Origin of the sequence: Streptomyces sp. B15 (assembly GCF_018070605.1) — a bacterium.
GTDB classification, from domain to species: Bacteria; Actinomycetota; Actinomycetes; order Streptomycetales; family Streptomycetaceae; genus Streptomyces; species Streptomyces smyrnaeus.
The window spans coordinates 57672-113511 of record NZ_JAGPXJ010000002.1 but is presented as its reverse complement, the minus strand read 5'-3'; the positions used below and the strand labels follow the sequence as shown (position 1 = coordinate 113511).

At 72.1% G+C, this 55840-nt stretch carries 51 protein-coding genes, 1 tRNA gene and 2 pseudogenes (1 of these 54 running past the window's edge); 27 read left to right on the top strand and 27 right to left on the bottom strand.

Annotation, left to right across the window (positions count from 1 at the left end):
* Positions 1-1072 carry the 3' portion of a serine/threonine-protein kinase gene (locus tag KBY19_RS01955; RefSeq protein WP_185017089.1) on the top strand. It extends 221 nt beyond the left edge of the window, so the window shows 1072 of its 1293 coding nt (coding positions 222-1293); its start codon lies off the left edge, out of view; it ends in the stop codon at positions 1070-1072.
* A gap of 97 nt (positions 1073-1169) precedes the next feature.
* Here KBY19_RS01955 and KBY19_RS01950 read toward each other — a convergent pair whose 3' ends face one another.
* On the bottom strand, positions 1170-2432 hold the full coding sequence (locus KBY19_RS01950) for an FUSC family protein (RefSeq protein WP_099881707.1): 1263 nt from the start codon (positions 2430-2432) through the stop codon (positions 1170-1172).
* Between the two features lie 344 nt (positions 2433-2776).
* Between KBY19_RS01950 and KBY19_RS01945 the strand changes: the two genes are divergently transcribed.
* Both KBY19_RS01945 and KBY19_RS01940 read left to right on the top strand, forming a co-directional pair.
* Entirely contained in the window at positions 2777-3439 is a 663-nt protein-coding gene (locus tag KBY19_RS01945; protein WP_099881705.1) for a SurA N-terminal domain-containing protein, read from the top strand.
* A gap of 89 nt (positions 3440-3528) precedes the next feature.
* Complete coding sequence (locus tag KBY19_RS01940; RefSeq protein ID WP_185017087.1) at positions 3529-4542, top strand: nucleoside triphosphate pyrophosphohydrolase; 1014 nt, start codon at positions 3529-3531, stop codon at positions 4540-4542.
* Between the two features lie 7 nt (positions 4543-4549).
* On the opposite strand, the gene KBY19_RS01935 is transcribed toward KBY19_RS01940, so the two are convergent.
* The 7 genes from KBY19_RS01935 to KBY19_RS01905 all read right to left on the bottom strand — a co-directional run bounded on the left by KBY19_RS01935 (position 4550) and on the right by KBY19_RS01905 (position 11509).
* Complete coding sequence (locus KBY19_RS01935; RefSeq protein ID WP_210964980.1) at positions 4550-5569, bottom strand: Ppx/GppA phosphatase family protein; 1020 nt, start codon at positions 5567-5569, stop codon at positions 4550-4552.
* Positions 5566-6105, bottom strand: a complete 540-nt coding sequence (locus KBY19_RS01930) for a DUF501 domain-containing protein (RefSeq protein WP_099881703.1) — start codon at positions 6103-6105, stop codon at positions 5566-5568. Before KBY19_RS01930 ends, KBY19_RS01935 begins: the two co-directional genes overlap by 4 nt.
* 54 nt (positions 6106-6159) lie before the next feature.
* Positions 6160-6636: a septum formation initiator family protein gene (locus KBY19_RS01925; RefSeq protein ID WP_099881701.1), complete on the bottom strand. Its 477-nt coding sequence runs from the start codon at positions 6634-6636 to the stop codon at positions 6160-6162.
* An 82-nt stretch (positions 6637-6718) separates the two neighbouring features.
* Positions 6719-7999, bottom strand: coding sequence for a phosphopyruvate hydratase (gene eno / locus KBY19_RS01920; protein ID WP_210964979.1), 1281 nt, complete (start codon positions 7997-7999; stop codon positions 6719-6721).
* A gap of 145 nt (positions 8000-8144) precedes the next feature.
* The gene (locus tag KBY19_RS01915) at positions 8145-9227 is read right to left on the bottom strand and encodes a transglycosylase family protein (RefSeq protein ID WP_210964977.1); all 1083 of its coding nucleotides are present in this window, start codon (positions 9225-9227) and stop codon (positions 8145-8147) included.
* 163 nt (positions 9228-9390) lie between these two features.
* Positions 9391-10692 carry a cytochrome P450 gene (locus KBY19_RS01910; protein WP_185019415.1) on the bottom strand — a complete coding sequence of 434 codons (1302 nt, stop codon included), beginning with the start codon at positions 10690-10692 and terminating at the stop codon, positions 9391-9393.
* 106 nt (positions 10693-10798) lie between these two features.
* Positions 10799-11509: a lysoplasmalogenase gene (locus tag KBY19_RS01905; protein WP_099881696.1), complete on the bottom strand. Its 711-nt coding sequence runs from the start codon at positions 11507-11509 to the stop codon at positions 10799-10801.
* Positions 11510-12008: 499 nt separating this feature from the next.
* Between KBY19_RS01905 and KBY19_RS01900 the strand changes: the two genes are divergently transcribed.
* Both KBY19_RS01900 and KBY19_RS01895 read left to right on the top strand, forming a co-directional pair.
* Positions 12009-13457, top strand: a complete 1449-nt coding sequence (locus KBY19_RS01900; protein WP_099881694.1) for an NAD(P)/FAD-dependent oxidoreductase — start codon at positions 12009-12011, stop codon at positions 13455-13457.
* 237 nt (positions 13458-13694) lie between these two features.
* Positions 13695-15161, top strand: a complete 1467-nt coding sequence (locus tag KBY19_RS01895) for a cyclopropane-fatty-acyl-phospholipid synthase family protein (RefSeq protein WP_210964975.1) — start codon at positions 13695-13697, stop codon at positions 15159-15161.
* Positions 15162-15282: 121 nt separating this feature from the next.
* Here the strand turns inward: KBY19_RS01895 and KBY19_RS01890 are convergent, their stop codons facing one another.
* The gene (locus KBY19_RS01890) at positions 15283-17820 is read right to left on the bottom strand and encodes an ABC transporter permease (protein WP_210964974.1); all 2538 of its coding nucleotides are present in this window, start codon (positions 17818-17820) and stop codon (positions 15283-15285) included.
* 78 nt (positions 17821-17898) lie between these two features.
* Entirely contained in the window at positions 17899-18612 is a 714-nt protein-coding gene (locus tag KBY19_RS01885) for an ABC transporter ATP-binding protein (protein ID WP_221506562.1), read from the bottom strand.
* A 579-nt stretch (positions 18613-19191) separates the two neighbouring features.
* Here KBY19_RS01885 and KBY19_RS01880 point away from each other — a divergent pair.
* Positions 19192-19275 (top strand) — tRNA-Leu (locus KBY19_RS01880).
* A gap of 139 nt (positions 19276-19414) precedes the next feature.
* On the opposite strand, the gene KBY19_RS01875 is transcribed toward KBY19_RS01880, so the two are convergent.
* Both KBY19_RS01875 and uppS read right to left on the bottom strand, forming a co-directional pair.
* A complete protein-coding gene (locus tag KBY19_RS01875) occupies positions 19415-20377 on the bottom strand; it encodes a squalene/phytoene synthase family protein (protein WP_180289660.1) in 963 nt (320 codons plus the stop codon).
* The gene (gene uppS, locus KBY19_RS01870) at positions 20374-21330 is read right to left on the bottom strand and encodes a polyprenyl diphosphate synthase (protein WP_210964972.1); all 957 of its coding nucleotides are present in this window, start codon (positions 21328-21330) and stop codon (positions 20374-20376) included. Before uppS ends, KBY19_RS01875 begins: the two co-directional genes overlap by 4 nt.
* A gap of 299 nt (positions 21331-21629) precedes the next feature.
* Here uppS and KBY19_RS01865 point away from each other — a divergent pair, with 299 nt between their 5' ends.
* Positions 21630-22805: a UDP-N-acetylglucosamine--N-acetylmuramyl-(pentapeptide) pyrophosphoryl-undecaprenol N-acetylglucosamine transferase gene (locus tag KBY19_RS01865; RefSeq protein WP_307843418.1), complete on the top strand. Its 1176-nt coding sequence runs from the start codon at positions 21630-21632 to the stop codon at positions 22803-22805.
* 177 nt (positions 22806-22982) lie between these two features.
* On the opposite strand, the gene KBY19_RS01860 is transcribed toward KBY19_RS01865, so the two are convergent.
* Positions 22983-23342, bottom strand: coding sequence for a hypothetical protein (locus KBY19_RS01860; RefSeq protein ID WP_099881684.1), 360 nt, complete (start codon positions 23340-23342; stop codon positions 22983-22985).
* A gap of 193 nt (positions 23343-23535) precedes the next feature.
* On the opposite strand from KBY19_RS01860, the gene KBY19_RS01855 reads away from it, so the two are divergent.
* The 3 genes from KBY19_RS01855 to KBY19_RS01845 all read left to right on the top strand — a co-directional run bounded on the left by KBY19_RS01855 (position 23536) and on the right by KBY19_RS01845 (position 26142).
* Complete coding sequence (locus KBY19_RS01855) at positions 23536-23964, top strand: VOC family protein (RefSeq protein WP_099886555.1); 429 nt, start codon at positions 23536-23538, stop codon at positions 23962-23964.
* A 92-nt stretch (positions 23965-24056) separates the two neighbouring features.
* Entirely contained in the window at positions 24057-24839 is a 783-nt protein-coding gene (locus tag KBY19_RS01850) for an SDR family NAD(P)-dependent oxidoreductase (RefSeq protein ID WP_099881682.1), read from the top strand.
* Positions 24840-24915: 76 nt separating this feature from the next.
* On the top strand, positions 24916-26142 hold the full coding sequence (locus KBY19_RS01845) for a PLP-dependent aminotransferase family protein (RefSeq protein ID WP_185017074.1): 1227 nt from the start codon (positions 24916-24918) through the stop codon (positions 26140-26142).
* 152 nt (positions 26143-26294) lie between these two features.
* Here the strand turns inward: KBY19_RS01845 and KBY19_RS01840 are convergent.
* Positions 26295-27521: pseudogene (locus KBY19_RS01840) on the bottom strand (MFS transporter); the annotation flags it as partial.
* A 163-nt stretch (positions 27522-27684) separates the two neighbouring features.
* On the opposite strand from KBY19_RS01840, the gene KBY19_RS01835 reads away from it, so the two are divergent.
* Positions 27685-28311 carry a TetR/AcrR family transcriptional regulator gene (locus KBY19_RS01835; RefSeq protein ID WP_099881678.1) on the top strand — a complete coding sequence of 209 codons (627 nt, stop codon included), beginning with the start codon at positions 27685-27687 and terminating at the stop codon, positions 28309-28311.
* 355 nt (positions 28312-28666) lie between these two features.
* Positions 28667-29572, top strand: a complete 906-nt coding sequence (locus KBY19_RS01830) for a nitroreductase/quinone reductase family protein (RefSeq protein ID WP_210964969.1) — start codon at positions 28667-28669, stop codon at positions 29570-29572.
* Here the strand turns inward: KBY19_RS01830 and KBY19_RS01825 are convergent.
* Complete coding sequence (locus KBY19_RS01825) at positions 29521-30030, bottom strand: MarR family winged helix-turn-helix transcriptional regulator (protein WP_210964968.1); 510 nt, start codon at positions 30028-30030, stop codon at positions 29521-29523. The two genes, KBY19_RS01830 and KBY19_RS01825, sit on opposite strands and share 52 nt — an antisense overlap.
* 122 nt (positions 30031-30152) lie before the next feature.
* On the opposite strand from KBY19_RS01825, the gene KBY19_RS01820 reads away from it, so the two are divergent.
* Both KBY19_RS01820 and KBY19_RS01815 read left to right on the top strand, forming a co-directional pair.
* Positions 30153-30731 carry a DoxX family protein gene (locus KBY19_RS01820; protein ID WP_185017071.1) on the top strand — a complete coding sequence of 193 codons (579 nt, stop codon included), beginning with the start codon at positions 30153-30155 and terminating at the stop codon, positions 30729-30731.
* 193 nt (positions 30732-30924) lie between these two features.
* Positions 30925-31803 carry a Bax inhibitor-1/YccA family protein gene (locus KBY19_RS01815; RefSeq protein WP_099881672.1) on the top strand — a complete coding sequence of 293 codons (879 nt, stop codon included), beginning with the start codon at positions 30925-30927 and terminating at the stop codon, positions 31801-31803.
* Between the two features lie 170 nt (positions 31804-31973).
* Here the strand turns inward: KBY19_RS01815 and KBY19_RS01810 are convergent, their stop codons facing one another.
* Positions 31974-32201 (bottom strand): DUF4287 domain-containing protein, encoded by a 228-nt coding sequence (locus KBY19_RS01810; RefSeq protein ID WP_099881670.1) that lies wholly within the window; start codon positions 32199-32201, stop codon positions 31974-31976.
* 114 nt (positions 32202-32315) lie between these two features.
* Here KBY19_RS01810 and KBY19_RS01805 point away from each other — a divergent pair, with 114 nt between their 5' ends.
* Entirely contained in the window at positions 32316-32681 is a 366-nt protein-coding gene (locus tag KBY19_RS01805; RefSeq protein ID WP_185017069.1) for a hypothetical protein, read from the top strand.
* Here KBY19_RS01805 and KBY19_RS01800 read toward each other — a convergent pair.
* From KBY19_RS01800 to KBY19_RS01790, 3 genes are all read right to left on the bottom strand, one after another.
* A complete protein-coding gene (locus tag KBY19_RS01800; protein WP_099881668.1) occupies positions 32668-33708 on the bottom strand; it encodes a hypothetical protein in 1041 nt (346 codons plus the stop codon). The two genes, KBY19_RS01805 and KBY19_RS01800, sit on opposite strands and share 14 nt — an antisense overlap.
* Before the next feature lie 293 nt (positions 33709-34001).
* Positions 34002-35222, bottom strand: coding sequence for an acetyl-CoA C-acetyltransferase (locus KBY19_RS01795; protein WP_099881666.1), 1221 nt, complete (start codon positions 35220-35222; stop codon positions 34002-34004).
* A 242-nt stretch (positions 35223-35464) separates the two neighbouring features.
* Positions 35465-36502, bottom strand: coding sequence for an SGNH/GDSL hydrolase family protein (locus tag KBY19_RS01790; protein WP_099881664.1), 1038 nt, complete (start codon positions 36500-36502; stop codon positions 35465-35467).
* A gap of 349 nt (positions 36503-36851) precedes the next feature.
* Between KBY19_RS01790 and KBY19_RS01785 the strand changes: the two genes are divergently transcribed.
* Positions 36852-38249 carry a cystathionine beta-synthase gene (locus KBY19_RS01785; RefSeq protein ID WP_099881660.1) on the top strand — a complete coding sequence of 466 codons (1398 nt, stop codon included), beginning with the start codon at positions 36852-36854 and terminating at the stop codon, positions 38247-38249.
* Between the two features lie 58 nt (positions 38250-38307).
* On the opposite strand, the gene KBY19_RS01780 is transcribed toward KBY19_RS01785, so the two are convergent.
* Positions 38308-38739, bottom strand: a complete 432-nt coding sequence (locus KBY19_RS01780) for a hypothetical protein (protein WP_099881658.1) — start codon at positions 38737-38739, stop codon at positions 38308-38310.
* A gap of 140 nt (positions 38740-38879) precedes the next feature.
* Between KBY19_RS01780 and KBY19_RS01775 the strand changes: the two genes are divergently transcribed.
* Positions 38880-39731, top strand: a complete 852-nt coding sequence (locus KBY19_RS01775; RefSeq protein ID WP_210964966.1) for a MurR/RpiR family transcriptional regulator — start codon at positions 38880-38882, stop codon at positions 39729-39731.
* A 164-nt stretch (positions 39732-39895) separates the two neighbouring features.
* Positions 39896-40567, top strand: coding sequence for a GNAT family N-acetyltransferase (locus KBY19_RS01770; protein WP_221505977.1), 672 nt, complete (start codon positions 39896-39898; stop codon positions 40565-40567).
* Here the strand turns inward: KBY19_RS01770 and KBY19_RS01765 are convergent.
* Positions 40555-41193, bottom strand: a complete 639-nt coding sequence (locus KBY19_RS01765) for a TIGR03086 family metal-binding protein (RefSeq protein ID WP_307843417.1) — start codon at positions 41191-41193, stop codon at positions 40555-40557. The genes KBY19_RS01770 and KBY19_RS01765 overlap by 13 nt on opposite strands.
* Before the next feature lie 4 nt (positions 41194-41197).
* A complete protein-coding gene (locus KBY19_RS01760; RefSeq protein ID WP_143674876.1) occupies positions 41198-41593 on the bottom strand; it encodes a VOC family protein in 396 nt (131 codons plus the stop codon).
* 284 nt (positions 41594-41877) lie between these two features.
* Here KBY19_RS01760 and KBY19_RS01755 point away from each other — a divergent pair, with 284 nt between their 5' ends.
* Positions 41878-43053, top strand: coding sequence for a PP2C family protein-serine/threonine phosphatase (locus KBY19_RS01755; protein ID WP_099881652.1), 1176 nt, complete (start codon positions 41878-41880; stop codon positions 43051-43053).
* A gap of 95 nt (positions 43054-43148) precedes the next feature.
* Here the strand turns inward: KBY19_RS01755 and KBY19_RS01750 are convergent, their stop codons facing one another.
* Together KBY19_RS01750 and KBY19_RS01745 are read right to left on the bottom strand one after the other, a co-directional pair.
* On the bottom strand, positions 43149-44045 hold the full coding sequence (locus tag KBY19_RS01750) for an aldo/keto reductase (protein WP_099881650.1): 897 nt from the start codon (positions 44043-44045) through the stop codon (positions 43149-43151).
* 45 nt (positions 44046-44090) lie between these two features.
* The gene (locus tag KBY19_RS01745) at positions 44091-44804 is read right to left on the bottom strand and encodes a type 1 glutamine amidotransferase domain-containing protein (RefSeq protein ID WP_185017065.1); all 714 of its coding nucleotides are present in this window, start codon (positions 44802-44804) and stop codon (positions 44091-44093) included.
* Between the two features lie 238 nt (positions 44805-45042).
* On the opposite strand from KBY19_RS01745, the gene hutU reads away from it, so the two are divergent.
* The 4 genes from hutU to hutI all read left to right on the top strand — a co-directional run bounded on the left by hutU (position 45043) and on the right by hutI (position 50620).
* A complete protein-coding gene (gene hutU / locus KBY19_RS01740; RefSeq protein WP_210956694.1) occupies positions 45043-46719 on the top strand; it encodes a urocanate hydratase in 1677 nt (558 codons plus the stop codon).
* 28 nt (positions 46720-46747) lie between these two features.
* Complete coding sequence (locus KBY19_RS01735) at positions 46748-47935, top strand: allantoate amidohydrolase (RefSeq protein WP_099886551.1); 1188 nt, start codon at positions 46748-46750, stop codon at positions 47933-47935.
* A 60-nt stretch (positions 47936-47995) separates the two neighbouring features.
* A complete protein-coding gene (locus tag KBY19_RS01730) occupies positions 47996-49357 on the top strand; it encodes a formimidoylglutamate deiminase (RefSeq protein ID WP_307843422.1) in 1362 nt (453 codons plus the stop codon).
* Positions 49358-49432: 75 nt separating this feature from the next.
* Entirely contained in the window at positions 49433-50620 is a 1188-nt protein-coding gene (gene hutI / locus KBY19_RS01725; protein ID WP_099881642.1) for an imidazolonepropionase, read from the top strand.
* A gap of 25 nt (positions 50621-50645) precedes the next feature.
* On the opposite strand, the gene KBY19_RS01720 is transcribed toward hutI, so the two are convergent.
* A complete protein-coding gene (locus KBY19_RS01720; protein WP_307843416.1) occupies positions 50646-51821 on the bottom strand; it encodes a serine hydrolase domain-containing protein in 1176 nt (391 codons plus the stop codon).
* A gap of 154 nt (positions 51822-51975) precedes the next feature.
* The gene (locus KBY19_RS01715; RefSeq protein ID WP_180289494.1) at positions 51976-52458 is read right to left on the bottom strand and encodes a helix-turn-helix domain-containing protein; all 483 of its coding nucleotides are present in this window, start codon (positions 52456-52458) and stop codon (positions 51976-51978) included.
* Between the two features lie 201 nt (positions 52459-52659).
* On the opposite strand from KBY19_RS01715, the pseudogene KBY19_RS01710 reads away from it, so the two are divergent.
* Both KBY19_RS01710 and KBY19_RS01705 read left to right on the top strand, forming a co-directional pair.
* Positions 52660-52788: pseudogene (locus KBY19_RS01710) on the top strand (MFS transporter); the annotation flags it as partial.
* An 87-nt stretch (positions 52789-52875) separates the two neighbouring features.
* Positions 52876-53067 carry a hypothetical protein gene (locus KBY19_RS01705; protein WP_247690502.1) on the top strand — a complete coding sequence of 64 codons (192 nt, stop codon included), beginning with the start codon at positions 52876-52878 and terminating at the stop codon, positions 53065-53067.
* Positions 53068-53153: 86 nt separating this feature from the next.
* Here KBY19_RS01705 and KBY19_RS01700 read toward each other — a convergent pair whose 3' ends face one another.
* On the bottom strand, positions 53154-54164 hold the full coding sequence (locus tag KBY19_RS01700) for an RNA polymerase sigma factor SigF (RefSeq protein WP_099881638.1): 1011 nt from the start codon (positions 54162-54164) through the stop codon (positions 53154-53156).
* Between the two features lie 262 nt (positions 54165-54426).
* Between KBY19_RS01700 and KBY19_RS01695 the strand changes: the two genes are divergently transcribed.
* Both KBY19_RS01695 and KBY19_RS01690 read left to right on the top strand, forming a co-directional pair.
* On the top strand, positions 54427-54825 hold the full coding sequence (locus KBY19_RS01695; protein WP_185017062.1) for an STAS domain-containing protein: 399 nt from the start codon (positions 54427-54429) through the stop codon (positions 54823-54825).
* Between the two features lie 418 nt (positions 54826-55243).
* Positions 55244-55720, top strand: coding sequence for an ATP-binding protein (locus KBY19_RS01690; protein WP_099886549.1), 477 nt, complete (start codon positions 55244-55246; stop codon positions 55718-55720).
* Positions 55721-55840: the final 120 nt, after the last annotated feature.

Genomic DNA, 55840 nt, shown 5'->3' with positions numbered 1-55840 from the left:
CGACCACCCGGGGCTGGTGACCGTCTACGACGCGGGCCAGGACGGCGAGGAGCTGTATCTGGTGATGCAGCGCCTCGACGGCAGCGACCTGGCCGACCACCTCGCCGAGCACGACCCCTACCCCTGGCAGTGGGCCGTCGCGGTCGCCGCGCAGCTGTGCTCGGCGCTGGCCGCCGTGCATGCCGTCGGCGTCGTCCACCGGGACCTGAAGCCCGGCAATGTGATGGTCCGCCCGGACGGCCGCGTCGTCATCCTCGATCTGGGCATCGCCTCGGTCGGAGCCCCGGACGTCACCCGGCTGACCCGTACCGGTGCACTGGTCGGCACCCCGGTCTACATGGCGCCCGAGCAGGCCACCGGGGGCTCCGCGGTCGGTCCGGCCGCCGATCTGTACGCGCTGGGCGTGGTGCTGTACGAACTCCTCGCCCGCCGTACCCCGTTCGAGGCCCCCGAGGCCGCCGGGCTGCTCTACAAGAAGCTGCACGAGGAACCGCTCGCGCTGGAGTCGCTGTGCCCGGACGTCCCCGCGCCGCTGCCCGGCCTCGTACGGCGGCTGCTCGACCGCGACCCCGCGCGCCGGCCCGCCGACGCGCACGAGGTGTACGCGGTGCTCGCCCCGCTGCTGCCCCGCCCCGGAGAGCGCGCCCCCGGGCCGCCGCTCGACCCCACCCGCCCGTTCCTGGCCCCCGCCGCGCCATGGCCGCCGCGGCGCGGCGCGGCACCGGCGGCTGAGGGGGAGCTGAACGCCGTACTGGAGGACATCCGCAGACTGCTGGGTGCGGGCCGGTACGCGGAGGTGGCCGCCCTCCTCGGCCGTGCTCTGCCGGTGGCCGTCACCACCTACGGCGAGACCTCGCCCATCGTGCGGACCCTGCGCAAGCAGTACGCCACCGTCCTGGTGGACACCGGCCAGTACGCCCAGGCACTGCCCGAGCTGGCCGCCCTGCTGCGCGACCTGATCCGCGAACGCGGTCTCCACGATCCCTCGGTGGCCCAGCTCCTCCAGGACGAAGCCCTCTGCCGCCACCATCTGGCGCCGCCCTCCTCCCACGTCCCGCCCGGCTCGTTCTGACCGCCAGGGCGGGTCGGAGCACCGCACCCGGTGGCAGACCACCGCACCCGGTCGTCGTTCGGTGGCCGTTCGGTGGCCACCCGGTGGGGGCAGCCACTCAGCGCTCCTCCTCCCACTCCAGCTCGCGCTCCTCCTCCTGCTCGCGCTGGTGGGAGCGTTCGCGGCTGCGGATCTGGCGGATGCGGCGCAGGACCGGGTTGCGCTCGCGCTGCTCGCGGGACTGGCGGTCCAGCTCCTCCCACAGGCGCTGGGAGCGCTTCTCCACGTCCAGCTCGTCGAGGAGGCGGTCGGCCTCGGCGAGCAGCGCGCCATGGAGCTGCCACTGCCGGGGGTGCTCGCGGACCTTGTCGAGGAGCTGGAAGGCGACGGTGTCCCGGCTGGCGCGGCTGGCCTCCAGCTCCCGCACCAGCCGGTCCTCGGCCTGTTCCGCGCTGGCGCTGACCGGTGTGGTGATCAGTACGGCGAAGGCCTCCACCGCGGCGGCCATATGGATGTACAGCTGCCGCATGCTGTCGGCGATCTCCTCGCTGAACAGCGGCTCGTCCAAGCGTTTCTTGGCCAGGTCGGTCACTGTCCGCGCGGTGGTGCGCAGCACGACGGCGCAGATCTCCAGGGCGTCCAGCCCGGTGCGCAGGACGATGCGGGAGAGCAGGCCCTCGCGGACGCGCGGATTGAGCCGCAGGCTGTCCTCGGCGCGCCGCAGTTCGACATCGACCTCCACGATGTCGTGGTCGAGTTTGCGTGCCTGGTGCAGCCGGTCGGCGGCCTGGCTGACCGGGGTGAAGCCGCACACGTCCTCGCCGAGTCCCAGCAGCAGCCGGTTCATCCGGCCCGCCAGATCGATGACCGCGTCACCGGCGGGCTGCACCCACACCGGTGGGACGAACAGCACCTGGAACCCGAGTCCGACCACCGCGCCGATCAGCGTCTCCAGCACCCGGTCCCAGGCCATCTGCGCCACCTGGTTCTGGGTCACACCCAGCACCAGCATGGCGCTGATCGCCGTCTCGGGGACGAACTCGCCGGCCTTCACGAAGCGACCGGTGATGAGCGCGGCGAGGATGACCACGCCCAGGCTCCACCAGGTCAGCCCGACCAGGGCGCTGAAGCCGCTGGCGACCAGCACCCCGGCCACGACCGCGTTGACACGGCGGATACCCGTGCGCAGCGTCGTGTAGAGGGTCACCTGGGTGACCAGCAGCGCGGTCAGCGGCGCGGTCAGCGGTGCTGCCTCACTGCTGAGCTGCAGGGCGACGGCGTAGCTGATCACGGCGGCGATGGTCGACCTGGCCGTCTGGGCGACCACGGGCTCCCGGTGCCGCCGCACCAGGTTCAGCAGTGGGTCGGTGACTTCACGCACCCTGCGTCCCTCCCCGCTTTTCCTGCCGGTGCCACCAGAAGAGCGCCGTAGGGGTGACGGTCGCGGTGCGGTCGGCGGCCGGGACGACTCCATCGGCCCCGGGTCACCCGGTCCTCCTGGTCCCTGCCGGCCCGGCGGACGACACCGGACGGCCCCGCCGCGCCCCGGACCACCGCCGAGGGGTCGGCCGCGTGTACTGATGAACGGGAGAGCTACCCAACTGCTCCCGAATCGTTGGTCGATTTGATGTCGAACCGGTGGTCATGGACCCGTTCGACTCCCTACCATCGATCATCGCCAGGTCGTGCGAGGACGCGCGACCCTCGCCGCCGCCGGGAGGCCCCATGGAAAGCCGTCACCGCAGGTCCGTGCTCACCCTTTCCGCCGTCGCGGCACTGGTTGCCGCGGTACCGCTGCTCACCGCGTGCGGCAACGACGCGCACCCGGGCGCGGCAGCGCTGGTGAAGGGCGACCGGATCAGCATGGCGCAGCTCCAGTCCCGGGTCGGCGCCGTGCGGGATGCGCAGCGGGACGCCCCGCAGGGCGAGCAGATGATCAAGCAGAGCGGCAAGCTGACCCGGGCGACGCTCGACGGGATGATCCGCGAGCGCATCGTCGAACAGGCGGCCGAGGACGCGGGAGTGGGCGTCAGCCGCCGCGAGGTCCAGCGGGTCCGCTCGCAGCTGGAGCAGCAGGCGGGCGGCAGCAAGCGGCTGGAGGCGGCGCTGCTGCGGCAGCAGAGCGTCGCGCCCGACGAGATCGACAACCGCATCCGCATGCAGCTGCTCGTCGAGAAGATCGCCGCGGCCAAGGGCATCGACCCGATGTCGCCGAACGGCAACCAGCAGCTGACCGCGGAGCTGTCCAAGGTCTCCAAGCGCATGAACATCGATGTGAACCCGCGCTACGGCAGCTGGGACGCGGACCGCTCCACCCTCACCGGGGCGAAGACCCCGTGGCTGCGCGATGTGACCGGCGAGGCGGCGGAGCGCGGCCGGCAGATGTAGCCGGCCGGCACACGCCGCCGGGCCGCCGGCCAGCCGGGTGCCCTGGGAGCACTCGTCGTTTCCAGGGCCGTCCGGGTTAGGTTCGTAGGGTGAACGAGATCCCCGAGACCGGCCGTGTCGTCCTGCTCACCACCACCCACCGGGTGGCGCCCGGACTGTTGTCCTGGCCCGCCTGGGAAGCGCTGCGCACCGCCGATCGGGTGGTGTGCGCGGACCCGGCGCATCCGCAGCTGCCCTATGTGCGGGACGCGGGCGTCAAGGCGGAGGCAGGCGTCGAGCTGGACGCGCGGGCGCTGGTGGAGGAGTGCGCTCAAAGCGGCGGCCGGTCGGTCGTCGTGCTCGCCACCGCCGAGGGCGAGCCCGCGCTCACCGACGGTCTCGCCCGGCTGGCGGGCTCGGGACGGGTGGCCATGCCGGACCTGGAACTGCTGCCCGGCTCCTACGACCTGCCCGGCGCCCGGCTGCTGGACGCCGTGCAGGTGATGGACCGGATCCGCCGCGAGTGCCCGTGGAGCGCGCTGCGCACCCACGAGGACCTGCTCAAGTACGGCGTCGAGGAGGTCTACGAACTCATCGACGCCATCGAACGCGGCGACCGCGCCGAACTGCGCGAGGAACTCGGCGATGTACTGCTCCAGGTCGTCTTCCACGCCCGTATCGCCCAGGACGACCCCGCCGAGCCGTTCGGCATCGACGATGTGGCCGGCACCCTGGTGGAGAAGCTGGTGCACCGTCACCCGCACGTCTTCGGTGACGACGTCGCCGAGACCGCGGCCGAGGTCGAGACGCACTGGCAGCGCCGTAAGGCCCTGGAGAAGAGCGACCGGTCCTCGGTGACCGAGGGCATCCCGCTGGGCCAGCCGGCGCTCTCCCTCGCCGCGAAGCTCGCCGGCCGCGCCCGTACGGCCGGTATCCCCGCCCCCTCGCCGGAGTCCCCCGGCGAGGGAGTGGGCTACGCGCTGCTGGCGCTGGCCGCCCAGGCCGAGCGGGAGGGCGTCGACCCGGAAGCGGCGCTGCGCGCCGCCGCCCGCGAGTACCGCGACCTGATCCAGCAGCGGGAGCAGCGAGCGGAACCGCGGACGGAGCCGCGGGACCGCGCCTGAGACCGCCTCAGCCCGCCGCGTCCGCCGCCACCTTGAAGCCGATGCCGTCGAGGATGTCGTGTTCGCTGACCACGACCTCCTCGGCGCCGATCCGCTCCATGATGGTCAGCAGCACCAGGGCGCCCGCGTTGATGACGTCGACGCGGCCCGGGTGCATGACCGGGATGGCGGCGCGCTCGTCGTGTGTCGCGGTCAGCAGCCGGTCGGTGAGCTCGCGGACCCGGGACCGGGAGATGCGGGTGTGGTGGATGCGGGACGAGTCGTAGGCGTCCAGGTCCAGGGCGATGCCGCCCAGGGTGGTGACCGTGCCCGCAAGGCCCACCAGGGTGCGGGCCCGCTCCAGCGGCACGGTGCGGGCCACCTCGTCCAGTGCGGCCGACACGTCGGCGCGGATCGCGTCCACCTGCGCCTCGGTCGGGGTCTCGGTGAGCGCTCCGTCCACGGTCAGATGGCGCTCGGTCAGCCGCACGCAGCCGATGTCGACGCTGCGGGCCGCCTCGACGCCCTCGGTGCCCAGTACGAACTCCGTGGAGCCGCCGCCGATGTCCACCACCAGGTAGGGCGGTGCGAAGGTGCCGGTGGCCAGTTCCTTGGTGGCGCCGGTGAAGGAGAAGTCCGCCTCCTGGTCGCCGGTGATCACCTCGGGCTCCACGCCGAGGATGTCCAGCACGCCGCTGACGAACTCCTCCCGGTTCTCCGCGTCCCGGGACGCGGAGGTGGCGACGAAGCGGGTGCGCTCGGGCGGTACCCCGAAGGAGGCGATGACCTCGGCGTACCGGCGGCACGCCGCGAACGTCCGCTCCAGCGCCTCGGGCGCCAGCCGCCCGGTGCGGTCCACGCCCTGCCCCAGCCGGACGATCTCCATCCGGCGGTCCAGCTCCGTCAGCGCACCCGTTCCCCCCGCGCCGGAGGCGCTGTCGAACACAGCCCGAGCGCCGGGGGCGCTGTCGGACACAGTGAGATCCGCCACCAGCAGGCGGATGGAGTTGGTGCCGCAGTCGATCGCGGCCACCCGGCTCGTCGTCATGCCCGGCCCTCCGCCGTCTTCTGGGGGACCGTCACGCACGGGCCCTTGCGCCACCACTCGGGCAGCATCGCCAGTGCCTCGTCGCCCAGCGGATTGACGCCGGGGCCGGCGACCAGCGAGTGCGCGACCAGCACGTGCAGGCATTTGACGCGGTCGGGCATGCCGCCCGCGCTGGGGAAGCCGACCAGCTCCTCGATGGCGTCACGGCGCGCCAGATAGTCCTCGTGCGCGGCCCGGTAGGCGTCGGCCAGCTCCGGGTCCTCGCCCAGCCGGGCCGTCATCTCCTTCATCACGCCGTTCGCCTCCAGCGTTCCGATGGCGGAGGCGGCGCGGGGGCAGGTGAGGTAGTAGGTGGTGGGGAACGGCGTGCCGTCCTCCAGCCGGGGCGCCGTCTCCACCACGTCGGGCAGCCCGCAGGGGCATCGGTGGGCGATGGCGCGCAGCCCGCGCGGCGGGCGGCCGAGCTGCTCATTGAAGGCCGCGATGTCCGCGTCGGTGGGCGGCGTCGGCTCGGTCCGGGGCGGTGGGGTGTCCATGGGTGAGGTGCTCGTCGCTTCGCTTCGTCTCGTCGGGGGAGGGTGGCCGGGGGCCTATTCGGCCCGGTCCGCGCTGTCCACACCGTCCCACAGGTTCTGGTACCAGGCCCGGTCGGCGGGCCCGTGGGGGCGGGGGCGGCGGACGTCAGCCGTGCCGTCCCGCATGATGTAGCCGGTCTCGCCGGGCCGTACGAAGTGCAGGTGCTTCCGGGCCTGCTGCTCCACATACGCGGGGTCCTGCCAGCGCGCCCGCTGCTCCCGCAGCCGTTCGACCGCGGCCCGCGCGTGCTCGGCCTGCTCGCGCTGGTCGGCGATCTCGGAGCGCTGGGTGACGTACTGCCGCGTCGGGTAGGCGAGCGCCACGACGAGGGAGCACAGCACCAGGGCGAGCAGCGCGGCACGTCCGGTGAGCCGCCCCTTGCGCGGGGTGCGTACCGTTCTGCCCTGCGCCCGGTACACCCGCTCGGCGGCCTGGGCGCTGAGGGCGCGCAGGCGCGTCGCGGTGGAGAAACGGTCCCGGTCCGCTCCCATACCTCTCCCCTGCGGGTGATACCTGCGGTGCCGTACCCCCTCGGTCCCGAGGCGGGTACGGCACCGTCAGCCGGCCGACTGCTCAGCGCTTGTAGCGCGGGAAGGCCGAACGACCGGCGTAGACAGCAGCGTCGTCCAGGATCTCCTCGATACGCAGCAGCTGGTTGTACTTGGCCACGCGCTCGGAACGGGCCGGGGCACCGGACTTGATCTGACCGCAGTTGACCGCGACGGCCAGGTCGGCGATCGTCACGTCCTCGGTCTCGCCCGAGCGGTGCGACATCATGCACTTGAAGCCGTTGCGCTGCGCCAGCTCCACCGCGTCCAGCGTCTCGGTCAGCGAGCCGATCTGGTTGACCTTGACCAGCAGCGCGTTGGCGGCGCCCTCCTCGATACCGCGGGCCAGCCGCTCCGGGTTGGTGACGAACAGGTCGTCGCCCACCAGCTGGACCTTGTCGCCCAGCTTGTCGGTGATGGTCTTCCAGCCCGCCCAGTCGTCCTCGAACAGCGGGTCCTCGATGGAGACCAGCGGGTAGTCGGCGACGAGCTGCTCGTAGTACTCGGTCATCTCGGCGGCCGAGCGCTTCTGGCCCTCGAACGCGTAGGCGCCCTCCTCGTAGAACTCGGAGGCGGCCACGTCCAGCGCCAGCGCGATGTCCTGGCCGGCGTTGTAGCCGGCCTTCTGGATGGCCTCGATGATCAGGTCGAGGGCCTCCCGGTTCGAGCCCAGGTTCGGTGCGAACCCGCCCTCGTCGCCCAGCCCGGTGGCCAGACCGCGCTCCTTGAGCACGCCCTTGAGCGCGTGGTAGACCTCCGCGCCCCAGCGCAGCGCCTCGGAGAACGACTCCGCGCCGATCGGCGCGATCATGAACTCCTGGATGTCGACGTTCGAGTCCGCGTGCGAGCCGCCGTTGAGGATGTTCATCATCGGCACCGGCAGCTGGTGCGCGTTCGGGCCGCCCAGGTAGCGGAACAGCGGCAGGTCGGACGCCTCGGAAGCGGCGTGCGCGACGGCGAGCGAGACGCCGAGGATGGCGTTGGCGCCCAGCGAGGACTTGTCGGCCGTGGCGTCCAGGTCGAACATCGCCTGGTCGATCAGGCGCTGCTCGGTGGCGTCGTAGCCGACCAGCTCCGGGCCGATCTGCTCGATGACGGCGAGGACGGCCTTCTCGACGCCCTTCCCCTTGTAGCGCGCGGTGTCACCGTCGCGCAGTTCGAGCGCCTCGAAGGCGCCGGTCGAGGCGCCGGACGGGACGGCAGCACGGCCGGTGCTGCCGTCGTCGAGGCCGACCTCGACCTCGACGGTGGGGTTGCCTCGCGAGTCGAGGATCTCGCGGGCTACGACGCCGTCGATGGACGGCACGAAGTTTCTCCTTCGTCTGGGACGACTTTCTCAGCCCCGAGCCTAACCGTCCCACCCAGCCCACCCGCGCGGCTGTCCCGTTTCCTCCCCGGGTGTCCCGTCCCGGGGCCCTCGTCCCGCACCGCCGACGGCGCGAGGGCGGAGGTCAGAGCGTGAGGTGCCGGCCCGGGCGGAGGAGGTCCGGGTCGTCGCCGATCACTTCGCGGTTCCGCTCGTAGAGCGCGACCCAGCCGCCCTCGACGTCGTGCTCGGCGGCGACTCCCTCTCCCGGATCGCCGGGCTGGACGGTGATCCGGTGCTTGCCGCCGCCTCCGGCCCGGTCGCGGTCCTCGTCGCGCGAGGCGCGGTCCTCGTCGCGCTCGTCGTCGGCGGGGCGCCCGCGGTGCTTGCCCTTGCCGGACCCGGTGGGCTTCTCGGCCTCCTCCGGCTTCTCGGCCCGCTCGGAGGGGGACTTGAGCCGGTCCGGGCTCGAAGGCCCCAGGTCCGACCAGCCGGACGACCCGGAGTCGGAGGTGTCGTCGTCGGACCCGCCGTCACCCGACGGCGGCTGCGGCGACTTCGAGGCCCCGTCCCCGGGTGTGTCTGAGGGCTGGTCCGACGGCGCCTGGCTCGCGTCGTCGCTCGGCTCGGCGTCCGGCGACGGCTTCGCCTCCGGAGAGCCCTTGCCGGGCTTTTCGGTCTTCTCGCCCTTCCCGGGCTCGTCCGACTCGCCGTCCTGCCGCGACTTGCCGCTTCCGCCGGGCCCGTCGGCCTCGTCGCTCTCCTCGGACGGGGACGGCGAGGGGGTCCGGGACGGCGTCCCGGGAGGAGTCGGCGTCGCCTCCGGCTTCGCGTCCTGCTCGGCGTCGGGGTCCACCCCGGGCAGCTCCAGGTCGTCCCCGCACTGCGGGAACGCCCGGGGGCCCTCGGCCTCCAGGATCTTCTCGCCGACGGCTATCTGCTGGCTGCGGCTGGCCAGATCCGGCCGCTCGGCGTAGATCGTCCCGCCGTAGTACTTCCAGGTGTCCAGGTCCAGCTGGAGTCCGCCGTAGTACCCGTTCGAGTCGTTGGCGCTCCAGGCGCCGCCGCTTTCGCAGTCCGCGACGCGGTCCCAGGTGCCGGCGTCGGCAGCCTGGGCGCCGGTGGCGCCGAGCAGCGGAATCGCGATCCCGGCACCTGTGACCCCGGCGGTGACGAAGAGAGCGGGGGCCTGGCGGGGGCGGCGATGCCGACCGTTCCCGGAGCGCATGGTTGACCTCTCGTGGGAGACAAGCGGGCGGACGACCGAAGTCGGTGACAACGGTCGATGACCGAAGTCGGTGACCGAACGTAGCTGCGAACGCCGACAGTCACAAGCCAATGTCGTCCACATCACGCCACGGTCACATAAGTGATGCGTCGTCACATCGTCCTCACGTACGCCGGTCACGGCCGTCGGCGGCGGTGAACTCCACCGGCAGCCTCCGCAGCCCGCGCATGATCAGTCCGCCGCGCCAGCGCAACTCCTCCGGATCGGCGGACAGCCGCAGATCGGGAAGCCGGTGCAGCAGTGTGGCCAGCGCCGTCTGTCCCTCCAGCCGGGCGAGCGGCGCGCCCAGGCAGTAGTGGATACCGTGTCCGTAGCCGAGGTGCTGGTTCTCCCGCCGGGTCAGGTCCAAGGCGTCGGGGTCCGTGAACTTGGCGGGGTCGCGGTCGGCCGCCGCCAAGACGACCAGCACCGGTTCGCCCTCCCGCACCCGCTGTCCGCCGACGGTCAGCTCGCGGGTGGCGAAGCGCCAGGTCGCCAGCTCGACGGGGCCGTCGTAGCGCAGCAGTTCCTCCACGGCACCGGCGAGCAGCACCTCGTCGCCCTCGGCGACGGCCTGCTGGAGCACGGCCCGCTGCTCGGGGTGGCGCAGCAGCGCGTACATACCGTTCCCGATCAGGTTGACGGTCGTCTCGAACCCGGCGAACAGCAGGATGAACGCCATCGCGGCGGCCTCGTTCTCGGTCAGGTGCTCACCGTGGTCGGAGGCGCGGATGAGGCCCGAGATCAGGTCGCCCGACAACAGCGCGTCCCCGCCCTCGGCGCGGGCCGCCTCGGCACGGCCGTCGGCGCGGGCCAGTTCGGCGCGCTTGCGGTGGATCAACTCGGCGAGATAGCCGCGCATCCGCTTGACCGCGCGGCCGACACCGCCGCGCGGGCTGCCGGGCTGATGGATCATCATGCCCGCCCAGGTGCGGAAGTCCTCCTGGTCCTCGCGCGGTACGCCGAGCATCTCGCAGATGGCGTAGATCGGCAGCGGAAAGGCGTACTCGTGGATCAGGTCGGCCTCGCCGCGCGCCGCGAAGGAGTCGATGAGGCCGTCCGCGAGCTCCCGCACCCGGGGCGCGAAGGCGGCGACCCGGCGCGGGGTGAACGCCTTGGAGACCAGACGGCGCAGCCGGGTGTGGTCGGGCGGGTCGATGTTGAGCAGATGCGTCATCAGGTTCGCGCTGCGCTCGCCCGGGATGCCGACCTTGCCCTTGCCGTGTGCGCTCTGCTCCCCGTGGTGGTGCGGGTTCTTGCTCAGCCGCGGGTCGGCGAGGGCCTGCCGCGCGTCGGCGTACCGGGTGACCAGCCACGCCTCCACCCCGCTGGGCAGCTGCGTCTTGCGTACTGGTGCGTGCTCGCGCAGCCAGGCGTACGCGGGATACGGGTCCGCCGCGAACCGCCAGTCGAACAGCGGCGGCATGGGCGGCGCGGAGGCGGAGCCCGGGGCGGGCGGGGAGGTGGCGGCGGAGTCGGAGTCGTTCGGGTGGTGCACGTCTACGACGGTATGCGTCGGCGACGGCGGGCGCTCAGGACGGTGCGCGCTCCAGCCAGCCTGCCGTGATGAGGTACTGGCCGAGCAGATACCCCGCCATGATCAGCACCTCCTGGGAGGGGAACTCGTGCCCGGCGGCCTGGAGGCCGATCAGCGCGTCGGAGGCGATGAAGGACACCGCACCGGTGGCGACCTTGCCGCCCACCCCGAGCGCCGCGGCACCCATGGCCGCGAGCGCGAGGCTGTAGCCGGCCACCGGCAGCCGCAGCCGGCGCTCCAGCGTGGGTGCGAGCACCGCGTTGACGGCCCCCCACGCGGCGAAGGCCGCGACGGCGCGCTTGGGGCGGGCACGCAGCCCGCGTACGGCGCCGAGCCGCGCGGTCATACCCGCGGTGTAGCTGAGCTGGGTGCCGAGGAAGGCGGCCATGCCGGTCAGCAGCGCGCGGTGGTGGCGGTCCCAGAGCAGGGCGGTGTCGCCGGCGGTGGCGCAGGCGAGCCCGGCGAGCAGCGCGGCGGGAGGGCGGCCGGGCCGCGTGCTGCGGCGGGCGTACGCCGCGAGGGCCGGCATCAGCAGGGGCTTGGCCGCGCGTGCCGGGCCCCGCGGGGACTTCGCTGTGGCGTACAGGTCGGCGGCGGCCAGCGCGGCGAACGCGGCGAGGGTCGTCGCCTCGCCGCCGGGGCTGTCGGCCTTGGGGCCCGCGCTCGTGGCCGCGCTGCCCGGTCCCGTGCCCTTGGAGATCGCCATCCGGGCAGTGTTACCGGCGGGTAGAGTCCCGTCAACCCCGCGTGCGGTTGGCTCCGGTGCCGGGCCGCAGGGGGCCTGCGACTCTCACTTGAGCGGGGTGTCTCTCTGCTGATAGGTGTAGGCGAGGCCTCACAAGGGCTTGAAAAGCGTACCGGCACACCAGTTACGTGAAATGTTTCACATGGGAAAGTGCCCGGTGAGCCCCGGTTTCCGGGTTGGAACGCAGGGTTCCGGATGTGCCCTCGTCGCCTCGGCCCTCCGCCGTCCGGCCGGTCGGACGGCAACGACTCGGCCGTCCTCGTGCGGTCTACTCGCCACACCGCCGATACCTGCAGCTCAAAAGGTGTCCCAACGGCTGACGCCGCCCGCTGGTTCCCCGTCTGCCGCACAGAACGGATGTGGGCTCGATCACGGGGCGGCGCAGTGTAGCAGAGGGTGCGCCCATGCTTGTGAAGGCCCTCACGAAGTGCCCCCCACCGGTGGGTGGATACTCGATTTCATGAGCACCACGGAGCGTCCCCGAATCCTCGTAGTGGGTGGCGGGTACGTCGGTCTGTACGCAGCGCGGCGCATCCTGAAGAAGATGCGCTACGGCGAGGCGACCGTAACGGTCGTCGACCCGCGGTCGTACATGACGTACCAGCCCTTCCTCCCCGAAGCTGCTGCCGGCAGCATCTCCCCCCGCCACGTCGTGGTCCCCCTGCGACGCGTGCTCCCCAAGGCGGAGGTCCTCACCGGCCGCGTCACCTCGATCGACCAGGACCGCAAGGTCGCCAACGTCTCGCCGCTGGTCGGCGACGCGTACGAGCTGCCCTTCGACTACCTGGTCATCGCGATGGGCGCCGTCTCGCGCACCTTCCCCGTGCCCGGTCTCGCCGAGAACGGCATCGGCATGAAGGGCGTGGAAGAGGCGATCGGCCTGCGCAACCACGTCCTCGAGCAGCTCGACAAGGCGGACTCCACACAGGACGAGGAGGCCCGCCGCAAGGCCCTCACCTTCGTCTTCATCGGTGGCGGCTTCGCCGGTGCGGAGACCATCGGCGAGGTCGAGGACATGGCCCGGGACGCCGCCAAGTACTACCCCAACGTCAAGCGTGAGGACATGCGGTTCGTCCTCGTCGACGCGGCCCCCGGGATCCTTCCCGAGGTGGGCCCCAAGCTCGGCGAGTGGGGCCTGGAGCACCTCAAGAAGCGCGGCGTCGAGGTCTATCTGAACACCTCCATGGAGTCCTGCGTGGACGGCCATGTCGTGCTCAAGAACGGGCTGGAGGTCGACTCCAGCACCATCGTGTGGACCGCGGGCGTCAAGCCCAATCCGGTGCTCTCCCGCTTCGGCCTGCCGCTCGGCCCCAAGGGCCATGTGGACGTGGACGCCGCCATGCAGGTCAAGGGCATGGACTACGCCTGGGCCGCCGGTGACAACGCGCAGGTTCCGGACCTGGCCTCCGACAAGGAGGGCGCGTTCTGCCCGCCCAACGCGCAGCACGCGCTGCGCCAGGCCAAGGTGCTCGGGGACAACGTCATCTCCGGCATGCGCGGCTTCCCGCAGGGCAAGTACAAGCACGCCAACAAGGGCGCCGTCGCCGGCCTCGGCCTGCACAAGGGCGTCGCGATGATCGTCTTCGGCAAGACCAGGATCAAGCTGCGCGGTCGCCTCGCCTGGTACTTCCACCGCGCGTACCACGGCATGGCCGTCCCCACCTGGAACCGCAAGATCCGGGTCTTTGCCGACTGGACGCTCGGCATGTTCCTCAAGCGCGAGGTCGTCTCGCTGGGCGCCATGGAGCACCCGCGCGGCGAGTTCTACGAGGCGGCGGCGCCGGTGACGGCGGCCGCGCTCGGCAAGTCGACGGCGTCCGCGCCCGCCGACAACAGCAAGGCGACCGCCGACAGCCGGGCCGACAGCCCGGTGGACGGCAAGGGGGAGAAGGCGACCGCCTCCTCCTGACCCGTCACCCGCCGACCCGCGGCAGCTCGGCGGGGTCGGCAGGGCCTCCGGCTGAGGGCCGGGGAGTGCGCCGTGCACGTCCGAGAGGGGCGTGAGCCATCCGTGGGGCTCACGCCCCTCTCGTCGTTTCCGCCGTACCGGAATCACCGGTCCGTTGGGCACAGTGGGCATACACCCACCCCCGCCCGCGTTACGTGTACGGGGAATCCACCCCTTCCTGACACGGAGGTGTGCTCAATGGCCGGTGCCGCACAACGGATCGTCGCGCTCGCGGAGCAGCTGCTGGGAACCCCCGTCCCGGTCCGGGTGCGGGCCTGGGACCACAGCGAGGCGGGACCGCACTCGGCCCCCGTACTGGTCGTACGCAGCCGACGGGCCCTGCGCCGTGTGCTGTGGCGGCCGGGTGAGCTGGGGCTGGCGCGGGCCTGGGTCGCCGGGGAGCTGGACGTGGAGGGCGATCTCTACCGGGCGCTGGACCTGATGGCCGGACTGATCTGGGAGCGGGACGAGCAGCCCGGCTCCGGCCCCGGGTCCGTAGCCGCCGCCAGGTCCGAAGCCGCGTCCGAGGCCGGTGAGAAGGCCGACAGCGCCCCCTCGTTCGGCCCGGGTTGGGCACGCGGCGCGCTCTCCCTCGCCCGCGATCCGGCGAGCCGCCGGGCCGCAGCCGAGCTGCTGCGGCTGGCCGGCCCCGGACTGCCGCCCCCGCCGCCCGCCGAGGAGGCCAGCCGCCGCACCGGGCTGCGGCACACCCTCGGCCGCGACCGCAAGGTCATCAGCCACCACTACGACGTCGGCAACGACTTCTACGAACTGGTGCTGGGCCCCAGCATGGTCTACTCCTGCGCCTACTGGCGCCCCGACGGCACCCTGGAAGAGGCCCAGCGCGACAAGCTCGACCTGATCTGCCGCAAGCTCGCACTGCGCGAGGGCCAGCGGCTGCTGGACGTCGGCGGCGGCTGGGGCTCCCTCGTCCTGCACGCCGCCCGCAACTACGGCGTACGCGCCGTCGCCGTCACCCTCTCCCGCGAACAGGCCGCCTACGGCCGCAAGCGGATCGCCGAGGAGGGGCTGGCCGACCGCGTGGAGATCCGCGTCCAGGACTACCGCGAGCTCGCGAGGGAAGAGACGGGGCGAAGTGCCTCGCACAGGGGCGATGCGACGGGCGGGCCCTACGACGCCATCTCCTCCGTCGGTATGGCCGAACATGTGGGCGCGGCCCGCTACCGCGAGTACGCCGACGACCTCTACGCCCTCCTGAAGCCGGGCGGGCGGCTGCTCAACCACCAGATCGCGCGTCGGCCGCTGGAGGACGAAGAGGCCTACGAGGTCGACCCGTTCATCGACGCCTATGTCTTCCCCGACGGAGAGCTCGCCCCGATCGGGCGCACCGTGGGGCTGCTGGAGCGGGCGGGCTTCGAGGTGCGGGACGTCGAGTCGCTGCGCGAGCACTACGCGCTGACGCTGCGCGCCTGGGTACGCAATCTGGAGGCGGACTTCGCGCGGGCCGCGCGGCTCACCACGCCGGGCCGCGCGCGGGTCTGGCGCCTCTACATGGCCGCCTCGGCGCTGGCCTTCGAGCGCAACCGGATCGGTGTCAACCAGGTGCTGGCCGTCAAGACCCCCGAGTCCGGCGGCTCGGGGCTTCCGCTGCGCACCCGCCGCTGGACGGCGGACGCGACGGCGGACCCCGCCGCACGGGACTGACGGCGGACGCCTCGGTGCCTCGGCCGGTCCCGCCCCTGGAGCCAGCGCGCCCGCCCACCCACCCCTTCGGGGGCGGATGGGCGGGCGGGGGAGCACACGGAGGGGGCGGGCCCCTGCCGGGTCACTCCGTCTTGATGGCGGCCAGCATGTTGAGTCGGGCCGCACGCCGTGCGGGCCACAGGGCGGCGAGTACGCCCACCAGCGCGGCGAGGGCGAGGAAGATACCCAGCCGCCCCCAGGGCAGGACGAGCGTGTAGGTGTCCAGCGAGCTGCCGATCAGCTCACCGGCGGCCCAGCCGAAGAAGATGCCGAGGCCGATGCCGAGCACCCCGCCGAACAGCGAGATGACCAGCGACTCCAGCCGCACCATCCGCTTGATCCCGCGCCGGTCGAGACCGATGGCGCGCAGCATCCCGATCTCCTGGCCGCGTTCGAAGACCGACATGGCCAGGGTGTTGATCACACCGAGCACGGCGACGATCACGGCCATCGCGAGCAGCCCGTACAGCATGTTCAGCAGGATGTTGATCATCTTCGCGATGTCCTCGGAGATGTCCTTCTTGTCCTGCACGAGGACCGCCGGGTTGTTGCCCAGCTGCTTCTCCAGGGACTTTTTGACCTGCTCGGTCGCGCCGTCCTTGGTCTTGGCGAGGACCTGCATGTCCGCGACCTTCTCCAGGTGCGGGGTGATGGCCTTGTTGTCGACGATGATCCCCTTGATCATCTCGTTGCCCTTGTAGAGCCCCGCGACCGACAGCCGGCCCTTCTCACCGTCGTCGTAGGTCACCTGGAAGCTTGAGCCGGGCTTCCAGCCGTACTGCTTGGCCGTGTCGGTGTCCACGACGACCTGCTTGCCGCCGGCGATGCCGGACCAGCCGCCCTTGGTGAAGTCCAGCGAGGTGAGCTGGGCGATGGTGGAGCCGTTGACGCCGGTCAGGTATTCGGTGTCGCCGTCGATCTCGGCCGACGCGTTGCGCAGCGGCGAGGTGGCGGTGACCTCGTCGGACCCGGCCAGCTTCTTCTCCACCTCGGGCGAGAGGGGGGTGAAGTTGGCCATCGAGACCGTGTAGTCGGCCTTCAGCGACTCGGACGCCATCTTGTCGACGGCCTTCTGCACGCCACTGGCGATGACCGTCAGCCCGGTGATCAGTGTCAGCCCGACCATCAGCGCGGAGGCGGTGGCCGCCGTGCGGCGCGGATTGCGTACCGCGTTCTGCCGGGCGAGCTTGCCGCTGACGTTGAACAGCCGCAGTACCGGCGCGGCCGCCGCGATCAGCGGGCGGGACAGCAGCGGGGTGAGGACGAAGACGCCGACCAGCAGCAGCGCGGCGCCCGCGCCCATGGGCGCCTTGCCGCCGTCGTCCATCCTGGTCGCCATCAGCACCAGCACCGCACCCGCGGCGGACAGCAGCGCGCCGATGGTGTTGCGGACGATCAGCGAACGGGTCGTCGCGGGGGCGTGGACGCTGCCCATCGCCGCGACCGGGGGGATCCTGGCCGCACGCCGCGCGGGCAGCCAGGCCGCCAGCACGGTGATGACGACGCCGACCAGCAGCGAGATGACGACCGTGGACGGTTCGACCACCAGCGGCCCGTCGGGCATGGTGCCCATGGTGCCGACCAGGGCGCGCAGTCCGGCTCCGATGCCGACACCGGCCGCCATCCCGGCCAGCCCCGCGACGGCACCGACGGCCAGCGCCTCGATCAGCACCGATCGGGTGACCTGGCGGCGGCTGGCACCCACCGCGCGCAGCAGCGCCAGCTCCTTGGTGCGCTGGGCGACCAGCATGGTGAAGGTGTTGGCGATGATGAAGATGCCGACGAACAGCGCGATCCCCGCGAAGGCCAGCAGACTGGTCTGCATGCTGGACATGCTGGTCTCGATGGCCTTGGACTCCTCGTCGGCCAGCGTCTTGCCGGTGACGGCCTCGGAGTCGGCGGGCAGGATCTTCTCGGCCCGCGCCTTGAGCGCGGCCTGGGAGACGCCGGGCTCGGCCTTGACCTGGATCTCGGTGTACTCGCCGGGCTTGGCGAACAGCCGCTGGGCCGTGGCGTTGTCGAACAGGACGAGGGTGCCGCCCGCGGCGACATTGCCGTCGTCGGTGGTGAAGATGCCCGTGACCTTCTCCGTACGCACCGGGCCGTTCACCGACATCCGGACGGTGTCACCGACCTGGTAGCCGGTGCGCTCCGCGGTCTTGGCGTCCAGCGCGATCTCGCCGGGCGCACGCGGGGCCGCACCGTCCTTCATCGGGTAGCGCGGGTCGGAGCCCTTGCCGTCCCGCCCGGCGTAGTAGTTGGCGCCCTCGGTGGAGAAGCCGTCGCCGACGAGCTTGCCGTCCTTGTCGGAGAGGGCGGCGAAGCCGGAGACGACGCCGGTGGCGGACTTGGCGCCGGGCAGCTCCTCGGCCCGGTCGAGGGTGCGCTGGCTCAACGGCGAGACGGAGTCCCGGCCCTCGGGCGCGTCGCCGCCGTCCTGGCGTATGGAGATGTCGACGTTCGCGTAGCCCTTTTCGGAGCCCTTGTGGAACGCGTCGGAGATGGTCGAGGTGAAGACCAGGGTGCCGGAGACGAAGGCCACGCCGAGCAGCACGGCGAGCATGGTCATCAGCAGTCTGGCCTTGTGCGCGAAGACGTTGCGCAAGGCGGTTCGGAGCATGAGGAAGTCCTGGAGGGTCCTTCTACGAGAAAGCAGCTGGGCGGGCGTGGAGGAGGCGCGGCGCGGGGAGCGGGTGGCTCAGCTCGTCCGGGCCTTGGCGTCGAAGGACTTCATCCGCTCCAGCACGCTGTCGGCTGTCGGGCCGGTCAGGTCGTCGACGATGCGGCCGTCCGCGAGGAAGACGACCCGGTCCGCGTAGGCGGCGGCCACCGGGTCGTGGGTGACCATGACCACCGTCTGCCCCAGTTCGCGGACGGAGTTGCGCAGGAAGCCGAGGACTTCGGCGCCCGCACGGGAGTCGAGGTTGCCGGTGGGCTCGTCCCCGAAGATGATCTCCGGCCTGGAGGCGAGGGCACGGGCGACGGCGACGCGCTGCTGCTGGCCGCCGGAGAGCTGGTTGGGCCGGTGCTTGAGCCGGTCGGCGAGGCCGACGGTCTGGATGACGCGGTCCAGCCACGCCTTGTCCGGCTTGCGGCCCGCGATGTCCATCGGCAGCGTGATGTTCTCCAACGCGTTGAGCGTGGGCAGCAGGTTGAACGCCTGGAAGATGAAGCCGATGCGGTCGCGCCGCAGCTGGGTCAGCTTCTTGTCCTTGAGCGAGGTCAGTTCGGTGTCGCCGATGCGGGCGCTGCCGCTGGAGATGGAGTCGAGGCCCGCCATGCAGTGCATCAGCGTGGACTTGCCGGAGCCCGAGGGGCCCATGATGGCGGTGAACTCGGCCTGCCGGAACTCCACCGATATCCGGTCCAGGGCCACGACCTGGGTCTCCCCCTGGCCGTAGACCTTGGACAGGTCCGTGGCCCGCGCCGCGGCGACGCCGGTGCTCGAACGGTCTGCGGTGGCTCCGGGGTACGGGCCGCCCGCGGAGTGGTGCTGGCGGGTGCTGGTCGTCACGGCGCGGTGCTCCTGTCGGATGTCGGTCGGGTGCGGATCGGAACTTTCCCTGTGCCTCCATCGTTTCGTCGGATCCGCCTTCCGGGATCAGCCCCGACTCTTGTTTCCGGGACAGTCTTCGGAGGTAGCTGTCGGCCCGACGGTCATCCTTGGGTATGACGGCGGACCCTGAGACGGAGGAGGGGCAGCAGAGGAGCCGTGGCCCGCACACACCGCTGGCATATGACGCTGGTGGACTTGGGACGTGAGCGTGGGTGACTGAACGGCGACTTTCCGTCATTTCTGGCGAGCAGGGCGCACGGGGGAGACCGCTGCGAAGTGGCGCATGTGACACTGATGGCCCGTCAGTTGCCAATAAAATAAGACAACATCGGTCCGTCGATCCGCTGTTCGGGGGATGACCCTGGATAGGCTCGTCCCGTGCCCTGGGAAGGGCCGTCTGCGCCCAAGGGCGTACGACGCGGTCCAGGAGCCGGTGCCCGGATGGTGGAATGCAGACACGACGAGCTTAAACCTCGTTGGCCTTTAAGGGCCGTGCCGGTTCAAGTCCGGCTCCGGGCACTTCCTGCCCCCAGGTTCCCCGAGTCGTATCCGGGGTTCCCTGATCCGGGGGTCGGCCTGTCGGGCCGCCCCGTTCCACTCGCCGCGGGGGCGCGCGGCGTATCGCGCCGCGTGCTGGTGCACCTTCGCGCTGCCCCGGTCAGGTGAGGCGGAGGCGGTGGTGGAAGGTGCGCAGGGTGTCACCGATCAGCTCGGTGGGCGAGAGGTGGAAGTGCCAGAGGGTGCCGGGGCGGAGCAGGCCGGCGCCCTGCCGTTCGACGCCCTTCATGCCCTGGAAGAGGCACATCAGAAGCGGACGGTAGAGGAATTGGACTTCCGGGTCGGCGTCGTCCAGGGCGGCACGGGCGGCCTCGAAGGCGGCGCGGGCCTTGCCGCAGGCGTGGGTGAGGAGGGCTCGGACGGCGGGGGTGTCACGGCCGGCCTCCAGATCGGCGCGGGTGACATCGAAGCGCCGCAGCTCGGTCTCGGGGAGGGGGAGGAAGCCGTCTCGCAGGTCGTCGGCCAGGTCGGCGAGATCGTCCCAGCGCTGCGCGGCGTCGAGGGCCAGTCTCGACGCGGTCTCGTTGCGCGGGTGGCGCGGGACGCGGCAGGCGGCGAGCAGCAGGCGGGCGACCGGCATGTTGCTGCGGTCGACGTTGTCGTGGTGATCCTGCTCGGTCGCGTAACCCGTCAGCCCCAGTCGGCAGGCCTGCCCCGCCAGACAGTCGTGGACGTCGGCAGGATCGAGGGGGCGCACGTGCACCGTGTGCAGAAAGGCCCGCAGGAAAGGCCGTTCGGCGCTTCCGGTGGCCAGCCCCCGCCGGACCTGCTCCGCCCAGGCGTGGAAGGCCGCCGGGTCGCACTTGTGCACCGGCACATCCGCCAGGCAGTCGGCGTGGATGCCCAGGGCTGCCACGGTGAACAGGTGGGGCTGCCAGGCCGGTGGGACCAGGAGGCGAGTGGGGGGATAGGCGCCGGGGTACCGGCGGGCCACCACATGTGCTGCCGCGGTGTAGTCGCCGCGCAGTCGGCCGTGGGGGATTCCGGCCAGGTGCAGTGTGCGCTGCCAGGGCGTGGCCCGGGTCAGTAGCCGACGCAGCAGCGGCGGACCGGGCGCGGTCACGACAGCCGGCTCGCACGTTCGGGCTTCGGCGATTCGGTGGTGAGCTGGTGCAGGGCGAACCGGGCCGTCTCCCTCAGCCCGTCCCGCAGGGTGGTCCCCAGCTGGGCGGCGATGGCCGTGGGCAGTCCGAGCAGGGCCGTCGGGCCGGGCGCGGAGGCGCGGCCGCCGACCGCCACGGCGTCGGCGACGCCGGCCGTGTCGGCTGTCCCGGCCCCGCCGACCTGGTCGTACGCGTCGACCGCGTCCGTCGCCCCCAGATTGCCGAAGCGGCGCCGGCGCTGGTGGAAGAGCTCCATGGCGTGCCGGAAGTGCGAGGCGCGGAAGTCGGGCCACAGCACGTCGAGGAAGACGAGTTCGGCGTAGGCGCAGTGCCACAGCAGGAAGTTCGACAGCCGGTACTCGCCCCCGGTGCGCAGCAGCAGGTCCACATCGGGGAGTTCGGGCAGCTGCATGTGCCGGGCGAGGACCTCGGTGGTGATCTGCTCGGCCGGGACCTCCCGGGCGGCCAGGGAGCGTGCGGCCTCGCACAGGTCCTGGCGGCCTCCGTAGTTGAACGCCAGGCTCAGCTGGAGGGTGGTGTTGTCGCGGGTGAGCTCCTCGGCTTCGCGCAGCCTGTTGACCGCCTCTGCGGGCAGGCGGGGGTCCTCACCGCCCAGCAGCCGCAGCCGTACCCCGCGCTTGTGCATGCGCTGGGCCTCCCGGCCGATCACATGCTGGGCGAGGAAGCGCACCAGGAAGCTGACCTCTTCCTCCGGGCGTGACCAGTTCTCCGTGGAGAAGGTGAACAGTGTCAACCACTCGACCTTCTCCTCCAGCGCGCTGTCCAGGATCGCCTCGAAGGAAGCCCTGGCGGCCATGTGGCCGTGGGTGCGCTCCAGTCCGCGGTGCTGTGCCCAGCGGCCGTTGCCGTCCATGATGCAGGCGATATGCCTGGGAGGAGTCCTGGGTGTCATCCGCCCTCCAATGGGCACGCAGAGCAACTGTCCTTGTTCGGAGGGTAAATGCCCGCTGTGGGCGGTCGTATCCCATCGTCACGGCACTTCCCCGGATCCGGACAGGCCGGCCCGCGGCAGGCCGACTGCCGCGGAACCTCGGCGTGGTGCACGGCCTGCCGCGCAGCCGCCTCGACGGGGCGGTCGACATGACGGACGGTGTGGCGGACTCCTGCGGCGGGCCCGACTCACCTGCGGCGGGACGGAGTTGTACGGGCCGCGGGTCCCTGGCGGAGCGGCGGCCCAGTAGGGTGCGCGGCGTGACCGAGAACCCTTCCCTTCCACGCTCCTTCCGGCTCCTCGTCACGGGGGGAGGTACCGGCGGACACACCTATCCGGCCCTGACCGCGATCAGGACGTTGCAGGCGCGGCTGGCCGCGGACGGCGGAACGCTCGACGTCCTGTGGATCGGCACCCCGCACGGGCTGGAGGCCCGCGTCGCCCCGGCCGAGGGCGTTCCGTTCACGACGGTGGCGACGGGCAAGATCCGCCGGGCCGCGAACCCGCTCAAGATGATCAGCCCGGCGAACGTCAAGGACATGGCGCGGGTGCCGCTCGGCGTCGCCCAGGCGCGCAGGATCGTGTCCGACTTCCGGCCGGACGTGGTCCTGGCGACCGGCGGCTACGTCGCCGTACCGGCCGGGCTCGCCGCCCGTATGTGCAAGCGTCCGCTGGTGCTGCACGAGCAGACCGTGCGGCTCGGGCTGGCGAACCGGAAACTGGCGTCGTCGGCCGCGCGGATCGCGGTCTCCTCGGAGTCGTCCCTGCCGCTGCTCCCGGAGGCGGTGCGGGGCTCGGCGGTCGTCACCGGCAATCCGGTGCGGCCGGAGGTGCTGAGCGGGCACGCGGACAAGGCGGTCGCCGCGCTCGGGCTGCACGGCTTCGATCGGCGGCTCCCGACCCTCTACGTCACCGGCGGGGCGCAAGGCGCGCAGCAGATCAACGACGTGGTCCGGGACGCTCTTCCGTGGCTGCTGGAGCGCGCCAACGTGGTGCACCAGTGCGGCCCCGCGAACGTCGAGGCGCTGCGCGCCGGCGTGGCGGCCCTCCCGCCCGGGTCGGCGGACCGGTACCACCTGGCCGGGTTCGTCGGCCCGGAGCTGCCCGACGTCCTGGCGCTCGCCGATGTGGTGGTGTCCCGCAGTGGCGCCGGTACCCTCGCGGAGCTCACCGCGCTCGGCAAACCGGCCGTCTTCGTGCCGCTGGCCTCTTCGGCGGGGAACGAGCAGGAGCACAACGCACGGCATCTCCAGGACACCGGCGCGGCCGTCGCGCTCACCGGCGATGTCACCGCTGACCGGCTCCGGGACGCTCTCGGGCCGCTGCTCACCGACCCGGCGCGGCGCGCGGGGATGGCGGAGGCGGCCCGGGCACACGGACGGCCGGACGCGGCGGACAGGCTCGTGGACGTACTCCTGTCCGCCGCCTCCGGCTGACCCGTCGGGGCCTCGTACGGCGGGAGGGGCCGGGGTGCCCCGGCCCCGACGACAGGGACGACGTCGGCGAAGGCTTCCCGATCCCTGCCCATGGATCGGGAACCTTCCCGGTCGCCGGGGCCGAGGCCGGGCCTCAACCCCGGTGGCCCCGTCGGCCGTGCGGGGCCCGGCGTGTGCTCAGCGGGTCTCCAGGCGGAGCCGCAGTTGCTTCTCCTGGTCCCCGGCGACCTCCAGCACCTCCACCACACCGAACGCCTCCAGAAGTACGCGGTGCAGCCGTTCGACCGCCTGCGGGGACCCCTGCAGTTCCGCCGTCACCGGCGAGCCGAGCGGGACGGCGTCCGGCCGTCCGCTGTCGCGCGAGACATCGAACCGGCACAGCCACACGTTGGCCTTGCGGCCCTCGGGCTGCAGCTCTGCCCAGTCCGAGGGGAACAGTCCGCCCAGCACCCTGAAGACCGCCTCGGCGTCCTCGCAGGCACAGTCGCTGAGCTCCACGGATACTTCCATCTCCCCTTCCGACATCTCCGCCGTCATGGTGCGGGCCTCCCTTTCTGCGGCTGGTTCTCGCGAATTCGCTCCAGGCCCAATATCTGCCCGCAGGTACCCGTTCGGCGTGATCCCAACCGGCGATTCGCCTGCCCGGTGTGGCGCGTACGCCCACGCGGTGAGGAAGGGCGCAATGGAAGGTCTGTGCTCGCAGTCCCGCATCCACCGCCAGGAGGTACCCATGGCAACCACCCGAACGCTCGCGACCGTCACCGTCAGCCTGCCCGTCGCCGAGCGCATGGCGTCGTACGTCTTCTACCGGGACGGGCTGGGCCTGGAGGCCGTCGGGAAGCTCGCCGAGGACGGGGTCCCCGAGCCGCTGCGGTTCATCGTCAACGACGGGCTGCGGCTCATGCTCATCCCCACCGGCGGTTTCGACTGGATCACCGGTGACCACGCCGTCGCACGTCCGGGGCACAGCGAGTGCGTCCTGGCCGTGCCCGTCGCCGAGGAGCGGGACGTGGACGAGCTGGTCGCCGCCGCCGTGCGCGCCGGCGCCCGGACGGTCAGCGAACCGGCACCTCAGCACTGGGGCTACGCGGGCTCCTTCGCCGACCCTGACGGCCACATCTGGCTGATCCGGGCCGAGACGGCCGGCGACGCCCGCTGAGGCGAGCGGGAACGAGCGGGGCTGGGCGGGCGTTGGGCGGATCCCGTGGAAAAGCGGTTGAACGGGCCGGTGCCGGTTGTCACGGTGACGCGGTGATCGATCCTGGACTCTCCGGACGCACCGTGCTCGTGACCGGCGCCGTGGGCGGGATCGGCGAGGCGACAGCGCTCGCCTTCGCCCGTCTCGGGGCCCGGGTCGCCGCGCACTGGTACCCCGCCGACAGCGGCCCGCGTGACGTCCCGTTCGCGCACAGTACGCCGGGGCGCGCGGAAGCCGAGGCGCTGTTGCGGCGGCTGCGCACCGCGGGCGCCACGGCGGCCGAGCTCTTCCCCGCCGACCTCGCGGACGGCGCGGCGGCCGGCCCGCTGCTCGACGCCGTCGCCGACCGGCTCGGCCCGCTCGACGTGCTCGTGAACAACGCGGCGCACTGCGAAGCCGTCGACGGCGCCGACGAGCTGACCCCTGCTCTGCTGGAGCGCACCTATCGGGTCAACACCTTCGCGCCCGCCCTGCTGACCGCCGACCTCGCCCGGCGGGGCCGGGAGGCGGCCGTGGTCAACGTCTCGACGGACGCGGCCCGTGCCTTCCCCGGGCAGACCGCTTACGGCACCTCCAAGGCAGCCCTTGAGGCCGTCACCCGCTCGACGGCGCTCGACCTGGGCCCGCGCGGCATCCGCGTCAACGCCGTCGCGCCCGGGCCGGTGCAGACCGGCTGGATGCCGGGCGAACTCGTCGAGCGGATCGTCCCGCAGATCCCGCTGCGCCGGGTCGGGCTGCCGGAAGACATCGCGGACGCCGTTGTCTTCCTCGCTTCCCGACAGGCCCGCTGGATCACGGGTCAGGTCCTCCAGGTCGCCGGCGGCCATGCGCTCTGAGGCAGCCGCCGGGGCCCGCTGTCCACGTGCCGGAATTCACTGGGGCGGCCGAGCCGGGCGCTTCTAGGCTGCGGGGATGACTCCCAGCACGCTCGCGGGTCCCGCTCCCGCCACCGCCCCCGCGCCCCCGCTCGCCGCCCGTGCGGCCTCCGTCGGCTCCTCCCCCGTACGGGAGATCCTGGCGTTGACCGAACGGCCCGAGGTGATCTCCTTCGCCGGGGGTCTCCCGGCGCCCGAGCTCTTCGCCGCCGAGCCCATCCGCGCCGCCTACGACCGGGTGCTCAGCCAGGAGCCGCGGCGGGTGCTGCAGTACTCCACCACCGAGGGCGACCCGGCGCTGCGGGGGGCCGTGGCGGGGCGGCTGGCGGAGCGGGGGCTGCCCACCGGGCCGGAGGAGCTGCTGGTGACGACCGGATCCCAGCAGGCCCTCACCCTGCTGGCGACCGCGCTGCTGGAGCCGGGCGACACCGTGCTGGTGGAGGACCCGACGTATCTGGCCGCGCTGCAGTGCTTCGGTTTCGCGGGGGCGCGTGTGGTGCCCGTCCGCTCCGACGACGAGGGCGTGGACCCGGTGGCGCTGGCCCGGGCGGTGGAGCGTGAGCGGCCCAAGTTGCTCTATCTGATACCCACCTTCCAGAACCCGACCGGACGCACCCTCCCGCTCGCCCGCCGTCAGGCGGTCGCCGAGGTCGCCGCGCGGTACGGGACATGGATCGTGGAGGACGACCCGTACGGCGAACTGCGGTTCGAGGGCGAGCACGTGCCGTGGGTCGCCTCGCTGCCGCGGGCCGCCGACCGCACGGTGCTGCTGGGCAGCTTCTCGAAGGTGATGGCTCCCGGGCTGCGGCTCGGCTGGCTGCGCGCACCCGCCGCACTGCGCCGCGCCTGCGTCATCGCCAAGCAGTCGCTGGATCTGCACTGTTCCACGGTCGACCAGGCGGCAGCCGCCCGCTATCTGGCGGACAACGACCTGGACGCGCACCTGGCGCGGGTCCGCGACGCCTACCGCGAGCGCCGCGACGCGCTGCTCGACGGACTGCGCGGGGCCCTGCCGCAGGGCAGTACGTGGAACCACCCGCAGGGCGGCATGTTCGTCTGGGCGCGGCTGCCGGAGGGCTACGACGCGACCGAGCTGCTGCGCGAGGCGGTCGCCGCCGATGTCGCCTACGTTCCCGGTGCGCCCTTCTTCGCGGGGCCGCCCGACCCGTCGTCGTTGCGGCTGTCGTTCACCACGCACACGCCGGAGGAGATCCGGGAGGGGCTGCGGCGGCTCGGCGGCGTGCTGCGGTCCGCGGCGCTGTAGTGGCCGGGGCCGTGCGGGGACCGGCCGCGGGGGAGGGCGAGGGCCAGTAGCGCGATGGCGCCCAGCACGGCCGTCATGGTGCCGAACACCCGGCCGTACGCCGTCCCGTCCGGTCCGGCGACCGCGGAGAGCGCGGCCAGCCCGAGGGCGCCGCCGAACTGCTTCGAGGTGTTCATCAGCCCCGAGGCGGCACCGGCGTCCTCGGCCGGCACCCCCGCGGTGACCAGCGCCGTGGTGGGGGTGACGAACACGGCGCTGCCGAGCGAGAACACCACGGCGGGCCCCAGCACCCCCGCCAGGTAGCCGCTGTCCGTCGACACCGTGCTCTGCCACGCGAATCCGGCTGCGCACACCACGGCGCCGCACAGGATGAGCGTCCGGTGCGCGAAGCGGCGCATCAGCCGTGGTGTCACCCACACGGCGACCGCTGCGCCGGTCAGCGTGTGCGGCAGGAAACCCAGCCCGGTGCGGAGCGCCGAATAGCCCAGCACGTCCTGCATGTAGAACGTGAGGAAGTACCAGACGGGGATCTGCAGGCAGGCGCCCGCCAGCAGCACCACGGTGTTGCCCACCGCGACCGTGCGCTGCCGGGGCAGCCGCGGCGGGATCAGCGGCTCGGTGGCCCACCACCGCTCCACGGCGACGAAGACGACCAGTGCGACCGCACCGCCCACCAGGGCCCACACGGTCGCCGGGTCGGCCCAGGAGGTGTCAGGGGCGCGGCTGACGGCGAAGGTGAGCGCGGCCGTGCCGCAGGTGACGGCGAGCGCTCCGGGCACATCAAGTCTGCGGCGCCCCGCTGTCGGCCGTGCGTCGCCCCGGGGCAGATGGCACAGCGCGGGCCACAACGCGGCGCACCCCACCGGGACGTTGACGAGCAGTACGGCGCGCCAGGAGAGGGCGTCGGTGAGGACTCCGCCGAGGAGGTTTCCGGCGGCCCCGCCCACGGAGGAGACGGCTGTCCAGACCGCCAGCGCCCTGCTGCGGCGCGGCCCTTCGGGGAACGCCGTGGTCAGGACGGTCAGCGTGGCGGGTGCCAGTACGGCGGCTCCCACGCCCTGCGCCGCCCGGGCGGCGACGAGGAGGCCCGGTGCGGTGGCGAGGCCGCCCGCCAGGCTGGCCGCCGTGAACAGGGCGAGGCCGGCGGTGAACACCCTGCGGTGGCCGAACAGGTCGGCCAGTCTGCCGCCGGGCAGCAGCAGCCCGGCGAACGCCAGCGCATAGGCGGTGGCGACCCAGGAGAGCCCGCCGCCACCGGGCGCGAACCCGAGCGCGTCCCGGATGGCGGGCAGCGCGACGTTCACCACGGACACGTCCAGCACCACCATGAACTGCGCCGCACAGGCGAGCACCAGTAGGGGTGTCGCCCTGGTCGTCATGGGACTCCTCGAGGTGGGGGCGAGCATTCCGATGTGATCGCACTGTAAAGCCCGCCAGGAGATCTTTTCAATGTGGCAGCATTGGAAAGCCAACTGTCCGGCCACAGTGTCCGGCCGGCGTCCGGCCCCCAGGGTCCGGCCACGACGAGAGGAACCGGCGGAGATGTCCCCGCGCTCCAGCGCCCGCGTCCGCACCCGCGGCCCAGGGCTGCACCACGACCGGCGGCGCACCCAGATCGCCGACGCGGTGCTCGACGTCGTCGCCGAGCGCGGGCTGCCCGCCGTCTCACTGACAGAGGTGGCCGCACAGGCAGACGTCTCGCCGGGCAGGGTCCAGCACTACTTCCCGACCAAACGGAAGCTGATCGAGGCGGCCTTCGACCGGGGCAACGAGTTGAGCGAGGCACGTATCCGCTCCCGGCTGGGCGCCGACCCCGCTGACGCGGCACCCGATGAGGTCCTCGCGGTCGTTCTGGACGAACTCATCCCGTACGACGCCGCGTCGCGCGCTCATCTGAGGGTGCGCCACGACTTCAACGCCCGCGCCCTCGCCGACCCGGCCATCGCCGAGCGCGTGCGGGCGCTCCACACCGGCCTGCACCGGCGCCTGGCGGCATGTCTGGAGCAGTGCCTCGCCCCGGACCGGCGGCCGGAGGGCGGCGCCGAAGGAGCGGTCGTCGCGCTGGTGGCCCAGGCCGAGGGCCTCGCCTACCACGTCCTGCTGGGAACGGTGCGTCCGGACGCCGCGCGGACAACCGTGAGCAACGCCTTGCGGGCGGCCCTCGCCTGAGGCGGCGGGTCTTGCTTCCAGGGCCGGTCGCCTCTTGAATGGTGCTGTGTCGCGTGGCGCTGTCGCTGGTACGGCAGCGTCATGGAGGCACCATGACGTGAGGAGTGCATCGTGGGTACACACACCGCCGGGCTCGTCTGACACGTGACCTGTGACGGCCTGCGCACAGCGCAGCCGTCGGTCCGCGCCGCCGCCTGACAGAGCGGGCGCGCCTTCTTCTCTCTCCTTTCCTTCCTTGTCCCTGTACCGGGCCTTGTCCCTGTACCGGGCTCTCCTCACCCCTGGGCTCACCCGTGCGCGCGCTCGCGCGCCCCCTGTGCGGTCAGGAGCGCCCCTTCTCCATGGAGCTGATTTCTTGACCTCTTCACCCGTCCGGTCCACCCCGCCCCGCGTCACGGACTTCAACCGCGCCGTCGTCGAGGAGTTCCGTGCCAACTCCGGCCGGGTCGGTGGACCCTTCGCCGGGGGCGACCTGCTGTTGCTGACGACCCGTGGTGCGCGCAGCGGCCGGGAGCAGACCTCCCCGCTCGGATTCGTCCGGGACGAGGACGGCCGTCTCGTGGTCGTCGCCTCGGCGGGCGGCGCGCCGCACAATCCTGCCTGGTACCACAACCTGCTCGCGCATCCGATGGTCCGGGTGGAGGTGGGGGAGGACGCGTTCGGCGCCGTGGCCGTGCCCGCCGAGGGGGCCGAGCGCGAGCGGCTGTTCGCGCATGTGGTCCGGCAGCAGCCCGGATACGCCGACTACCAGGCGCGGACCGATCGGCCGCTGCCCGTCGTACGGCTCGAACGCCCGTACCCGGAGACTCCGTTCACCGGCCTGGTCGACAAGCTGCTGGAAGTGCACACCTGGCTGCGTGAGCAGATGCGCCATGTGGCGGCCGAGGCGGAGGCGCACTTCGCGGCGCGGAGCCGGGCCCAGGGCGCCCCGCCGCCCTCGCTCGGGCTCCAGATCCGCCAGCACTGCCTCGCCTTCTGCGAGTCCCTGCACATCCACCACACCTCGGAGGACCAGGCGGCCTTCCCCGCGCTGGCCAGGAGCCATCCGGACCTCGCCCCGGCTCTGGAGCGGCTGCGTGCCGAGCACGGCACGGTGGACCGGATCCGGCGGGAGCTGGAGTGGCTGCTGGCCGATCTGACGACGGCCGACCCCGACCGCTTCCGCGCCGAACTCGCCCGGATGACGGCAGAGCTCGAAGCGCACCTCGACTACGAGGAGGAGGTGCTGATCCCGCCGCTGTCCGCCATGCCGCTGTCCTGACCCGCGGGGCGCAGCAGTGCGCCGACGCGGCCGAGCGCGCGGGCGAGGATGTCGAGTTCGTCGCGCTCCAGCACGTCTATCAGGGCGGCGCGGACAGCCGCCACATGGCCGGGGGCCGCGGCACGCAGCGTGTCGCGGCCCTCCGGGGTGAGTACCGCCAGGACACCTCGTACATCGGTGGGGCAGGAGCGGCGCTCGACCAGGCCGTGCTTCTCCAGCTGGCCCACCTGGTAGGTGAGGCCGCTCTTGGAGGTGAACAGGCCGTGTGCCAGGTCGGTCATCCGGACCTCGCCGCCGGGTGCCGCCGAGAGGCGGACGAGGATCTCGTACTGCGCGTGGGAGAGCCCCGCGTCCTCCTTCAGCTGCTGCTCAAGATGGCGGGAGACGCGGCTGGTGGCCTCCAGGAAGCCCTTCCAGGCCGCCATTTCCCGCTCATCGAGCCACCTGGTTTCAGCCATGGCGTCCATCCTACTCGGTTGTTCAAATTCAAACATCCTTGTTACGGTCGAGCCCGTCCCGGTTCTTCAAATCTGAACTACCTGTCGGCCCGTCCGCCGTTCAGCCGTAGGAGGCTCCGCTCATGTCGTCCCCCCACGCTCCTGAGACCCCTGACAGCGCGCGATATCTCCAGCCCTCCCGCGTCCCCGGAGGATCCGACACCGCTCCCACCGAGCAGTCGGGCCACGACGCCGGGCTGCTCGTCCTGCGTCTCGCGGTCGGGCTCACCATCGCGGCACACGGTTCGCAGAAACTGTTCGGCTGGTTCAGCGGCGGTGGGATCGACGGCACCGCGCAGTTCTTCGAGTCCTCCGGTTACCCCTCGGCGAAGACGATGGCCGTCGTCGCCGGACTCACCGAGACCCTCGGCGGACTCGGACTCGTCCTGGGCCTGCTCACTCCGCTCGCCGGTGCCGCGGTGTTCGGCACCATGCTCAACGCCCTCGCGGTGAAGTGGGGCGGAGGCTTCTTCGCGCCCCAGGGGGTCGAGTACGAACTGCTGCTCGCCGCGGGGGCCGCGGCGCTCACCCTCACCGGCCCCGGCCGGCTGGCGGCCGACCGGGTGCTTCCGCTGCCGCGCCCGCACCGGCTCACCCACGGCGTGGGGGCGCTCGTCCTCGGGGCCGTGCTCGCGGGCGTCGTTGTGCTCACGCGCTCCTGAGCGCCTCTCGAACCCTGGCGCGCACGACGCCACAGGTGTGAGATGGGCCGCACCCGGGTGAGGCCGGTGAACTGTGAGGGAAGTGGAACAATCGACAGCTTTCCTTCGTTCTTGACTCTGCACTAGCGTGCTGTTTTTGCTAACGCATTACGCTGGACCGCAAGGCCGCGCAGTGTGGCCATGGAGGAGTGAGATGAGGAGCAGCAACCCGGTCTTCTCGCGACGGGGGTTCAGCCGTTCAGACGGCTATGCCGGTTTCGACGCCCAGCAGCAGCAGCCGCCGCAGGCCGGGAACCCCTACGCGACGAACCCCTACGCCGCGAACCCGTACGGCCAGCAGACCAACCCGTACGCAGCCCAGCAGACCCAGGCCCCTGGTCAGCCCTACGCCCCGCCGGCCGCACCGCCGTCCGCCGGGCGGATGACGCTCGACGACGTCGTCGCCCGAACGGGTATGACCCTCGGGCTCGTCATCGTCACTGCCGCCCTCGCCTGGATCACCGGACTGTCGCTGCCGCTCGCGTTCGGCGCCGGCCTCGTGGCGATGGTGCTGTCGCTCGTGCAGGCGTTCAAGCGCAAGCCGTCGCCCGCGCTCATCCTGGCGTACGCCGCCTTCGAGGGCCTCTTCCTCGGCGCGCTGAGCAACTTCGTCAACCAGTTCGTGAACGGCGCCGCCATGCAGGCGGTGCTCGGCACGCTGGCGGTCTTCACCGCCGTCCTGGTGCTCTACAAGACCCGCATCATCCGCGTCACCCAGCGGTTCTACCGCTTCACGATCGCCGCAGCCATCGGCTTCGTGCTGCTCATGGCCGTCAACATGCTCTTCGCCGTCTTCGGCGGCGGTGACGGCCTCGGCTTCCGCAGCGGTGGCCTGGGTATCCTCTTCGGTGTCGTCGGCATCGTGCTCGGCGCGCTGTTCCTCGCGCTGGACTTCAAGCAGGTCGAGGACGGCATCGCCTACGGCGCCCCCAAGGAGGAGTCGTGGCTGGCCGCCTTCGGGCTGACGCTCACCCTGGTGTGGATCTACCTGGAGTTCCTGCGGCTGATCGCCATTCTGCAGGGCGACAACTGATCGCCGGCCGGCAGTGGCACACACTGCCGGCGGCCGGCGGCTGAAACGCTGCGAGGGCCCGGGAGGTGGCTGCCACCTCCCGGGCCCTCGGCGTGCTCGCGTCCTTCGCGGCCTAGGGTCTTCGGCGGGGTCTTCGGACGGTCCATCCGGACCGGGACAGGAAACGCGGCCTAGCGGTGGCGCGCTGCGCGCCGCAGGTCGTGTTCGTGGATGATCGCTTTGGCGTGCCCGTAGGCGAGGTTGTGTTCACCGCGGAGCCAGCTCACCTTCTCCTCGAAGCGGAGCAGGGAAGGGCCCTCATCGACCGCGCGGAGCCATTCGGAGACTTCGCGACCAGTGCAGTGAGGAATGCGGGACAGCATGTTCCGGTGGGTCTCTTCGGAGAAGACTTGGGACATCGGCGCCTCCGGACGCTTCTGCAATGAGTCCTTGACGACACGTTGCCTGAGCGTTCGTGCGTTGGCAACAGTGCGGGGGCGCTGCACCGGCGCACGGACGCATAAGCTGGGGGCGTGCCCCCTGTCGACACCCGCCCCCTGAACGACGCCGTGGAACGGCTCGCCGACCGGCTGCGTGCCCTCCCGCAGAGCACCCTGCGGCGCGGCGCCGCCGCGGAAGGGCTCGCGCTCGCGAGGGAGTTGGCGCTGCTGGCCCAGCGGGTCGAGTTCCCCGAGGGCGGTATGTCCCGGGTGCTGCCCGACGCGGGCCTCTTCGCAGTCGGCGACCAACTCGCCGTAGCGGGTCACGATGTGGTCGCGGCGCTGGAGACGGCCCCCGGCGCCCTCGCCGAGTCCGCCCTGCGGGAAGCCCTCCAGCTGCTGGAGAGCTCTGCGCTGTCCTCGCGGGGCGCCGCCCCGCGAGGGGCTACAGGGGCGTGATGACGCGGTCGGCCAGCAGGTAGGCGGTCCGGCCGTCGGGGAAGCCGAAGGTGAGGGTGTAGGAGCCGGCGATGGAGGAGCCGCCCATCAGCACCGGGGGCTCACCCCGGCGCACACCGTCGGCCAGCGCCTCGCTCGTGGCGCGGTGGCCCGGCGACAGGCACACCGTCGTACCGTCCTCGAAGACGTAGACGTCCAGCGTGCCCAGCGGCCCGGGGCGCACATCCGCCAGCGGCGTCTGCGCCTCGGCGAGTTCGCCCAGCCGCTCGACGGTGCGCTCGTGGTAGGTGACGGTCGGGGTCGCGGGTGAGGGCGCGGCGCCGGGGGCGACCGGCTCGCCGTTGAGGTTGTAGTCCGGCTGGGAGGGGTGGCGGCGACGGGCCGCGGCCAGCCCGGGGGACTCCGTCCCCGGGGTGTCGTCCTCGTCCGCCGAGCGGCCCGCCTCCACCGCGTCCAGGGCCGCGCGGGAGTCCTCGTCCCCGCCCGGGGCGCCGTCCGTGCGCGTGTAGGGGGCCACGTCCACCTCGATCTCGATGTCCATGTCCCCGTCCTCCGGGCCCGGCTGGCGGGGGATGAACGCGGCGCCGGCGTCGGTGTCCAGCAGCCCGTCGAGTTCGTCGGTGAGCTCGTCACCGAGGTCACCCGGCGCGACCTGGTACTCCGTGCCGTGGCCCGCCAGCAGCGAGCCCGTCCCGGGCTCCGCGTCACGCGCCTCCTGCGCGGCCCAGAAAGCACGGGCCTCCGCCAGCTCGCGCTCACGCTCGTCGGCCAGCGCGGCCGCGACGGCGGCGCGGATCTCGTGCGAGAAGTCGCCGGCCACCGCGGCCCGGCCCGTGCCGGGCTCGTCGGCCGCCGCCTCGCGGGCCCGCGGGATCGCGGTGGCCGGGCCGGCTGTCGGTGCCGTCTCCAGTTGGGTACGCAGCGCCGTCAGCTGGCGGCGCAGGCCGCGCGCCGTGTGCAGTGCCGCACCGCCCAACGCGGTGGCCGCGGCCGCCGCGCACAGCAGAATGAGGGATATGGCGCTCACTGACTTGACTCCCGGTTCCGGTTCGGTCCCCTGATACGGTCCCCCCGGTCATTGCCCCTGTCTTCCTACAACAGCGCTGTATTCCTACAACAGCGTTGCGGGGAAGGTTGTTCAAGGTTCTTCGACCGTAGTGCAAATCCCGTCGAACTGGACAGGGGGAACCGGGGACCTGTTCCGCACGCACCGCTGTGACCTGCGAGAACGTCACGCCCCCAGGGTGTATATCACATCCTGGGGGCGCTTCGGTCTCGTCGTTGTATAGGCGGTGCCCGCAAGCCGGTGACGCCGGTGGGTCAGCTCAGCCGCTCGAGCACCATCGCCATGCCCTGGCCGCCGCCGACGCACATGGTTTCCAGTCCGAACTGCTTGTCGTGCCACTGGAGCGAGTTGAGCAGCGTCGTGGTGATGCGGGCGCCGGTCATCCCGAAGGGGTGACCCACCGCGATGGCGCCGCCGTTGACGTTGAGCTTGTCCAGGTCGATGCCGAGGTCCTGGTAGGAGGGGATCACCTGGGCCGCGAACGCCTCGTTGATCTCCACCAGGTCGATGTCGCCGATCGACATGCCCGCACGGGCCAGCGCCTGCTTGCTCGCCTCGACGGGGCCGTAGCCCATGACCTCGGGGGAGAGCGCGGAGACGCCGGTCGACACGATGCGGGCCAGCGGTGTGAGACCCAGCTCGCGGGCCTTGGTGTCGGACATGATCACGAGCGCCGCGGCACCGTCGTTGAGCGGGCAGCAGTTACCCGCCGTGACCAGACCGTCCGGGCGGAACACCGGCTTGAGGCCCTCGACGCCCTCCAGGGTCACCCCCGGCCGCGGGCCGTCGTCCTTGCTCACGACCGTCCCGTCCGGGGTGGTGACGGGGGTGATCTCGCGCTCCCAGAAGCCGTCCGCGATGGCCTTCTCGGCGAGGTTCTGGGACCGGACGCCGAACTCGTCCATCTCACGGCGCGTGATGCCCTTGTGACGGGCCAGGTTCTCCGCCGTCTGCCCCATGGCGATGTAGACGTCCGGGACCTTCCCCTCCTCGCGCGGGTCGGTCCAGCCCTCTCCCCCCTGTTCGGCGCGGGCTGCGGTGCGGGCCTCGGCCTCGGCGAAGAGCGGGTTGTGGGTCTCGGGCATCCCGTCGGAGGAGCCCTTGACCGAGCGGGAGACCATCTCGACGCCCGCCGAGAGGAACACATCGCCCTCGCCCGCCTTGATGGCGTGCAGCGCCATCCGGGTCGTCTGCAGGGACGAGGAGCAGTAGCGCGTGATGGTGCAGCCAGGCAGATGGTCCATGCCCAGCTGGACGGCGACCACGCGGCCGAGGTTGTGGCCCTGCTCCCCACCGGGGAGGCCGCAGCCCAGCATCAGGTCGTCGATGTCGGCCGGGTCCAGCTGAGGCACCTTGGCGAGCGCCGCCTTGACGATCTCGGCCGTCAGATCGTCCGGGCGGACGTCCTTGAGGGAGCCCTTGAAGGCGCGGCCGATGGGGGAGCGGGCGGCGGAGACGATCACTGCTTCGGGCATCAGGGCTCCTGGGAGTCGGCGAGTGGCTACGCAGCGGAAGCTACCCGCCCGTAGGGTGCGGGTCACGGCCCTGGCCATGTGATGCGGGCCTCTTCTAAGCGTTTGCTTTTTCCGCTGCGCGGTCAAGTAGCTGCCCGCCCGGTGACCCCGCTTCCTCCGGCCGCGACGGCACGGCACCCCCCGCTCGCAGGGGTGCCGTGCAAGTCGTGGGAGGGCCCCGCCCTCGCCGGGGCGGGGCTCCCTCAGTGGGTCTCGGCGCTGGGCTGCGGCCTGGGGCCCGTTTCCTCCAACGGCGGCAGCCGGCGCCGTCGGCGGTGTTTGAGCAGGGCCCATGGCCCGCGCATGCCGGCGACCTCCGTGCCGCCCTCGGCCGCCGCCTCCGCCGCGGCGCGGGCGACGGGCAGGATGCCTTCCCGCCGCCGGACGTCGGGCCGCTCGTCCTCGGTCGGCCACAGTCCCAGCGCGGCGCACAGCGTGGGCAGTATGGCCATCGCGGCCGTCGCGTACCCCTCGGCGGAGGGGTGGTAGTTGTCGGGGCCGAACAGCTCGCGCGGGTTGGCGGAGAACTCGGGTCCCAGCAGATCACCCAGCGAGACCGTGCGGCCGCCCTCCTCGACGACGGCGATGGTCTGGGCGGCGGCCAGTTGACGCGACAGCCGCCGCGCGATCCAGCGCAGCGGCTGTCCGACGGGCTCGACGCTGCCCAGGTCGGGGCAGGTGCCGACCACCACCTCGCAGCCGGCCGTGCGCAGCCGCGCCACCGCGTCCGAGAGATAGCGGACCGAGCGCGCGGGGGGCATGCGGTGGGTGACGTCGTTGGCGCCGACCATGATGACGCACACGTCGGGTGCCTCGGACAGCTTCCGCTCGCTCAACAGCAGGGTGATCTGCCGTTCCAGGTCGTCGGACATGGCGCCGGAGAGCGCCACGTTGCGCAGTTCGACGGGGCGTTCGGCGAGGGCGGCCAGCGCCGAGGCCAGCAGCGCGCCGGGGGTCTGCCGCGGCCGGTGGACGCCCTGGCCCGCGGCCGTGGAGTCGCCGAGGAAGGCCAGGCGCAGCGGCTGTCCGGAGTAGAGCCTGCCGAAGGCACTGCCGTACAGACCGTCGGCCTGTGGCGGCTCGTCCTCGGAGCCGCCGATATGACGTTTCGCCAGTTGGAGCTCGGTGAAGAGCAGCCCGACCGCCGCTCCACCGACCAGGCCGAGTCCGCCGCCTCCATAGGCGGCCGCGGTCGCGATTCGCCGGGCTACTCTCGCGCTCGACGCCTTCGACATCGGCATTGTGCTCTTCCGCCTCCCGAGTTCTCGGTCCCACCGGGCTTCGCGCTCATGGGCTCATGGCTGCTGGGTCGCTTCTGTATGTTCGGTTGCGGCTGTCTGCGCATCGCGGTCGTGTGTTTCCCGTTTCGTGGCGTCCGGTGCCCTGTTTCCGGTTCCGTTCCCGGTTCCGGTCCGGCGTGCGCCGGGTGTGCGCCGGACCCGCGCGCCGGGTTCGCAACCTCCAAGACTGTGTTGCCCGGTGTGGCCCGCTCTGCAACGCACCTGGGGTGTGCACGTGTTGCCCCATAGGCTGTCGGGACGGGCTCGCGACCCCGCGGCCCTGCGACCACGACTACGCGCGGAGACCACGGTGCAGTATCACGAGTCGATGATCGAGCTTGTCGGAAACACCCCGCTGCTCAAGCTCAACAGTGTCACGGACGGCATCCAGGCCACCGTCCTTGCCAAGGTCGAGTACTTCAATCCAGGCGGTTCCGTGAAGGACCGGATCGCGCTGCGCATGATCGAGGCGGCAGAGGAGTCCGGCGAGTTGCAGCCCGGTGGGGTGATTGTCGAACCCACCTCGGGCAACACCGGCGTCGGACTGGCCATCGTGGCGCAGCAGAAGGGGTACCGGTGTCTCTTCGTCTGCCCCGACAAGGTCTCCATGGACAAGATCAATGTGCTGCGGGCTTACGGAGCGGAGGTCGTGGTCTGCCCCACGGCCGTCGATCCCGAACATCCCGACTCTTACTACAACGTTTCCGACAGGCTGGTCCGCGAAACCCCGGGCGCCTGGAAGCCCGACCAGTACAGCAATGCCAACAACCCCCGCTCGCACTACGAAACGACCGGCCCCGAGCTGTGGGAGCAGACCGATGGCCGGATCACCCACTTCGTGGCGGGAATCGGCACCGGCGGCACCATCAGCGGCACCGGGCGATACCTGAAGGAGGTCAGTGGCGGCCGGGTGCGGATCGTGGGCGCCGACCCGGAGGGGTCGGTCTACTCGGGCGGTTCGGGCCGGCCGTATCTCGTCGAAGGCGTGGGGGAGGACTTCTGGCCCGACGCCTACGACCGGGACATCACCGATGAGATCGTGGCCGTCTCCGACAAGGACTCCTTCCAGATGACGCGGCGGCTGGCCAAGGAGGAGGGGCTGCTGGTCGGTGGCTCCTGCGGGATGGCCGTGGTCGGTGCGCTGGAGGTGGCCAAGCGGCTCGGGCCGGACGCCAAGGACGCAGTGGTGGTCGTCCTGCTGCCGGACGGCGGACGCGGCTATCTGAGCAAGATCTTCAACGACGAGTGGATGAACGACTACGGCTTCCTGGAGGAGGGCGGCACCACGGGGGCCCGGGTCGGCGAGGTGCTGCGCTTCAAGGAAGGGCCGATCCCCTCCCTGGTGCATATGCACCCGGAGGAGAAGGTGGGCGAGGCCATCGAGGTGCTGCGCGAGTACGGCGTCTCCCAGATGCCGGTCGTCAAGCGCGGCGCGGGGCACCCGGATGTGATGGCGGCCGAGGTGATCGGCTCCGTCGTCGAACGGGAGCTGCTCGATGCGCTGTTCGCCCAGCGGGCCTCCCTCGACGACCCGTTGGACAAGCACATGAGTGCGCCGCTGCCGCATGTGGGTGCGGGGGAGAGCGTCGCCGACCTGATGGCCGTGCTGGAGGGCGCCGACGCGGCGGTCGTCCTCGCGGAGGGCAAGCCGAGCGGTGTGGTCAGTCGCCAGGACCTGCTGGCGTTCCTGGCGAACGAGGGCCGGTAGGAGCCGCGCCCGGGGTGAGGCCTCCCCGCGCGGCCTGGAGCCCGCTTACCGCGGGCCCCTAGCCGCGGCGGGGGTCCTCGCCCGCGCTGTCCCGGGAGAACCAGGAGCGGCTCGCCTGGAAGCCGTTGACCGCGACGATGCCCGCCCAGCAGGTGACCAGCCCGGTGAGTCCGGCGTTGGCCACGGCTATCGCGGTGAGCGGGATCGCCAGCACGAGGGAGGCCACCGCCAGGCCCAGCCGGGCGCCGAGTCCGTCCGGGTAGGTGTGCGGCGTCTGCTGCTGCACTCCGGTGCTGTTGCCCCGTGCGACCACCATCTGCTGCTCCGCCATCTGGCGGCGCACCCGTTTGTCGACCACGTTGTCGAGGCGCTGCTCCACCTTCTCCAGGAAGGAGTCGAGCAGCTCGTCCTCGTATTCGGGGCCCAGTTCCCGGCGCGTCTGCAGCGTCGCGTCGAGTTCCTTCTTCAGCTCATGGTCGGGTGCGCTCATACCGTCACAGTACGGTCGCCGCGGGGGGCGGGGCAGTGGTGCTAGCACCACTTCTGGCCGTCCATCGGCCGTGCTTGCCGGGACGGCCTCCCCTGCATACTGTTATGCAGGGGAGGAGTGGGCTGAATGAGAGGTACGGGATGAGCAGCGCGAGCACGCGGTTGCTGAAGCTTTTCGAGGGGCACCGGCTGACGCCGACCCAGCGCCGCATCGCGCACTGCATGGTCCGCAGGGCAGGTGACGCGCCGTTCCTCTCCAGCGTCGAGCTCGCCGAGTTGGCCGGGGTCAGCCAGCCCTCCGTGACGCGGTTCGCGGTGGCGCTCGGCTTCGACGGCTATCCGGCGCTCCGCCGCCATCTGCGGGAGAGCGAGCCGCCCGAGGGCGCCGAGCCGGCGGCGGAGGGCGAGGGGCCCGGCGGGCTGAACGAGTACCAGCAGGCCGTGCACGCCGAGATCGAGAACCTGCGGCACCTGGCCACCCTGCTGGACGACCCGACGCCCGTCGAGCGCGCCGGAGCACTGCTGGCGGCCTCGCGCCCGCTGCCCGTGCTCGGGTTGCGGGCCGCTGCCGCACAGGCGAGCGGTTTCGCGTACTTCGCCGCCAAGGTGCACCCCGATGTGCGGCTGCTCACCGAGGGCGGCTCCATGCTCCAGGACCGTATCGACGGGTGTGTACGGGCCGGCGCCGGAGCTTTGATGTGCTTCGCGCTGCCCCGGCATCCGCGCGAGACGGTCGAGGCGCTGGACAGGGCGCGGGAGGCGGGACTGTCGATCGTCACCGTCGCAGACAGCGCCTTCGCGCCGGTCGCCAACCCCGGCGACCTGCTGCTGCCCGCCGCCGTCGGCACGGGCCTCGCCTTCGACACCGCCTGCGCCCCCATGCTGCTGGGACGGGTGCTGCTGGAGGCGATGTGCGACGGGCTGCCGGACGCGCAGGCGCGGCTGGAGGAGTTCGACGCGCGGGCGAGCGAGCGCGGCCTGTTCGCGGAGTGACGCGGCGGCGCGCCGAGGCCCTCAGCCGCTGCGGCGAGGCCCGGGGGCGCTTCGCGGGCGGGTCGTTCGCTGCGGCGGACCGGCTGTGAAATCCGGGTGCCGGCCGCGGCGTTGTGCACGTACCGTGCGCGGCCGTAGGCCATGCGACCCCTTGGAGACCCTGATTGGACGACTCCCGACTTCCGGCCCCTGCGCACCCCGCCGCCGACCACGGACTCATCAGGACCTGGGTGACGGGCTGGGCCCTCTCCCGGGGCACACCCGCACCGGTGGAGCGCCCGTGGGGGCTCTACATGGAGATCGGCGACAAGCTTCTGGTGGGGCGGCACGTACTGCTGCACGCCGACGCGGCGACGGTACGCGAGGCCGCAGCCGTGGTGACCGTGCCGGAGACCTGGCTGATGGTCTTCGCCGAGCCCGAGCAGGTCGCCTCCTGGCTGCCGCCCGACTGGGAGGTGGACCACGCGGAGACCGGCCACCTGATGGCCGCCGACCTGCGGACGAGTGATCCCGTACCGCCCGACGGCTACACCCGTACGGTCGAGACCCGGGACCGCGTCACCTACGTACAGGTGCACGACGCGACAGGCGAGCCGGCGGCCTGCGGACAGACGGCCGTGCTCGGTGACGCCGCCGTCATGGACCGCATCCATACCGAAGAGGCGCACCGCCGCCGCGGTCTGGGCCGCCTGGTGATGCGCACCCTCGCCGACAGCGCGGTGGCCGCGGGAGCCACCCTCGGCCTCCTCGGCGCCACCCCGCAGGGGCGGGCGCTCTACGAGACGCTGGAGTGGAGAGCGCACACCATCCTGACCGAGTGCGTCTACCGGCCGTAGGCCGGATCGCGGCCCAGGAAGGCCAGCAGCCGGTCGCCGGGCGGCGCGTCCGGAGCGATGGGCAGCCGCGGTGCGAACAGCGGATGCCGCGCCCCCTCGTGCGGCACCAACTGCCGGGCCACAGGCAGCAGCCGGGCCGCCAGCGGCGCGGGGATGGGGCGGTCGGGAGGGCCGGTGGCCCGCCCGATGTCCCATCCGTGCACCGCGATCTCGACGGCGCCCGTCAGCGCGAGAGCCGTCGCTGTCAGCGGCGCGTCGGCCACCACGACCCGGTCCGGACCGGCGGCGGTCCACGCTCCCAGCAGCCGTGCGGCCCGCAGCCGGAAGGCCGCCGCCGGGTCCGGGGCCCGCGCGGCGGCTCCCGGCGCGGGGGCCGCCGGGTGCAGGGCGACGGTGCCCTCCGTGACGCCCTGGTGCAGCGCCGCCAGCGAGTCGTCCACGTGGACCATCAGCCTGCCCAGGTCCCACTTCGCGCACGGCGTCGGCCGGTGCAGCAGTGCGGGGGTCACGGGCTGGGCGGTGCCCAGCGCGTAGCCCACCGCGTGCCGCAGCAGCTGCACCGCCCGCGCGGTGCTGTCCTCGGCGGTCCCGCCCTCCCGCACGCCCCCGTCCTCCTCGCGGAACACGGGGCTAGGAGGTCGAGCTGTCGTCGGTGGCCTCGAAGAGCTGGACGTAGTTGCCGTCCGGGTCCTCCACGGTGCCCAGCAGGACGTGCGGGTCCGCCGCCTCCACCGGGCGGACCCAGCGCGGGTTGAGCTGCTCGGTCAGCCGCCGGGCCACCTCGTGGATGTCGGTGACCTCGAAGTTGACCAGGATCCTGCCCGGTTCTACGGATTTGCGGCCCACGTCGTCCCTGCTCTCGAAGATGACGTAGGTGCCGCCCAGCTCCAGCCCCAGCATGGGGTCCTGTGTGTCGCCCGGTGCCGTGTGAGGGGCGAACGCGGTGCGGTACCACTCCCACAGCCTCTTCGGGTCCGTGCTGCCCAGTACGATGCCGCCCACCCGGGGGCCGCTCGATCCCGTCATGACGTCTACCTCCCGCAACCGTCGGACGCCGGGCGCGCTGCTCCGGCGCTTGTAGGAGATGGACCGGGCCGGGCCGGAAAACTCATCGGCGGGCGCCGCTGTCCGTGTCACCGTCCCCCGAGCGGACGTAAGGCTGCCCCTCCCGAAGAGGGAAGATCGGGGAGGACCGGTTCATATCCGGCTGCGATACCGTCGTTCGCGGGACTCTTCCGGACCGGCTGAGCCAGTGCGATCCCCTCTGCCCACGGGGTCATCGTCAGCCCCGCACAGAACCAGGACCGCGCGTGGACAGTTTCGCCGCCTTTCAGCAAGCGCTGCGCACAGCGCCGCCGCACGCCCTCGCCCGGATCGCCATCGCGGAGCTGCGGGAGGGCTACGGTGCCGATCTCGTCGAGCTCCGCATCGTCGACTACGGGGTGAAGTCGCTGCAGCTGGTCGACGGCTACGCGGCCAAGACCGAGCCGGTGTCCGTCCACGACAGTCCGCAGGGGCGCGCGTTCGGCTCCCAGGAGCCGTTCGTGACCCAGCAGCCGGGCGGCGGTGTCGTCGTCCATCTGCCGATCACCGTGCGCGGCGACCGGCTCGGCACGCTCTCGGTCGGCCTTCCTGCCTCGACCGACGCGAACGGCATGCTGCCGGCGTTGCGACAGCTGTGCGAGATGCTGGGCCACGAGATCCTGGTCGCCGAGCGCGACACGGACCTGTTCGTGCTGGCCCGCCGCGCCTCCCGGCTGACGCTGGCGGCCGAGATGCAGTGGCAGCTGCTGCCGGGACGTTCCTGCGTACGCGAGGAGTTCGAGGTCGGGGCCCATCTGGAGCCCGCGTACTCGATCCACGGCGACAGCTTCGACTGGGAGGCCTCCGAGCGGTTTTTGACCCTCTCCGTCACCAACGGCATGGGTGAGGGGATGGAGGCAGCGCTGCTGACCGGTCTCGCCGCCAACGCGCTGCGCAACGCACGCCGTGCCGGGCTGGACCTCGCGGGCCAGGCGACCCTCGCCGACCAGGCGGTCTACGCGCAGTACCAGGGCTCGGCGTACGTCTCCGTGCTGCTGCTGCGGATCGAGCTGACCACCGGTCGGGTGGAGGCCGTGGACGCGGGTTCACCGAAGGTGTGGCGGGTGCGCGGCCGGGCCGTGGAGGAGCTCTCCTTCGACCACCAGCTGCCGCTGGGCATGTTCGAGGACACCGTCTACGCGGAGGAACACTTCACCGTCCGGCCGGGCGACCGCCTGCTGATCGGCAGCGACGGCGTGTACAGCACTCCGGGCCGGGGCGGCGAGACCTACGGCGAGCGCGCTATGAAGCGCTCGCTGCCGGGGCACCGGCTGCTGCCCGCCGGCCAGGTCCCCGTCGCGGTCCTGCGCGAGCTGGCCGCCTACCGGGACGAGGCGCCGCTCCACGACGACGCACTGGTGATGTGTGTCGACTGGCACGGCCGCCCGGGGACCCCGGTCTGACCGCCTGCTGTGCGGCGTCGGGCCGACCGGTTGCCGGTGGCGGCTTGCGGCTCCCGGCCCCGGGGCCTCCCGGAGGAGTGGGTCTCGTCGCCGCCTCAGGGCTGGACCGCGGCCGCCAGCTCCTCGAACTCCGTGTCCGTCAGTTCGATCCGGGCCGCCTGGGCGTTCTCCTCCAGATGCATCAGCCGTGAGGTGCCCGGGATCGGCAGCATCACCGGGGAGCGGCGCAGCAGCCAGGCGAGGGCCAGCTGGGAGGGGGTGGCGCCGTGCTGGTGCGCCGCGGTCTCCAGCGGGCCGCCGGGGCGGGCCAGTTCACCGGTCGCGATGGGGAACCACGGGATGAAGGCGACGTTCTCCTGCTCGGCGTACTCCAGTACCGACTCCGCGCTGCGGTCGGAGAGGTTGTAGAGGTTCTGCACGGAGACCACGTCCACCAGCTTCCTGGCCTCCTCCAGCTGCGCCACCGACACCTCGGACAGTCCGATGAACCGGATCTTGCCCTCCTGCTGCAGCAGCGACAGTTCGCCGAGCTGGTCGGCGACCGGGACCTTCTCGTCGATGCGGTGCAGCTGATAGAGGTCGATGCGCTCCAGGCCCAGGTGGCGAAGGCTCAGTTCGCACTGCTGTCGCAGATACTCCGGCCTGCCCACCGGCCGCCAGTCGTCCGGACCGGGCCGGGTCAGTCCGCCCTTGGTGGCGACGACCAGGTCGTCCGGGTACGGGTGCAGGGCTTCGCGGATGAGGCGTTCGCTGACGAACGGGCCGTAGGAGTCGGCCGTGTCGATGAAGTTCACGCCCAGTTCGACGGCGCGCCGCAGCACCCGTACGGCCTCGTCCGGGTCCTTGGGCTCGCCCCAGACGCCGGGGCCGGTCAGCTGCATGGCGCCGTAACCGAGCCGGTTGACGGGCAGCCGGCCGCCGAGTGCGAAGGTGCCGGCGGCGCCGACGGGCCGGCCGGCGTGTACTGCCGGGGCTGCTGAGGAGTCGGGCACGAGTCGTTCCCTTCTTCGATGACACCTGACTGTGTGCTGACCCGGTCAGCCAAGCATCTTGATGACCTCGGCGGCCACCGGCCCCGCCGAGGCCGGGTTCTGGCCGGTGACCAGGTTGCGGTCGACGACCACGTGCGGGGCCCACGGCTCGCCGGCGTCGAAGTGCGCTCCGGCCTCGACCAGCCGGTCCTGGAGCAGCCACTTGGCCTTGTTCGCCAGCCCCGTCTGCTGTTCCTCGGCGTTGGTGAAGCCGGTCAGCCGGTAGCCGTACACCGCGCTGGCGCCCTCCTGGGTGTGGGCGGCCAGCAGTGCGGCGGGGCCGTGGCAGACGACACCCAGCGGCCTGCCCGAGGCGAGGGTCCGCACCAGCAGTGTGCCGGAGTCCGAGTCGGTGGCCAGGTCCTCCATGGGGCCGTGTCCGCCGGGATAGAAGACCGCGTCGAAGCCGGCCGGGCCTCCGCCGCTGTCGATCCGTACGTCCTCGATGCTCAGCGGCTGGCCCAGCTCGGTGAAGGATTCCAGGCCTGCGGCCACCCGGTCGGCGCCTGCCTGTCCGCCGTTCGCGTCAGCGCTGAGGCTGGCCTGGTCGACGCTGGGGACGACGCCGCCGGGGGTGGCGACCACGACCTGGTGGCCGGCGGTCTTGAACGCCTCGTAGGGCGCGACGGCCTCGTCGGCCCAGAAGCCGGTGGGGTGCTGGGTGCCGTCGGCGAGTGTCCAGTGGCGGGCACCGGTCAGCACGAAAAGGATCTGCGACATGTCGTTCTCCGGGGGCTGCGGGGGAGGGCTACTCGACGACGGTAGGCCGCGCCGGGCCGTCACGGTGGCAGACGTCACCGGGCGAGCCCGCCTCGTCCCCTGGGCGCCGCAGCCCGTGGGTGCCCGGCGGCCGCACGGACCCCGTTGACTAGTTCTATTCAGTGCGTAAGGTTAGTGAATAGATTCGATACGCGGGCATCGGCATACGCGTACGACCGAGTCGAGGAGGCAGGCCCAGATGACCAGCACCGCAGGACCGCGCCCGGTCAGGGCAGCGCGTGGGAGCGAGCTGAGCGCGCTCGGATGGCAGCAGGAGGCCGCACTGCGGATGCTGCACAACAACCTCGACCCCGAGGTCGCCGAGCACCCCGACAAACTCGTCGTCTACGGCGGCACCGGAAAGGCCGCGCGCGACTGGGCGTCGTTCGACGCGATGGTGCGCACCCTGCGCACGCTGCGCGGCGACGAGACGATGCTCGTCCAGTCCGGCCGCCCCGTCGGGGTGATGACCACCCACGAGTGGGCGCCGCGCGTGCTGATCGCCAACTCCAACCTGGTCGGCGACTGGGCCAACTGGGAGGAGTTCCGCCGCCTGGAGCAGCTGGGTCTGACCATGTACGGCCAGATGACCGCCGGTTCGTGGATCTACATCGGCACCCAGGGCATCCTCCAGGGCACCTACGAGACCTTCGCGGCGGTCGCGGCGAAGAAGTTCGGCGGCTCCCTGGCCGGAACCATCACCCTGACCGCCGGGCTCGGCGGGATGGGCGGTGCCCAGCCGCTCGCCGTCACCATGAACGACGGCGTCGCCATCGTCGTCGAATGCGACCCCTCCCGCATCGCACGCCGTATCGAACACGGCTACCTCGACGTGCGTGCCGAGAGCACCGCCGAGGCGCTGCGGCTCGCCGTCGAGGCCCGGGACGCGCGCCGCCCCCTCTCGATCGGACTGCTCGGCAACGCCGCCGAGGTACTGCCGCAGCTGCTCGCCGACGGCGCCCCCATCGACATCGTCACCGACCAGACCTCGGCCCACGACCCGCTCTCCTACCTGCCCGTCGGCGTCGACTTCGCCGACATGGCCGCGTACGCCGCCGACAAGCCCGCCGACTTCACCCGGCGCGCACGCGAGTCGATGGCCGCGCACGTCGAGGCGATGGTCGGCTTCCAGGACGCCGGCGCCGAGGTCTTCGACTACGGCAACTCCATCCGCGGCGAGGCGCAGCTCGTCGGCTACGCACGCGCCTTCGACTTCCCCGGCTTCGTCCCGGCCTACATCCGCCCGCTGTTCTGCGAGGGCAAGGGCCCCTTCCGCTGGGCCGCGCTGTCCGGGGACCCCGCCGACATCGCCGCCACCGACCGGGCCCTGCTGGAGCTGTTCCCCGAGAACGCCTCGCTCGCGCGCTGGCTGAAGCTCGCCGGCGAACGCGTCCACTACCAGGGACTGCCCGCACGCATCTGCTGGCTCGGCTACGGAGAGCGGGCCGCGGCCGGTGAACGGTTCAACGAGATGGTGACGGCAGGCGAGCTCTCCGCCCCGCTGGTGCTCGGGCGCGACCACCTCGACTGCGGTTCCGTCGCCTCGCCGTACCGCGAGACCGAGGCCATGCGCGACGGCTCCGACGCCATCGCCGACTGGCCCATGCTCAACGCCATGCTCAACGTCGCCTCCGGCGCCTCCTGGGTCTCCCTCCACCACGGCGGAGGGGTCGGTATGGGCCGCTCCCTGCACGCCGGTCAGGTGACGGTGGCCGACGGCACCGCGCTCGCGGGCGAGAAGCTGCGGCGCGTCCTCACCAACGACCCCGGTACGGGAGTGATCCGCCACGTCGATGCGGGGTACCCCGAGGCGGAGGCCGTCGCGGACGACCGCGGAGTCCGGATTCCCATGCGGGAGGGAGAGCAGCGTGACTGAGGGCGCCCCCGGCTCGTCCTTCCACGCCATGTGGAAGGAGCTCCTTCCCCTCGGAAAGGCCCCCGGCGGCGGCTACCGCCGCTTCGCCTGGTCGGGGCCCGACCTGGAGTGCCGGGCGTGGTTCCGGCAGCAGGCCGAGGCCAGAGGGCTGGCGTACGAGGTCGACGGGAACGGCAACCAATGGGCGTGGGCCGGCGACAGCAGCGGCCAGGACGCGCTGGTGACCGGCTCGCACCTCGACTCGGTTCCGGACGGCGGCGCCTTCGACGGTCCGCTCGGGGTCATCTCGGCGCTCGCCGCGTACGACGAACTGCGAGCCCGGGGCACGGACTTCGCCCGCCCCTTCGCCATCGTCAACTTCGCCGACGAGGAGGGAGCGCGTTTCGGACTGTCCTGTGTGGGCTCCCGCCTGCTGACCGGTGCGCTCACCCGCGAGGGCGCCCACGCGCTGCGGGACGCCGACGGGGTGACGCTCCCGCAGGCCATGGAGGCCGCCGGTCAGGACCCGCAGACGCTGGGCCCCGACGCCGAGCGCCTCTCCCGGATCGGCGCGTTCGTGGAGCTGCACATCGAGCAGGGCCGCGCACTGGCCGAGACGCGGCACCCGGTCGCCGTCGCCTCGGCGATCTGGCCGCACGGTCGCTGGCGGTTCGATTTCCGGGGCGAGGCCAACCACGCGGGCACCACCCGGCTGGAGGACCGCCGGGACCCGATGCTCACCTACGCCAACACCGTGCTGGCCGCCCGCAAGAAGGCGCGGCTGGCGGGCGCGCTGGCCACCTTCGGCAAGGTGGCCGTGGAGCCGAACGGGGTGAACGCCGTTCCGTCCCTGGTCAGCGGATGGCTCGACTCGCGGGCTCCGGATCAGGAGACGCTGGCGGGCGTCGTCGCCGAGATCGAACGCGCGGCCGGGGAGCGCGGCGGGCGCGACGGTGTGGCCGTCGAGGTCACCCGGGAGTCGGAGACACCCCTGGTCGAGTTCGACCACGTCCTGCGCGACCGGCTGGTGGCGCTGCTGGGCGGCGAGGTGCCGGTGCTGCCCACCGGCGCGGGACACGACGCGGGTATTTTGTCCGCTTCGGTGCCCACGGCCATGCTGTACGTCCGCAACCCGACCGGTGTCTCGCACTCGCCCGCCGAGTTCGCCGAGGAAGACGACTGTGCGGCGGGCGTCGGCGCGCTCGCCGACGTACTGGAAGGTCTGCTGCGAAGGTGAGCCGGTGTGACGACGAGGACTAGGACGAACCCCAACGCGACGGGCCCCGACCCCGGTGGCGTGCCGGCCGAGAAGGTCTACTGGTGCGAGCACGCCTGGCTCAACGGCACCGTCGAACCGGACGTCGTGCTGGAGGTGACCGCGCAGGGCCGGCTCGGCGCCATCCGCACCGGTGCGCAGGCACCGCCGCCCGGCGCGGTCACCCTGCACGGGCTGACGCTGCCCGGACTGGCCAACGCCCACTCGCACGCCTTCCACCGCGCACTGCGCGGCACCGTCCAGGTCGGCTCGGGCACCTTCTGGACGTGGCGCGAGACCATGTACCAGACGGCGTCGCTGCTCACCCCGGACAGCTACTACGCGCTGGCGCGCGCGGTGTACGCCGAGATGGCACTGGCCGGGATCACCTGTGTGGGCGAGTTCCACTATCTGCACCACGCGCCGGGCGGCGCACGCTACGACGACCCCAACGCCATGAGCCACGCGCTGGTCGCCGCGGCCGCGGACGCGGGCATCCGCATCACCCTGCTGGACACCGCCTACCTCGCCTCCGGCGTCGGCCGCAAGGGCCGCGGTGAGCCACCCACCCGGCAGCAGCTGCGCTTCAGCGACGGCAGTGCCCAGGAGTGGGCCGAACGCCTGGGTGACTTCGAGCCGGACGGCGACCACGCACGGGTCGGCGCCGCCGTGCACTCCGTACGGGCCGTGCCCGCGCGCGAGTTGCACACCGTCGCCGAGTGGGCCGAACAGCGGGGCGCGCCGCTGCACGTCCACCTGTCCGAGCAGACGGCCGAGAACGAGGCGTGCCACAGCGTCCACGGCCTGACGCCCACCGCGCTGCTGGCCGAGCACGGCGTACTCGGCCCCCGGACCACCGCTGTGCACGCCACCCATCTGACGACGGACGACATCCGAACCGTGGGCCGCACCGGAACGGGTGTGTGCATGTGCCCGACCACCGAACGCGACCTCGCCGACGGCATCGGCCCGGCACCGGCCCTCGACCGCGCCGGGGCCGGGCTGTCGCTGGGCAGCGACAGCCACGCCGTCATCGACCTGTTCGAGGAAGCCCGCGCCCTCGAACTGAACGAGCGCCTCGCCAGCCGGACGCGAGGCCACTGGACCGCCGGACAGCTGCTGCGGGCCGCCACCGAGGGCGGGCACGCCGCGCTCGGCTGGCCCGAGGCGAGCCGACTGGAGACGGGGGCCCTGGCGGACTTCGTCACCGTCGGGCTGGACTCGGTGCGCACGGCCGGCCCGGTGGCACGGCTCGGTGCCGAGACGGCCGTCTTCGCCGCGACGGCCGCCGACGTCCGCCACACGGTGGTGGGCGGTCGGCACGTGGTGCGGGACGGCTCCCACACCCGCGTCGACTCCGTCCCCAAGGCCCTCACGGAGGCCATCGCAGCGCTCCGCCCCTGACCGCAGTCGGGAGGCCCCGCCCGCCACGAAGGACGCCCGATCCGAAGGACGCCTGACCCGAAGGACGACCGACCCATGCCCGAAACCCCCACCACCTGCTCCCTCACCAACATCGCCGCCCTCGTCACCAACGACCCCGCCCAGGGCGACGGAAGCCCGCTCGGCATCATCGAGGACGCCGCACTCGTCATCGAGGGCGACACGGTGGCGTGGGTCGGCCCCACCCACCGGGCACCGGCGGCCGACCAGACGCACGACGCGGGCGGCAAGGCAGCCGTCCCGGGCTTCGTCGACAGCCACTCCCACCTCCTGTACGCGGGCGACCGCACCCAGGAGTTCAACGCCCGCATGTCCGGACGCGCCTACACGGCGGGCGGCATCCGCACCACGGTGCGGGCCACCCGTGAGGCCACCGACGAGACCCTGGCCGCGACGCTGGCCGCCCATCTGCGCGAGATGCGGGCGCAGGGCACCACCACCGTCGAGACCAAGTCGGGCTACGGCCTCAGCCCCGAGCACGAGGCCCGTGCGCTGCGGGTGGCCGCGCGGACGCCGGGGATGGAAGAGGTCACCTACCTCGGTGCGCACATCGTGCCGCCCGAGTACGCGGCCGACCCCGACGCGTACACCGCGCTGGTCGCCGGCGACATGCTCGACGCGTGCGCGCCGTACGCCCGCTGGGTGGATGTCTTCTGCGAGCAGGGTGCCTTCGACGAGGACCAGTCCCGCACCATCCTCACGGCGGGCAAGGCCAAGGGCCTCACCCCCCGTGTCCACGCCAACCAGCTCACTCATGGTCCCGGCGTCCAGCTGGCGGTGGAGGTCGGAGCGGCTTCGGCCGACCACTGCACACATCTGACCGACGCGGATGTCGACGCACTGGCGGGCAGCTCGACAGTGGCGACGCTGCTGCCCGGCTGCGAGTTCTCCACCCGCGCCGTCTACCCGGACGCCCGCCGCCTCCTGGAGGCAGGCGCCACGGTCGCCCTGTCGACCGACTGCAACCCCGGCTCCTCGTACACCTCCTCGATGCCGTTCTGCATCGCCATCGCCGTACGGGAGATGAACATGACGCCCGACCAGGCCCTGTGGTCCGCGACGGCGGGCGGCGCCCAGGCGCTGCGCCGTACCGATGTCGGCCGGCTGACCCCCGGCTGCCGGGCCGACATCGCGCTGCTGGACGCCCCCTCCCACGTCCACCTCTCCTACCGTCCGGGCGTCCCGCTGGTCGCGGAGGTCTGGCAGGCGGGCGTGCGCGGGTGAAGGGTGCCGGGCGGACGCCGACCGGCTAACCGGGGTCGGCGGGCAGGTCGAAGGCGGCCCGCATGAGCCGCTCCCCGACCGGGTTCATGTCCGGCCCCTTGGCGTCGGTCGAGTTGAGGGAGTAGACCACGGTGCGGGACAGGTCGCGGGTACCGGCGATCATGGTGTTGTAGCCGGGCCGGGCCCCGGTCTTGAGCCACACCACGCCCTGTCCCGTGTCGTACCGCTGGAGCCCGGCGCTCATGGTGGCGCCCTCGATGTCGGGCACCGTGAACATCTCGCGCTCCAGCAGCGGCTGGGGCACGATCTCCCCCTTGAACAGGGCGAAGAGCAGCCGCTCCAGGTCGGCGGTGGTGGAGATCATGTCGCCCGCCGCCCAGCGGTCCGACATGTTCCACTCGGTCGCGTCCACCACCCGGCCGTCCGCGAGTTTCTGGTAGCCGCGGTTGTGCGGGCCGTGGATGCGCGGATCGGGGCCGCCGGGGAAGGACGTGTGCCGCATGCCGGCCGGGCGCAGCACATGGAGCCAAGCCTGGTGCTCGTAGCTGTCGTGGGTGACCTTCTCGACGATCATGCCGAGGACGGTGTAGTCGATGTTGGCGTACCGCTGCTTCTTCCCGGGGCCCTCCCCCTTCCCCTTGTACGGGCCCTTGGCCACCGACGAGGCCACGACCTGTTCGGGCGTGAGGGTCTTGAAGCGGTTCTCGTACCCCTCCCCGTCCACCGGGCCGAGGCCCTCGCCGGGCTTGAGACCGCTGGTGAAGGTGAGCAACTGCCGTACGGTGACGGGGTCGAACTCGTCCGTCAGCAGTCCCGGCAGATAGTGCTGCACCGTTCCGTCGAGGTCGATGTCCCCCCTGGACGCGAGCTTCAGCACCAGGGCCGAGGTCACCACCTTGGTGGTGGAACCCGCCCGGAACCGGGCGTGCTCCAGCGCCTTCCGGCCGGTGCGCAGATCCCGTACCCCGGCGCTGCCGTGCCAACTCCCCTTTCCGCCCACCCGCGCGAGTGCCGCGGTGGTGTCCTTGTCGGGCAGACCCCGCAGCGCCTTGTCCAGCAGCGCCTCATCGGGGCCTTCCGAGTGCTGCCGTGCCACCAGCGCCTGTCCGCCGGGCGCCTGCGCGAGGGCGGGCACCGCGCCCACCGATCCGACCAGTCCACCGGCCACGAGGGCCGCCACCAGGGTGTTCCGTATACGCACCTGCACCACTCACTCCGCGAGTCGGGATCCGAACCGTTGGCGATCATCCTTCCGCCGTCCGTGGAGGTGTGGATCACCGTCGGGGACGACCCCGACCCTGCCGCCGCCCCGACGGGCGGTCCCCCGCGGTCAGGGCGGTGCTGGGGGAACGTCCCTAGGGGGTGCCGAGATCGTGGTCGGCACGCAGGGCGCCGGTGCGGAAGTCCTGTGGGGGGACGCCGTAGGCCGTGCGGAAGGCGCGGGTGAAATCGGCGGCGCGGGTGAAGCCCCAGGTGGCGGCGATGGTCTGAATGGTGTGGTGGGCCAGTTTCGGGTCGGCCAGATCGCGGCGGGCGCGGTTGAGGCGCTGGCGGCGGATCCAGGAGCTGACGGTGCAGCCCTGGCTGCGGAAGAGCCGGTGCAGACTGCGGGTGGAGATGTGGTGGGCGGCGGCAATGGTGTCGGGGCGCAGCTCGGGGTCGCCCAGATGCGCCCACACGAAGCTTTGGACCCGGGCGAACAGGGCGCGGTGGTGGTCGGCAGCCGCGCGGGGGCCGGGTGCCGTCGCCGGGGGCCGCTGCCGGCGGATGCGACGGACGGCCGCGCTCCGCGAGGCGGGCCGGGCCTGAGCGTTGGGCAGGGTGTGCGAGGTGAGCACGGTGTCGTCCCCCGATCGGTCACGAGCTGTTCTGACGCGTTGGACGATAGGAAGCCGCGGGCCGCGGCGAATCCCGTGCAGGTGCCAACTCCTGGGTCGAACCAGGGGTTGAGGCGGCCTCGGTGTCAGCCCGAGGCGGTAGTCGGTGGGTGGTTGTAGAGCCACAGCTGTTGTAGCCGCACAAACAAATGGGGGGCGGTCTTGCCCGATGTCGAACTGACGCCGCGCCGTCGGCTGCTGGTGCCGGCGATCTGCTGCATGTCGCTGCTGATCGTCAGCCTCGACACGACAGCCCTCCATGTGGCGCTGCCCGACATCCGCGCCGACCTGGGCTGACGCTCGGCGGCCGGCGGCGGCGTTGTTCGCCGACGCCCCTGCACCACGCTGGCCGTCGAGCATCTGGTCCGGCGCGGCCTGGTGACGCGCGAGCCCAATCCGGCCGACCGCCGCTCCAAGCTGGTCGAGGTCACCGAGGCGGGGCCCGGGCGGCGGCCGAGATGGCGCGGATCACCGACGCCCCGCCACCGGCGCTCCGCGCTGGCGCCCGGGGATCTGACGGCGCTCGAACGGATACTGGCAGGCGCGCTGCGCGACCGCTCGGCGGACTGAACATGCCGAGGGCCCGGCCGGACGCTCATGGTCCGGCCGGGCCCTCAGCACGCGGAGAAGCCGCACCACATCGGGCGGCCCCCGCGTCACTCCTCGATCATCAGCCCCTTGCGGAGCTTGCCCAGGGTGCGGGAGAGGAGGCGGGAGACGTGCATCTGCGAAATGCCGAGCTCCTCACCGATCTCCGACTGGGTCATGTTCGCCACGAAGCGCAGCGAGAGGATTCTGCGGTCCCGGGCGGGGAGTTCGGCGATCAGCGGCTTCAACGACTCGACGTACTCGATGCCTTCGAGTCCGTGGTCCTCGTAGCCGATGCGGTCGGCCAGCGCGCCCTCGGTGTCGTCCTCCTCGGGCTGCGCGTCCAGCGAGCTGGCGGTGTAGGCGTTGCTCGCCGCCATGCCCTCGATGACTTCCTCGGCGGAGATGTTGAGCCGGCGGGCCAACTCCTCGGCCGTCGGCGCCCGGTCCAGCTTCTGGGCGAGTTCGTCGCCCGCCTTGGCCAGGTCGAGCCGCAGCTCCTGGAGGCGTCGGGGTACCCGCACCGACCAGGACGTGTCGCGGAAGAAACGCTTGATCTCGCCGACGATGGTCGGCATCGCGAAAGTGGGGAACTCGACGCCGCGGCCCAGTTCGAAGCGGTCGATCGCCTTGATCAGGCCGATGGTGCCGACCTGGACGATGTCCTCCATGGGCTCGCTGCGCGAGCGGAACCGGGAGGCCGCGAACTTGACCAGCGCGAGGTTGAGTTCGACCAGGGTGTTGCGTACGTACGCGTACTCGTGAGTGCCCTCTTCGAGGTTCTCCAACCGCTCGAACAGCGTCTTGGACAGGGCCCGCGCGTCCAGCGGACCGACCTCGTCATAGGGTGGGATCTCAGGGAGCTGGAGTTGGTCGAAGAGGTCGGCTTCCACCGCCTCCGCGATCTGATCGGCGCTCGCCGGATCGGTGTCGGCGCTCGCCGGGTCTGTGAGAGTTTCGGGGACCAGGGACTGGGAATCCGGCAGCCGGTCCGTGCTGTGCTGCTCCGGAACGGCGGGAAAGGTCGCGACCTGCGTATGCGCGGGGTCGGATATCCCGTTGTCGAGCCGGGGTGACATGGCTGTCCTCCATGGTTTTCTCGGCATATGGCTGCCGAAGCCGTGCGGTGCACTACGGGGTGCGGCGCCTCCAGGGCCGACGTCGGTTCGGTATCCCTACTAGACCTACCTGCTTCTGCACAGCGAGGGCAAGCTCCTTATGTCCATCTGTGACCAATCTGTCCAATGTTCGGCTACCGGTGGGGCTGCCGAAGGCGTAGGGTTGCGAACCGCTCGACGGGGGAAGCAGTGAAGGCCCTCACGCGAAACAGAAGGGGTGTGCATGGACCGCGGAATGCCCGGCAGCACGAGCCAGGGCCGGCTGACGGTCGAGGTACGGCACGAGGGAATCAGTGCCGTGGTGACCCCCGAGGGTGAGCTCGATCACCACACCGCCGAGCTGTTGCGCGAGCCGCTGGAGCGGAGCGTCGAGGAGGGCTACAGCCGCCTCGTCGTGGACTGCTCGCGGCTCGAGTTCTGCGACTCGACGGGGTTGAACGTGCTGCTCGGCGCCCGCCTGAAGGCGGAGGAGGCCGGTGGCGGCGTCCATCTGGCGGGGATGCTTCCGGTGGTGGCGCGTGTCTTCGAGATCACCGGCGCGAGCGCGGTCTTCACCGTGCACGACGATCTCGCGGCGGCGCTGGGGCAACCCTCGGGCACGGAACAGCGCCCCGAAGCGTAACCAGGGCGTTGCACGCATCACACAGGTCCGGCTGAATCCGTAAGTGTTCTCACGGTGCGTCCGGGCAGGAGTCCAACGAATCTGTCAGACATTCGTGTGCGGCGCGTCAAGGTCCCGCGGGGCGCGGGACGGCGCGGAACGGCGAAATGTAACCGGTGATCGGTGAGGTGAACCACTGATGAGCACCACCCGGCCGCAACCGGCGGGCGACCGCGGTCCGGAGCCGGAGGGCACTCCGGCGACCGCGGCCCCGGGGTTCGCCGCGGCCGAGGGTGCTGACGCACATGTGCGTGCCGGTGCGGACACGGGGCGTGAGCCGACCTTCGGGATCTCGGATTCCGAAGGTGCTCAAGGAGGTGCCGACCCTTCCGGGAGCGCTTCCACGCCCACACCCGAACCCGAAGGGGGGAGCGGCGCCATGGGGACCGCTGCGGAGAGTGCGGCCTCGGCCGCCGCGGGGGCCACCCGCCAGGCAGGGCAGCCGATGCGGCAGGTCCGCAGGCTGCGGCTGGTCGGTGCCAGCGGCGCCGTGCCGCGCGCCCGGGACTTCACCCGCCGCGCCCTCCAGGACTGGGGCTGGCTGCCGGCGGCCACGGCCGATCAGCGCGCGGCGGCGGAGGACGTCCTGCTCGTCGTCTCGGAGCTGGTCACCAACGCGTGCCTGCACGCCAACGGCCCCGAGGAGTTGCGGGTCGGCGCCAACGCGAAGGTGCTGCGCCTGGAGATCGTGGACCTGGGCAGCGGCTCGCCGTCCCCCCGGACCCCGCACCGCGCCGGGCGCCCCGGCGGGCACGGAATGTTCATCGTCCAGCGGCTGTGCCTGGACTGGGGCGTCGTGCGCAACCCCGACGGACCGGGCAAGACGGTATGGGCGGAGCTCGCGGCCCCGCACTGACCGCACCGGCCGACGCTGCTCTTTCGGGCGCGCGCCGATTTCCCGGGCCCGCACCGGTTTTTCCGGGCCCGCACCGATGCGCTCGGGGCGGCGTGCGTTCGCTTCGACTCGGGGTGCGGG

What these genes read in the sequence shown, in the direction of transcription:
- KBY19_RS01775 (WP_210964966.1), top strand. Translation starts at nt 38,880, where the DNA reads ATGAGCAGCGCGAGCACGCGGTTGCTGAAGCTTTTCGAGGGGCACCGG.
- KBY19_RS01845 (WP_185017074.1), top strand. Translation starts at nt 24,916, where the DNA reads ATGACTCCCAGCACGCTCGCGGGTCCCGCTCCCGCCACCGCCCCCGCG.
- KBY19_RS01915 (WP_210964977.1), bottom strand. Translation starts at nt 9,227, where the DNA reads ATGCGCTCCGGGAACGGTCGGCATCGCCGCCCCCGCCAGGCCCCCGCT.
- KBY19_RS01890 (WP_210964974.1), bottom strand. Translation starts at nt 17,820, where the DNA reads ATGCTCCGAACCGCCTTGCGCAACGTCTTCGCGCACAAGGCCAGACTG.
- hutI (WP_099881642.1), top strand. Translation starts at nt 49,433, where the DNA reads ATGCCCGAAACCCCCACCACCTGCTCCCTCACCAACATCGCCGCCCTC.
- KBY19_RS01795 (WP_099881666.1), bottom strand. Translation starts at nt 35,222, where the DNA reads ATGCCCGAAGCAGTGATCGTCTCCGCCGCCCGCTCCCCCATCGGCCGC.
- KBY19_RS01935 (WP_210964980.1), bottom strand. Translation starts at nt 5,569, where the DNA reads ATGACGACGAGCCGGGTGGCCGCGATCGACTGCGGCACCAACTCCATC.
- KBY19_RS01930 (WP_099881703.1), bottom strand. Translation starts at nt 6,105, where the DNA reads ATGGACACCCCACCGCCCCGGACCGAGCCGACGCCGCCCACCGACGCG.
- KBY19_RS01855 (WP_099886555.1), top strand. Translation starts at nt 23,536, where the DNA reads ATGGCAACCACCCGAACGCTCGCGACCGTCACCGTCAGCCTGCCCGTC.
- hutU (WP_210956694.1), top strand. Translation starts at nt 45,043, where the DNA reads ATGACCAGCACCGCAGGACCGCGCCCGGTCAGGGCAGCGCGTGGGAGC.
- KBY19_RS01810 (WP_099881670.1), bottom strand. Translation starts at nt 32,201, where the DNA reads ATGTCCCAAGTCTTCTCCGAAGAGACCCACCGGAACATGCTGTCCCGC.
- KBY19_RS01820 (WP_185017071.1), top strand. Translation starts at nt 30,153, where the DNA reads ATGTCGTCCCCCCACGCTCCTGAGACCCCTGACAGCGCGCGATATCTC.
- KBY19_RS01815 (WP_099881672.1), top strand. Translation starts at nt 30,925, where the DNA reads ATGAGGAGCAGCAACCCGGTCTTCTCGCGACGGGGGTTCAGCCGTTCA.
- KBY19_RS01905 (WP_099881696.1), bottom strand. Translation starts at nt 11,509, where the DNA reads ATGGCGATCTCCAAGGGCACGGGACCGGGCAGCGCGGCCACGAGCGCG.
- KBY19_RS01760 (WP_143674876.1), bottom strand. Translation starts at nt 41,593, where the DNA reads ATGACGGGATCGAGCGGCCCCCGGGTGGGCGGCATCGTACTGGGCAGC.
- KBY19_RS01700 (WP_099881638.1), bottom strand. Translation starts at nt 54,164, where the DNA reads ATGTCACCCCGGCTCGACAACGGGATATCCGACCCCGCGCATACGCAG.
- KBY19_RS01945 (WP_099881705.1), top strand. Translation starts at nt 2,777, where the DNA reads ATGGAAAGCCGTCACCGCAGGTCCGTGCTCACCCTTTCCGCCGTCGCG.
- KBY19_RS01695 (WP_185017062.1), top strand. Translation starts at nt 54,427, where the DNA reads ATGGACCGCGGAATGCCCGGCAGCACGAGCCAGGGCCGGCTGACGGTC.
- KBY19_RS01825 (WP_210964968.1), bottom strand. Translation starts at nt 30,030, where the DNA reads ATGGCTGAAACCAGGTGGCTCGATGAGCGGGAAATGGCGGCCTGGAAG.
- KBY19_RS01900 (WP_099881694.1), top strand. Translation starts at nt 12,009, where the DNA reads ATGAGCACCACGGAGCGTCCCCGAATCCTCGTAGTGGGTGGCGGGTAC.
- KBY19_RS01780 (WP_099881658.1), bottom strand. Translation starts at nt 38,739, where the DNA reads ATGAGCGCACCCGACCATGAGCTGAAGAAGGAACTCGACGCGACGCTG.
- KBY19_RS01745 (WP_185017065.1), bottom strand. Translation starts at nt 44,804, where the DNA reads ATGTCGCAGATCCTTTTCGTGCTGACCGGTGCCCGCCACTGGACACTC.
- KBY19_RS01735 (WP_099886551.1), top strand. Translation starts at nt 46,748, where the DNA reads ATGTGGAAGGAGCTCCTTCCCCTCGGAAAGGCCCCCGGCGGCGGCTAC.
- KBY19_RS01835 (WP_099881678.1), top strand. Translation starts at nt 27,685, where the DNA reads ATGTCCCCGCGCTCCAGCGCCCGCGTCCGCACCCGCGGCCCAGGGCTG.
- KBY19_RS01790 (WP_099881664.1), bottom strand. Translation starts at nt 36,502, where the DNA reads ATGCCGATGTCGAAGGCGTCGAGCGCGAGAGTAGCCCGGCGAATCGCG.
- KBY19_RS01910 (WP_185019415.1), bottom strand. Translation starts at nt 10,692, where the DNA reads ATGCCGCCGCTGTTCGACTGGCGGTTCGCGGCGGACCCGTATCCCGCG.
- KBY19_RS01925 (WP_099881701.1), bottom strand. Translation starts at nt 6,636, where the DNA reads ATGGGAGCGGACCGGGACCGTTTCTCCACCGCGACGCGCCTGCGCGCC.
- KBY19_RS01895 (WP_210964975.1), top strand. Translation starts at nt 13,695, where the DNA reads ATGGCCGGTGCCGCACAACGGATCGTCGCGCTCGCGGAGCAGCTGCTG.
- KBY19_RS01860 (WP_099881684.1), bottom strand. Translation starts at nt 23,342, where the DNA reads ATGACGGCGGAGATGTCGGAAGGGGAGATGGAAGTATCCGTGGAGCTC.
- uppS (WP_210964972.1), bottom strand. Translation starts at nt 21,330, where the DNA reads ATGACACCCAGGACTCCTCCCAGGCATATCGCCTGCATCATGGACGGC.
- KBY19_RS01690 (WP_099886549.1), top strand. Translation starts at nt 55,244, where the DNA reads ATGGGGACCGCTGCGGAGAGTGCGGCCTCGGCCGCCGCGGGGGCCACC.